The organism is Candidatus Chloroploca sp. Khr17 (assembly GCF_004138165.1).
In the GTDB taxonomy this organism is placed as follows: domain Bacteria; phylum Chloroflexota; class Chloroflexia; order Chloroflexales; family Chloroflexaceae; genus Chloroploca.
In genome coordinates, this window is sequence record NZ_RYFF01000037.1 from 1 (window position 1) to 55,428 (window position 55,428).

General features: G+C 57.0%; 42 protein-coding genes. 19 read left to right on the forward strand and 23 right to left on the reverse strand.

Annotation, left to right across the window (positions count from 1 at the left end; all coding sequences use genetic code 11):
* The coding region (locus EKD05_RS18495) for a zinc ribbon domain-containing protein (RefSeq protein WP_165360800.1) at positions 1-221 on the forward strand (221 nt) is incomplete at its 5' end.
* 662 nt (positions 222-883) lie between these two features.
* Positions 884-1,225, forward strand: a complete 342-nt coding sequence (locus EKD05_RS18500) for a cupin domain-containing protein (RefSeq protein ID WP_165360801.1) — start codon at positions 884-886, stop codon at positions 1,223-1,225.
* A gap of 222 nt (positions 1,226-1,447) precedes the next feature.
* On the opposite strand, the gene EKD05_RS18505 is transcribed toward EKD05_RS18500, so the two are convergent.
* From EKD05_RS18505 to fabZ, 3 genes are all read right to left on the reverse strand, one after another.
* Positions 1,448-1,768, reverse strand: a complete 321-nt coding sequence (locus tag EKD05_RS18505) for a cupin domain-containing protein (RefSeq protein ID WP_129675629.1) — start codon at positions 1,766-1,768, stop codon at positions 1,448-1,450.
* 119 nt (positions 1,769-1,887) lie between these two features.
* Positions 1,888-3,294, reverse strand: a complete 1,407-nt coding sequence (gene fabF, locus EKD05_RS18510) for a beta-ketoacyl-ACP synthase II (protein WP_129675632.1) — start codon at positions 3,292-3,294, stop codon at positions 1,888-1,890.
* Between the two features lie 74 nt (positions 3,295-3,368).
* Positions 3,369-3,794: a 3-hydroxyacyl-ACP dehydratase FabZ gene (gene fabZ, locus EKD05_RS18515; protein WP_129675635.1), complete on the reverse strand. Its 426-nt coding sequence runs from the start codon at positions 3,792-3,794 to the stop codon at positions 3,369-3,371.
* Between the two features lie 433 nt (positions 3,795-4,227).
* On the opposite strand from fabZ, the gene EKD05_RS18520 reads away from it, so the two are divergent.
* Both EKD05_RS18520 and EKD05_RS18525 read left to right on the forward strand, forming a co-directional pair.
* Positions 4,228-4,725, forward strand: coding sequence for a hypothetical protein (locus tag EKD05_RS18520; RefSeq protein ID WP_129675638.1), 498 nt, complete (start codon positions 4,228-4,230; stop codon positions 4,723-4,725).
* Positions 4,726-4,749: 24 nt separating this feature from the next.
* On the forward strand, positions 4,750-5,517 hold the full coding sequence (locus EKD05_RS18525; RefSeq protein WP_129675641.1) for a class I SAM-dependent methyltransferase: 768 nt from the start codon (positions 4,750-4,752) through the stop codon (positions 5,515-5,517).
* A 9-nt stretch (positions 5,518-5,526) separates the two neighbouring features.
* On the opposite strand, the gene gmd is transcribed toward EKD05_RS18525, so the two are convergent.
* Positions 5,527-6,501 carry a GDP-mannose 4,6-dehydratase gene (gene gmd / locus EKD05_RS18530; RefSeq protein ID WP_129675643.1) on the reverse strand — a complete coding sequence of 325 codons (975 nt, stop codon included), beginning with the start codon at positions 6,499-6,501 and terminating at the stop codon, positions 5,527-5,529.
* 329 nt (positions 6,502-6,830) lie between these two features.
* Here gmd and EKD05_RS18535 point away from each other — a divergent pair, with 329 nt between their 5' ends.
* On the forward strand, positions 6,831-9,125 hold the full coding sequence (locus EKD05_RS18535) for an ATP-dependent helicase (protein ID WP_129675646.1): 2,295 nt from the start codon (positions 6,831-6,833) through the stop codon (positions 9,123-9,125).
* A gap of 109 nt (positions 9,126-9,234) precedes the next feature.
* The gene (locus tag EKD05_RS18540; RefSeq protein ID WP_129675649.1) at positions 9,235-10,011 is read left to right on the forward strand and encodes a hypothetical protein; all 777 of its coding nucleotides are present in this window, start codon (positions 9,235-9,237) and stop codon (positions 10,009-10,011) included.
* A gap of 67 nt (positions 10,012-10,078) precedes the next feature.
* On the opposite strand, the gene EKD05_RS18545 is transcribed toward EKD05_RS18540, so the two are convergent.
* Together EKD05_RS18545 and EKD05_RS18550 are read right to left on the reverse strand one after the other, a co-directional pair.
* Positions 10,079-11,542: an aminotransferase class V-fold PLP-dependent enzyme gene (locus EKD05_RS18545; RefSeq protein ID WP_129675652.1), complete on the reverse strand. Its 1,464-nt coding sequence runs from the start codon at positions 11,540-11,542 to the stop codon at positions 10,079-10,081.
* Between the two features lie 32 nt (positions 11,543-11,574).
* Entirely contained in the window at positions 11,575-12,465 is an 891-nt protein-coding gene (locus EKD05_RS18550) for a LysR family transcriptional regulator (RefSeq protein WP_129675655.1), read from the reverse strand.
* Between the two features lie 172 nt (positions 12,466-12,637).
* Here EKD05_RS18550 and EKD05_RS18555 point away from each other — a divergent pair, with 172 nt between their 5' ends.
* The 7 genes from EKD05_RS18555 to EKD05_RS18585 all read left to right on the forward strand — a co-directional run bounded on the left by EKD05_RS18555 (position 12,638) and on the right by EKD05_RS18585 (position 22,835).
* Positions 12,638-14,038 (forward strand): VanW family protein, encoded by a 1,401-nt coding sequence (locus EKD05_RS18555; RefSeq protein ID WP_129675658.1) that lies wholly within the window; start codon positions 12,638-12,640, stop codon positions 14,036-14,038.
* Positions 14,039-14,272: 234 nt separating this feature from the next.
* Positions 14,273-15,337 (forward strand): type I phosphomannose isomerase catalytic subunit, encoded by a 1,065-nt coding sequence (locus EKD05_RS18560; protein ID WP_129675661.1) that lies wholly within the window; start codon positions 14,273-14,275, stop codon positions 15,335-15,337.
* Positions 15,334-16,107 carry a 16S rRNA (uracil(1498)-N(3))-methyltransferase gene (locus EKD05_RS18565; protein ID WP_129675664.1) on the forward strand — a complete coding sequence of 258 codons (774 nt, stop codon included), beginning with the start codon at positions 15,334-15,336 and terminating at the stop codon, positions 16,105-16,107. Before EKD05_RS18560 ends, EKD05_RS18565 begins: the two co-directional genes overlap by 4 nt.
* Before the next feature lie 42 nt (positions 16,108-16,149).
* Positions 16,150-17,523: a S41 family peptidase gene (locus tag EKD05_RS18570; RefSeq protein ID WP_129675667.1), complete on the forward strand. Its 1,374-nt coding sequence runs from the start codon at positions 16,150-16,152 to the stop codon at positions 17,521-17,523.
* A gap of 422 nt (positions 17,524-17,945) precedes the next feature.
* On the forward strand, positions 17,946-19,829 hold the full coding sequence (locus EKD05_RS18575; RefSeq protein WP_129675671.1) for a protein kinase: 1,884 nt from the start codon (positions 17,946-17,948) through the stop codon (positions 19,827-19,829).
* Positions 19,830-20,092: 263 nt separating this feature from the next.
* Positions 20,093-21,436 (forward strand): cellulase family glycosylhydrolase, encoded by a 1,344-nt coding sequence (locus tag EKD05_RS18580; protein ID WP_129675675.1) that lies wholly within the window; start codon positions 20,093-20,095, stop codon positions 21,434-21,436.
* Between the two features lie 109 nt (positions 21,437-21,545).
* Positions 21,546-22,835: a citrate synthase gene (locus tag EKD05_RS18585; protein ID WP_129675678.1), complete on the forward strand. Its 1,290-nt coding sequence runs from the start codon at positions 21,546-21,548 to the stop codon at positions 22,833-22,835.
* Between the two features lie 143 nt (positions 22,836-22,978).
* Here EKD05_RS18585 and EKD05_RS18590 read toward each other — a convergent pair whose 3' ends face one another.
* The 4 genes from EKD05_RS18590 to EKD05_RS18605 all read right to left on the reverse strand — a co-directional run bounded on the left by EKD05_RS18590 (position 22,979) and on the right by EKD05_RS18605 (position 26,029).
* Complete coding sequence (locus EKD05_RS18590) at positions 22,979-24,400, reverse strand: BCD family MFS transporter (RefSeq protein WP_129675681.1); 1,422 nt, start codon at positions 24,398-24,400, stop codon at positions 22,979-22,981.
* 136 nt (positions 24,401-24,536) lie between these two features.
* Positions 24,537-24,902 carry an MmcQ/YjbR family DNA-binding protein gene (locus tag EKD05_RS18595; RefSeq protein WP_129675684.1) on the reverse strand — a complete coding sequence of 122 codons (366 nt, stop codon included), beginning with the start codon at positions 24,900-24,902 and terminating at the stop codon, positions 24,537-24,539.
* A 351-nt stretch (positions 24,903-25,253) separates the two neighbouring features.
* Positions 25,254-25,685, reverse strand: a complete 432-nt coding sequence (locus EKD05_RS18600; protein WP_129675687.1) for an HNH endonuclease — start codon at positions 25,683-25,685, stop codon at positions 25,254-25,256.
* Positions 25,682-26,029, reverse strand: a complete 348-nt coding sequence (locus tag EKD05_RS18605) for a hypothetical protein (protein WP_129675690.1) — start codon at positions 26,027-26,029, stop codon at positions 25,682-25,684. Before EKD05_RS18605 ends, EKD05_RS18600 begins: the two co-directional genes overlap by 4 nt.
* Positions 26,030-26,501: 472 nt before the next feature.
* Here EKD05_RS18605 and trpA point away from each other — a divergent pair, with 472 nt between their 5' ends.
* The 3 genes from trpA to EKD05_RS18620 all read left to right on the forward strand — a co-directional run bounded on the left by trpA (position 26,502) and on the right by EKD05_RS18620 (position 28,820).
* Positions 26,502-27,290, forward strand: a complete 789-nt coding sequence (gene trpA / locus EKD05_RS18610; RefSeq protein WP_129675693.1) for a tryptophan synthase subunit alpha — start codon at positions 26,502-26,504, stop codon at positions 27,288-27,290.
* Positions 27,291-27,438: 148 nt separating this feature from the next.
* The gene (locus EKD05_RS18615; protein ID WP_097653405.1) at positions 27,439-27,672 is read left to right on the forward strand and encodes an Lrp/AsnC ligand binding domain-containing protein; all 234 of its coding nucleotides are present in this window, start codon (positions 27,439-27,441) and stop codon (positions 27,670-27,672) included.
* A 23-nt stretch (positions 27,673-27,695) separates the two neighbouring features.
* Complete coding sequence (locus EKD05_RS18620) at positions 27,696-28,820, forward strand: citrate synthase (RefSeq protein WP_129675696.1); 1,125 nt, start codon at positions 27,696-27,698, stop codon at positions 28,818-28,820.
* An 80-nt stretch (positions 28,821-28,900) separates the two neighbouring features.
* Here EKD05_RS18620 and EKD05_RS18625 read toward each other — a convergent pair whose 3' ends face one another.
* The 3 genes from EKD05_RS18625 to EKD05_RS18635 form a co-directional block, all read right to left on the reverse strand.
* Positions 28,901-31,192: an ATP cone domain-containing protein gene (locus EKD05_RS18625; RefSeq protein WP_129675699.1), complete on the reverse strand. Its 2,292-nt coding sequence runs from the start codon at positions 31,190-31,192 to the stop codon at positions 28,901-28,903.
* Positions 31,193-31,468: 276 nt separating this feature from the next.
* Positions 31,469-32,527, reverse strand: a complete 1,059-nt coding sequence (locus tag EKD05_RS18630) for a nucleoside hydrolase (RefSeq protein ID WP_129675702.1) — start codon at positions 32,525-32,527, stop codon at positions 31,469-31,471.
* Positions 32,527-33,132 carry a PH domain-containing protein gene (locus tag EKD05_RS18635; protein ID WP_240695848.1) on the reverse strand — a complete coding sequence of 202 codons (606 nt, stop codon included), beginning with the start codon at positions 33,130-33,132 and terminating at the stop codon, positions 32,527-32,529. Before EKD05_RS18635 ends, EKD05_RS18630 begins: the two co-directional genes overlap by 1 nt.
* Before the next feature lie 93 nt (positions 33,133-33,225).
* On the opposite strand from EKD05_RS18635, the gene EKD05_RS18640 reads away from it, so the two are divergent.
* Positions 33,226-34,125 (forward strand): alpha/beta fold hydrolase, encoded by a 900-nt coding sequence (locus tag EKD05_RS18640; RefSeq protein WP_129675705.1) that lies wholly within the window; start codon positions 33,226-33,228, stop codon positions 34,123-34,125.
* Positions 34,126-34,169: 44 nt separating this feature from the next.
* Here the strand turns inward: EKD05_RS18640 and EKD05_RS18645 are convergent, their stop codons facing one another.
* From EKD05_RS18645 to EKD05_RS18670, 6 genes are all read right to left on the reverse strand, one after another.
* Positions 34,170-34,382: a hypothetical protein gene (locus EKD05_RS18645; protein ID WP_129675708.1), complete on the reverse strand. Its 213-nt coding sequence runs from the start codon at positions 34,380-34,382 to the stop codon at positions 34,170-34,172.
* Between the two features lie 153 nt (positions 34,383-34,535).
* Positions 34,536-36,488, reverse strand: coding sequence for a DUF2079 domain-containing protein (locus EKD05_RS18650; protein WP_129675711.1), 1,953 nt, complete (start codon positions 36,486-36,488; stop codon positions 34,536-34,538).
* A 9-nt stretch (positions 36,489-36,497) separates the two neighbouring features.
* Positions 36,498-37,409: a bifunctional 2-polyprenyl-6-hydroxyphenol methylase/3-demethylubiquinol 3-O-methyltransferase UbiG gene (locus EKD05_RS18655; protein ID WP_129675714.1), complete on the reverse strand. Its 912-nt coding sequence runs from the start codon at positions 37,407-37,409 to the stop codon at positions 36,498-36,500.
* Between the two features lie 22 nt (positions 37,410-37,431).
* Positions 37,432-38,397: a lysylphosphatidylglycerol synthase transmembrane domain-containing protein gene (locus EKD05_RS18660; protein ID WP_129675717.1), complete on the reverse strand. Its 966-nt coding sequence runs from the start codon at positions 38,395-38,397 to the stop codon at positions 37,432-37,434.
* Positions 38,397-39,650, reverse strand: coding sequence for a glycosyltransferase family 4 protein (locus EKD05_RS18665; protein ID WP_165360802.1), 1,254 nt, complete (start codon positions 39,648-39,650; stop codon positions 38,397-38,399). Before EKD05_RS18665 ends, EKD05_RS18660 begins: the two co-directional genes overlap by 1 nt.
* Before the next feature lie 4 nt (positions 39,651-39,654).
* Entirely contained in the window at positions 39,655-40,620 is a 966-nt protein-coding gene (locus EKD05_RS18670; RefSeq protein ID WP_129675723.1) for a glycosyltransferase family 2 protein, read from the reverse strand.
* Between the two features lie 306 nt (positions 40,621-40,926).
* On the opposite strand from EKD05_RS18670, the gene EKD05_RS18675 reads away from it, so the two are divergent.
* A complete protein-coding gene (locus EKD05_RS18675; RefSeq protein ID WP_129675727.1) occupies positions 40,927-41,862 on the forward strand; it encodes an AEC family transporter in 936 nt (311 codons plus the stop codon).
* Positions 41,863-42,061: 199 nt separating this feature from the next.
* Here the strand turns inward: EKD05_RS18675 and EKD05_RS18680 are convergent, their stop codons facing one another.
* Positions 42,062-42,778, reverse strand: a complete 717-nt coding sequence (locus tag EKD05_RS18680) for a DM13 domain-containing protein (RefSeq protein WP_165360803.1) — start codon at positions 42,776-42,778, stop codon at positions 42,062-42,064.
* A 348-nt stretch (positions 42,779-43,126) separates the two neighbouring features.
* Here EKD05_RS18680 and EKD05_RS18685 point away from each other — a divergent pair, with 348 nt between their 5' ends.
* A complete protein-coding gene (locus EKD05_RS18685) occupies positions 43,127-44,740 on the forward strand; it encodes an amidohydrolase (RefSeq protein ID WP_129675732.1) in 1,614 nt (537 codons plus the stop codon).
* A gap of 114 nt (positions 44,741-44,854) precedes the next feature.
* Here the strand turns inward: EKD05_RS18685 and EKD05_RS18690 are convergent, their stop codons facing one another.
* The 3 genes from EKD05_RS18690 to EKD05_RS18700 form a co-directional block, all read right to left on the reverse strand.
* The gene (locus tag EKD05_RS18690; RefSeq protein WP_240695849.1) at positions 44,855-47,188 is read right to left on the reverse strand and encodes a sodium-translocating pyrophosphatase; all 2,334 of its coding nucleotides are present in this window, start codon (positions 47,186-47,188) and stop codon (positions 44,855-44,857) included.
* Positions 47,189-47,488: 300 nt separating this feature from the next.
* Positions 47,489-50,929 carry a peptidase gene (locus EKD05_RS18695; RefSeq protein WP_129675735.1) on the reverse strand — a complete coding sequence of 1,147 codons (3,441 nt, stop codon included), beginning with the start codon at positions 50,927-50,929 and terminating at the stop codon, positions 47,489-47,491.
* Between the two features lie 60 nt (positions 50,930-50,989).
* Entirely contained in the window at positions 50,990-55,186 is a 4,197-nt protein-coding gene (locus EKD05_RS18700) for an adenylate/guanylate cyclase domain-containing protein (protein ID WP_165360804.1), read from the reverse strand.
* Between the last annotated feature and the right edge of the window lie 242 nt (positions 55,187-55,428).

The window sequence follows — 55,428 nt, forward strand, 5'->3', positions numbered from 1 at the left end:
TTGTCAGTATGACGTGCGTCAAAGCGGAAGAAGCTGGGCGGACGGTCGTACTGGTCGACCCCGCATACACCTCGCAGATGTGTTCGTCCTGCGGTGAACTCGTGAAGAAGACGCTGCGCGACCGCACCCATTCCTGCCCGAACTGCGGGCTGGTGATGGATAGGGATCATAATGCGGCACGCAACATCCTGCATCGGGGCCTCCAGTATCTTAGATCGTAGCTTGATGAGTGTGGGGCGGCACACTCTGAAGCCCAGGTGCTTTAGCCCTGGGAGCCGTCACATAGACACGTAAAGTATTCAAATACTATCTTTTACGCATCATCTTACACGATTGCGGTAGATATATCACTCCTTAATTCATCTGTACATGAACAAGGTCTGTGATAGCCAGACTATACCATACTCCCGGCACAAGAGTGTAACCACTTGCCCCAAAAAGCGACGTGAAGTGGTGGGAATATCTATAACAGTTGCCGGTAGCTTGTTACCAGCAACTGCTATTCCCCAGGCCCTTATTGCGTGATGCCGATCCTTGCCGCTCACCCTACCATACCATACAATCAAAGCAACCAGGGCTTGTGTGCCCTGGCTGAACATGGGGCAACCACGTTCCCTCACGCCCCCGTTTTCCTTCATCGTGTGCTACGCTGAAAATGGGGGAACCACGTTCCCCCACGCCCCCCGTTTTCCTTCGTGGTGGTACGCCGACAGGCGCATCGTGTACTGATGCAACGTCCGAGTAGGGTTCGATAGCGTCCGCATCTGCGTCATCTGCGGACGCCCTAATCTGCGTCATCTGCGTAATCTGCGGACTATCGGGATGACGTTGCCTCAGCCCTACCCGTATTCGATCCGCACACTGAAAGATGCGAGAATCCCTGATGAGCTTTGATCCTGAATATATGGTTGATGTGGCCGAGGCGTTGCGCCACGCTGCCTATGATGGGGCGATCTGGAGCCTGAATTGCGAGCAGTTGAATGTGAATCTGATGCGTTTGATGACCGGGGCAGGCATTCCCGAGCATCGCAATGACGAACTCGATGTGCTCCTGGTGGTCTTTGAGGGCTCTGGTGAACTGCAACTGGATGATCAGCGGCTTGCCCTCGAGCCTGGCCTTGCACTGGTGATCCCTCGCGGGGCCCGCCGTGCGATCCGCTGCCTGCGTGGGCCGCTCGCCTATCTGATGGCCCACCGCCAACGCGGGGCGCTCTTGCCGCGTTGAGGCGCAAACCCTGGGTGCGCTTAGTAGAGGGTGAGCGTTCGTCAGACCTCACAGGTCTTCAAGACCTGTGAGGTCTAAGGCAGGCGCAGGCACAACGCACGTTGCGATAACGAATTGGGGCCACGAAGCAACGAATAATTGCGTCACAAAGCCTGTCTTCGTATATTCGTGAGTGTTCTTCGTGGTCGGCGGCGCTACCAGAAAACTCACTTCACAGACCACTCACATCGCCCCCTTGAGCAAGAGCAGCAGCATCACGACGGGCGTCTTGGCAACAATGCTGTGCGGCAACTGGGCCGGCATATGCACCCAGGTATTGGGGCCGGCCTCAAGCACCTCGGTGCCAAGCGTCAACGTTGCCGAACCCTCAACAATATGGAGCATGGCAGCCATCGAGGCCGTATGCTCCGAGAGTTCTTGCCCCGCCGCAAAACCAAAAAGCACCGCCTTGAGATGCGTATCCTGGTAGATCGTCCGGCTGATCGTGCCATCGGTGGGGATCGTCACCTGAGCGGCGAGATCCTGAAAACTGGTTGCATTCATACGCTGCCTCCGGTAGCAATATCGGAGCCTACGGCTCTCACGGATCTCGCTTGTGGTGGCGCACACAGCCAGCAAAGCTGGCTGTGTGCGCCACCACAAGCATAGGATTAGTATGAGCCCTAGCGCTTAAAGATCAACACGGCATTGACGCCACCAAAGCCAAACGAATTGGACATCGCAACCTGCAGGTGCGCCGGACGAGCGGTGCCGGGTACATAGTCAAGGTCGCACTCTTCATCGGGCTGGTCAAGGTTGAGCGTCGGTGGGATCAGGCTGTTCTGCAACGTCAAGATCGTCGCAACGGCTTCGACGGCACCAGCCGCCCCGGTGAGGTGCCCAATCATTGACTTATTCGCGCTGATCGGCACATTGCCGGCATACTCCCCAAAGACCTGCTTGATCGCCCGCGTTTCGGCCAGGTCACCGGCAGGCGTAGCGGTCGCGTGAGCATTGATATAGTCGATCTGCTGGGGATCAAGGCGGGCGTTGTGCAAGGCGCGACGCATCGCCCGCACCGCCCCATAGCCATTGGGGTCAGGGGCAGTGACGTGGTAAGCATCGGAACTGGCCCCATAGCCAAGCAACTCAGCCTGAATATGGGCACCCCGGCGGCGCGCACTCGACATGCGTTCGAGCACCAGCACAGCGGCGCCCTCGCCGAGCACGAAGCCATCACGGTGCGCATCAAAGGGGCGCGAGGCATGCGTCGGATCATCGTTGCCCTGGGTGGTCAACGCCCGGATCACCGCAAACGCACCAACCGTGAGCGCTGAAATCGGGGCTTCGGCCCCACCAGCCAGCATAATCTCGGCGTCACCCCGCCGGATCACCTCGGCTGCCTCACCGATGGCCTGGGCGCCAGCGGCACAGGCCGTACAGACCGCCGACGTATAGCCACGCAACCCGAGCTGGATCGCAACCTGACTCGAGGGCATATGCGGCAGCGCCGACGCAATGAAAAAGGGACTAATCTTCATCCCACCGCGTTGCAGCAGCGTCGCCGAAGCCTGCTCGATCTCTTGCATCGAACTGGTACCGCAACCAATCAGCGTACCAATCTCCTCACTGGCCGCCGGGTCAATGCGCAGATTTGCCGCTGTGACCGCCATATGCGCTGCGGCAACGGCTAACTGACTGGAACGCGAAATACGCCGGGCCTCTTTCGCATCCATAAAGACCTGCGGCACGAAATTGGGCACCTGGGCGGCAATCTGGCACGGGAACTGGCTCGCATCAAAGTGGGTAATGCGCGTTACCGCACTCTGCCCACTACTCAAGCCCTTCCAAAAAGGAGCCAACCCGATCCCGAAAGGCGAAACAACGCCCATCCCAGTCACAACAATCCGGCGGTCTTCATCCTCTTCATCCAGCCCGAGCGGCAAAGGGGCGGTGATTGGCGCATCCTCAAGCACCTCGGCCAGCAATTCATCAATCCGGGCCTCAAGGTCAGTGGACGCCGTCGAACGCACCAGACTGAGCAACTCGGCACGCAGGGCCGCTCGCCGATTCGCTGACATCTGCGCCATAGTCAAGTCCTGGCCTATACGCGGAAACGTTCGAGTATGATACCACGCTGCACGAGAGCCTGCAACGCGAGGGCTTACCCCGTCACGGCAAAGAGCAGGCCCGCCTCGCACGCCAATTCGCCGTCAACAGTGGCCCGCCCTCGGCCTTTGCCAATGCCACGACGCAGCTTGTCAAGGGTCACTTCGAGGCGCAGATGATCGCCGGGGCGCACCACCCGCTTGAAGCGACAATCATCAATTCCTGCAAAGAGCACCAGTTTATCAGCGTAGGCCGGCAGACTCATCACCGCCACGGCACCAGTCTGCGCCAGCGCCTCGACAATCAACACCCCGGGCATCACCGGATTCTCGGGGAAGTGGCCTTGAAACTGCGGCTCATTGACCGTGACCAACTTCTCGCCCACTGCGCGTACCCCGGCCTCAAGCTCGCTCACCCGGTCAAGCAAGAGGAACGGGTACCGATGCGGCAAAATCGCCATAATCTCTTGGATTGTTAACACAGGTCTTGATCCTTTCTATATCGTGTTTCGTCGTCGGTCAACTATATGTCCCGGTAGCACCACCGACCACGAATATTGATAACGAATAAACGAATATGGGCGGCTCTGTGCGGTATTCGTTTATTCGTGACCCCCATTCGTGGTCGGCTAACGACGCCAGAAAACTTCATTCACACACTAATAAGTAGTGTGTAACCTACGTTTTCTGCTCTAGGGCTTGGCTTCGACAAGCTCAGCCAACGGCGGACGATGGGCGTTGCGTACGGACGAAGCCTGGGCCTGCCGAAGCCTAAGCCTGCCGAAGCCCCGTTGATAGAAGCAAACTTTTGTTACCGACCATACGTCGGTTGAGTCCCTACTAGATCTCCATGCTAGAATAGAAGGGAACTAGTTGATATGATGATGTAGAACACACGCTGTGTGAGGTAATAGAATGCAACAACGTAGTGGTGGTGGTTGGATCGGTTGGTTGATTTTCCTCCTTGTCATCTTCGGCTCGCGTTTTCTTCCGCCTGTCGCCCAGTGGCTTTCACAGGTCACTGGTTTCGCTATTACAACACCGATGCTGATCGGGGTTCTGGTTGGGCTTGGCGTGCTGGTGAGCATTGTCAGTTCCATGATCCAAGAGACAAATAAGGAGCAACCCCCTGGCACCGGGATGCCACCAATGCCAACCGGTCAACCGCGGCGCGGCGCGGCCAATGGGCCGACGATTTCGGTTCCACCGACGTCGGCATCGTCACCCTTTCCCGCTGCGCCCCACAGTGGCTTGCCGCAGGCACGTTTGCCCACTGGTGCGCCCCCACGCTTAAAGCCGCCTCAGTTCGAGCCAATTATTGATCCCCGGGTGCTGGTCATTGGCATTGTTGGCCTTGTCCTTATGGGGGGCGTCTTTTTGTTGCTTTTCCTTGTTGCGCCAGCCATTCCGTAACAACAATCAGTGTATGGTGGATCTATGCAGTCCTATGACCCCTTTGCCCGCTACTACGATGCCGATTTTCGTGAATACCGCGATGATGTGGCCCTGTATCACGAGTTCGCCCGCCGCACGGGGGGGCCCCTGCTCGAGTTGATGTGTGGCACCGGTCGTGTGCTGGTGCCGCTTGCCGAAGCCGGCTATACGATCACTGGCGTCGATAGTTCAGCCGCGATGCTTGACCTTGCCCGCGAACAACTCGCCGAGGCCGAATTGACCGCCCAGACAACCCTGATCCAAGGCGATGTCCGTGATGTTCATGTGCCCACCAACCATTTTAGCCTGGCTTTCATCGCGATCAATTCGTTTATGCACCTCGAACGGGTCGGCGACCAACTTGCCTGCCTGAATACGATGCGCAAGGCGCTAACCCGGCGCGGCCTGCTGATCCTCGATCTCTTTAGCCCCGATCCTGCCGAGATCATCCGCGAAGATAACCGGCTTGTCCTTGACCGTGCCTATCACCTCGATGGCCGTTATGTGCAGAAGTTTGTCGCCATTGATAGCGACTATGCGTCGCAAGTGAGTCGCGTCACCTACCTCTACGATGAAACCGATCTACAGGGTCAGGTGACACGACGCACGATGCAGTTCACAATGCGCTGGTTGTATCGCTTTGAACTCGAACACCTGCTGGCCCGGGCCGGTTTTGTGGTTCGCCACATCTATGGCTCGTATGAGCTCGATGAGTACGCCACAGGCAGCCCGCGCCTTATTGCGGTGGCGAGTCCGGCCCGCGAAGCCTAGCATACGTCGTTAACGCATCAGATTTTTCAACATCTGAACATCTGATTCGACCATCATTTGTACAAGTTCAGGAAAACTCACTTTACGCTTCCAGCCGAGTTTCGCCTGCGCTTTCGCGGGATCGCCGATCAGCAGATCGACTTCGGCAGGGCGCATAAAGCGTTCGTCCAAGACTACATAGTTCTGGTAATCGAGATCCACCGCGCCAAATGCCAGTTCACAGAATTCGCGTACCGCATAGGTTTCACCCGTTGCCACAACATAATCGTCAGGCGTATCTTGCTGCAGCATCAACCACATTGCTTCAACATAATCCCCGGCAAAGCCCCAGTCGCGGCGAGCATCGAGGTTGCCCAGGCGCAGTTCATGGTCGAGGCCGAGTTTGATCCGGGCTGCGCCATGAGCAATTTTGCGCGTCACAAATTCGAGGCCACGCCGGGGGCTTTCGTGGTTAAAGAGAATGCCACTGCTCGCGTGCAGATTGTAGCTCTCGCGATAGTTGACCGTGATCCAATGGCCGTAGACTTTCGCAACACCGTACGGGCTCCGTGGATAAAAGGGCGTTGTCTCGGTCTGCGGCACCTCGACGACTTTACCAAACATCTCGCTGCTGCTGGCCTGATAAAATCGGATCTCGGGATCAACCAGGCGCACTGCATCAAGCACCCGCGTCACCCCAAGCGCCGTGGTCTCACCAGTAAAGACCGGCTGCGCCCACGAGGTCTGCACAAATGACTGGGCGGCGAGGTTATAGACTTCGCTCGGACGATATTCGCGCAACAGGTTGATCATCGAGATCTCATCCATCAGATCGCCTGTGGCGAGGGTAATGCGATCCTGAATATGTTGAATGCGCTCGAAGTTGACGGTGCTCGAACGCCGGATCATTCCAACAACGTCATAACCCTTTTCAAGCAGTAGCTCAGCCAGGTAACTGCCATCCTGCCCTGTAATGCCTGTAATCAACGCCCGCTTCTTGGCCATGCTTTTCATTTCCTTTCAAACGAAGCTTCGTGCGGTATCAGTATACCCAACATCATGTGCTATAGTGTAACATTACTGGCGTTTTGCATTTCTGGGGAAGCGGGGCCAAAGGCACCCAATAAGCTCGCTTATGCTGGCCGTTTTCGCCAGCATAAGGCATGTTTCAAACGAGCTTGACCGTTTGCGGTAATTGGAGTGCCGACTTCAGTCGGCTGAACTGGAAGCCGACTGAAGTCGGCACTCCAAACGGTCAAGCAAGCATACCCAATGCTGAAACATGCCTAAGCCTTGCGTTGAAGGGCTTCAGCCCTGACGTTGATGAGGTAGATATGTCCAAGCATACACAAGGGCTGAATCCCGCACAACGACGGGCCGTCGAGGCAACTGCCGGACCCGTGCTGGTGCTGGCCGGGCCGGGCAGCGGCAAGACACGGGTGTTGACGCATCGCATTGCCTATCTGATCAATGAGGCTGGGGTCGATCCGTTTCATATCCTGGCGGTGACGTTTACCAATAAGGCCGCCCGCGAGATGAAGGATCGCCTCCATGCGTTGATCGGCCCCGATGCGGCGCAGGTGCTCTCGGCGGGCACCTTTCATAGCCTCTGTGCGCGGTTCCTCCGCAAGGATATTGTCCACCTCGGGCGCGAACGCGATTTTGCGATCTACGATGCCGATGATCAACTTCGCTTGATGCGCCGGGTGCTGCGCGACCTCAAGCTTGATGAGAAACAGCATCCCCCTAGGGCGATCCTTGGCCAGATTTCGAGTGCCAAAAATGAACTCGTCTCGCCTCAGGAGTATGCCCGCCTCAATCGTACCTATTTCGGTGAGCTTGTGACGCGCTGCTACGAACGCTACCAGGCGCTGCTACGCGAGTCGAACGCGCTCGATTTTGATGATCTGCTGGTCGAAACAGTGCGCCTATTTGACGAGCATCCCGCGGTGCTGGCACGCTATCAAGATCGCTATACGCACCTGCTTGTTGACGAGTATCAGGATACCAATCGGGTGCAGTACCTCTTGGTGCGCCAACTCGCGCTGCGCCACCGCAACCTCTTTGTCGTCGGCGATGATGATCAGTCGATCTATCAGTTCCGTGGCGCTGATGTGCGCAATATTCGCTCGTTTGAAGTGGATTATCCCGAGGCCCAGGTGATTCTGCTCGAGCAGAATTATCGTTCGACCCAGGCGATTCTTGATACGGCTCAGGCGATTATCAATGCCGGTGATAAGCAGCGCCACCTCAAAAGCCTCTGGACCGACAACGATCAGGGCCTCGACGTTGCGCTCTACGAGGGCTTTGACCAGGAAGCCGAGGCGGGTTTTGTCGTGGACGAAATTGCCCGCCTGGTTGCCGCCGGCGAGGTGACACCGGGCGGGTGCGCGGTGATGTATCGCACCAATGCTCAATCCCGCCCCGTCGAAGAGGCGCTGATCCGACGTGGCTTGGCCTATCAAATTGTTGGCGGCATGCGTTTTTATGACCGCAAAGAGATCAAAGATGTCATCGGTTATCTGCGTCTGATCATCAATCCCTTTGATAGTGTTAGCTTCAGCCGGATCCTCAACTGGCCCGGACGGGGCATTGGCGAGCGCACCGAGGCCGAGTTGATGCGCTGGGCAATGGAGATGGGCGTGCCCGTCTTTCAGGCGCTGCGTGAACTCGAAACAGGCACTATCGCGTCACCTTTGAATGCCCGGTCAACCAGTGCGCTGCTTGGGTTCCTTGCCCTTATTGACGAGCTCAGCCGTGACTGGCAAGAACGTCCCCTCACCGAGTTGATGGATACGGTGCTTGAGCGCGTTGGGGTGCGCCAGGCGCTTGAGCAAGAGTATGGCGTAGAAGCAGCCGAAGAGCGCTGGCGTAATATCGAGGAGTTGCGCTCGGTGAGCACCGAATATCTCAATCTGCCAACCGAAGCTCAGTTGCCGACCTTTCTCGAAGAAGTCGCCCTCGTGGCCGACGTCGACCGCTTCGATGCGGAAGCCGATGCGATCACCTGCATTACGCTTCATCAGGCCAAAGGCCTTGAATTTCCGGTCGTTTTTCTGATCGGACTCGAGGATGGCTTGCTGCCGCATAGCCGTTCGCTCGAAACCCGCGACCAGATCGAAGAAGAGCGCCGCCTGCTCTATGTTGGCATAACCCGTGCCAGGCAACGCCTCTATCTCTGTTACGCCTTCAAGCGCATGCAGTACGGGCGCAGCACGTTCAGCACACGCTCACGTTTCCTCACCGACATTCCCCGTGAATTGCTGAAACAGCCGCACGGGCGCAGCGGAATCAATCAACCGACGGCTCAGACGAGCATGTTCACCAAGCGGAGCGGTCTCGACCGCGAACCTGAACAGCGCATTGCCAGGCCAGGCCAGAAGACCGCGCCTGTCGTCATCCCAGCCAATCGTTCCGGTGGCAAAAACACCCGGACAAAACGGCCTGCCGGCCCAACGGAAGTCTCCTTTTTTGCCGGGCAGCGTGTTCGCCACGCGACCTTTGGCGAAGGTGTCGTTGTCAGCAGTCGCCTGGTGGAGGACGACGAAGAGGTCACCGTTAGCTTCCCTGACCGCGAACGACGGCTGCTCGCCAGCTTTGCCCGTCTTGAACGGGTGAGCGAAGCGTAAGCCGATCCTCAGAGCAGCGTCGTTTCCGCAGACACGATCCTGGTCGCTCACTGAGAAGCTATGCAGAGGGCAGGCTGTATGGTCTTCTGAAAGACCCTACAGCCTAACCTTGATGCGCCCATTATGTAAAAAGGGATCCCTTATGTTCAGAGAAAGGCATCGGCAACACCGTAGAGCAGGTTCTCCACCCAAAGAAACCATCCTGAGCAATGTTCTGGGTGAGTTCCTTGACCCTATCGATGCACTCTTCACCATCTTTTTCAGCATTCTCTTTGCACTACTCTTCACGCTTTCGTATGGCATTTTGATCTATCATGGCATCATCTCGACCTCTTTTGCAAATGGATATGGACAAGAGCTGTTTCTTACCATCATGGGAGCTGTCGCAGCCTGGGGGATCATCGACGGCGTTCTCTATGTTCTGGGTGAGGGTCTCGCACGGCGCGAGCGCTATCGGTTGCTTCAGTATGTTCAAACCAGTGAGAGTGAGCAAGATGCCACGACCGCCATTGCCTATGAACTAGATTTCATCCTTGAGCCGATAACCAGCGATGCTCAGCGACAAGCCCTTTATCATGACATTCGTGCCTATCTGAGCCAGGCCGAGCCCCAGGCAATTGGCATAAAGCGTGAGGATCTGATTGGTGGCGTAGCAACAGTCTTGCTATATGTCGCCGCCGTGTTTCCCTCCCTGCTCCCACTGCTGCTGATCCCCGATAACACCATCCTGGCAATTCGCATCTCGAATGTTGTGTCGTTTATCATTATTTTCGCTATGGGCTACAATTGGGGGCTCCATACCGATATGAATCCGTGGAAGATGGGCTTGCTGCTCTCGTCTGTGTGCCTGGCTATGGTGCTGGTGGCTATGTTGTTAGGAGGCTAGGAGGGGCGAATCACCCGCCCCTACCGCATCACGAAGCTACACCATCCCACCTACGCAGGGCAAAGGCTTACACCCGCATCTCCCCAAGCCGCTTGTCCAGGAAACTGGCAGCAAAAGCCATAAAGTGGTAGATATCGGCAAAGTTGCTGGCAATGCCCAGCGAGACGCGCACGGCACCGGCGCTCTTTTTGTGCTTCTGTTGCAGGATCGCCTGGAATTGATCCAGCGTCATCCGCTGCTCATCCTGAAAGGCCTCACGCATCTCGGCCTCGGTCAGGCCATGCGCGACCTCCCCGGCCCCGGGGTTGCAGAAGCAGCCTGTGCGTAGGGAGATCTGGGCCTGATTCGCCAACTGCTCAACGATGTGGAAATCGATCAACTCAGCCTCGGGATCGTAGAAGTTGAAGGCGATCGTTCCGCCGCGATTGGTAGTGTCAGTCGGCCCATAGATGCGCACCAGGGGCGAGCCATTGCTGTGGCGCAGCGCCGCCAACTCTTCGAGCAGCCAACCCGTAAGTGCAGCGACCCGGTCGTGGATCAAATCTACGCCAATGCTGTCAATATACTCTAGCCCAATCTGGATCGCAGGCAGGTTGAGGTAATCTACTGTGCCATCCTCATAGGCCGCCTCGCTATCAGCCAAGTGATGGCTACACCCCTGCACCGAGGCCATCGTGATCGTTCCGCCGGCAAACCAGGGACGCCGCAGCTTTTTCAGCGCGTCCTTCCGGGCCAGCAGGCAGCCTACCCCGGTGGGGTAACCAAAGATCTTGTAGAACGAGAGCGAGACGAAGTCGGGTTTCCAACGGCTCAGATCCAGCCGATTGGTGGGCGTGAAGGCCGCCGCGTCCACGAAGACATCCCATCCCTTGGCCTGGGCGTGCTCGATCAGATCGAGCGGGTGCTGCACACCAGAAAAGTTGGACTGGGCTGGAAAGGCAAAGAGGTTTGCATAGGCCGGATTCGCCCGGTCAAGCAATTCGTCCAGTCGATCCTGACTGATGCGCAGATCCGGCGGAACCACGGGCAGATAATGCACCGCTGCGCCCTTGGCCTGGGCAAACTCGCGGATGCCATTGACGGAATTGTGGTTGTCAAAGGTCAGCAGGTAGCGCCCGCCAGCGCAGAAGGGATAGGCCTCACCCACCAGTTTGAGTGCGCCACTGGCATTGGGGGTGAAGATGGCAGCGTACTCCTCAGGCGAGGCCCGGAAGAAGTCGTAGACATAGGCTCTGGCCTGGTCGACCAAGCGGGTGGAGGCCATCGAAGTAGGATTGACGGAATGAGGGTTGCCAAAGACATGCTGCCGTAACAGGTCAGCATGACGGCGCACCTGCTCTTCAGCGTAAAGGCTTCCTCCGGTATAGTCCAGGTAAATATGCCCCTGCTGATCCAGCCGGGCGTATTCGGTGGCCCGCAGTTCGCGCAGGCGAGAGGTCGCTGCATAGGCTGGATTGCGCTGCAAAAAAGCGGCCCGGGCAGCGTCGAAGCCCTCGGGGCGATAGAGGTCAGCAGCAATGAGGGCAGTCATACAACTCTCCTTTGGCATGGTCAGACACTACCTCACACATAAGCCGAACGCTTCAACTGGGTCACCAGAAAGTCGCGGAGTGCGCGCGCCGCTGGCGAGGCAACCCGGTCGCCTCGCCAGACGAGGCCCAGGGTCCGTTCGAGTTTCTGGTCTGTGACCCGTAACACCATAACCTCACTCGTCTCTTGCACGGCCAATCGTGGTACAAGCGCAATACCGATGCCCGCCGCCACAAACCGCAAGAGCGTATCGGTCTCTCCGCCATCAAGGACAACCCGCGGGGTAAAGCCAGCCTGCTGGCAGGCCGTCAACGTCGCCTCACGCAATTCGTAGTTTTCAGGCGAGAGCACCCACGAAGCATCTTGAAAATCGGCTATTTGCGCCATACCTTGCGCAGCCAGAGGATGATCACGGCACACAACAATGACCATCTCTTCGGTAAAGAGCGGTACCACCGTCAGATGTTCGTCTTCAACCGGAAGCGTCACAATCCCCACATCAGTCAGGCCAGCTTCCAGCAGATCAAACAGGGTCTGCACTCCCGCCTCATGCAACCGCAACTCGATACCAGGGTAACGCCGATTAAAAGCCGCGAGCACCCGTGGCAACAGTTGTGTCCCGACCGTCGGTGGTGTCCCGACCGACGCACGCCCGCGCCGCAAGCCAACGCGCTCGGCCATTTCGGCCCGAGCCGACTCAACCTGAGCCATAACGGCACGGGCATGGGGCAACAGCGCTTCACCAGCCTCGGTCAGGCGCACATTGCGCCCAACACGATCAAAGAGGGCCACCCCCAGTTCTTGCTCGAGCTGGCTAATCTGTTTGCTCAAGGCAGGCTGGGCAATATGCAATTCAGCAGCCGCGCGCGTCACGTGTGAGTAACGAGCTACTGCTTCAAAGTAGCGCAGATGTCGTAGTTCCATAGGTTGCTCATCCTGGTCATCACGACCAGAGGTGGTTCAAGAAAACAGTGTTGCGTAGATACGTCAATGTGCCTTAGTATAGCAGATCAGTTCGAGAGCGTGTTATAATCGTAAGCAGTTTGACGCTCACTCGTGTCGCTCACGTGTCATCATAAGAAATGGAGGTACAGCTATGTACCGCTACCTCATACTCATTGTCCTGGCATTGGCGTTGCTTCTTCCGAGTACGCCCCTGGCGGCTGCACCAGCAGCCAATCCGCAGGCAACAGCTTTTACCTATTTCCCTGAAACCGGCCACAATGTTGGCATGCAGATCAAGCAATTCTTTGACACCTACGGCGGGGTGGCCGTCTTCGGTCTGCCGCTCACCGAATTGATCATTGGGGCCGACGGTCGTCAGGTTCAGTATTTCGAGTACGCTCGGTTTGAGTATAACCCAACCGCGCCGCTTGCCGCTAGGGTAACTCTTACCCGTGCCGGGGCAATGGTGAGCGAGGGACGCGCCGATCCTGCTTTTCAATGGATGACAGGCAGCGCCGATCCTGAACGCGATTTTTACCCCGAGTCGGGCCATACGCTCGGGGGTGCCTTCCGCTGGTTCTGGCAAAGCAACGGTGGGGTTCCAGTCTTTGGCTATCCGATCTCTGAAGAGTTGTACGAGCAAGACGATGTGACCGGTACCGAGGTGCTGGTGCAATACTTTGAACGTGCCCGCTTGGAGTATCATCCTGCAACCGCAACCGAGCCTGATGCCGTGCGCCTGACCCCCGTTGGACGGATGCTGCTCCAGCGCGATCCGGTGGCCCGCGCCGCCACAGCACCAGTCCGAGCGATTGAATTGCTCGGACGCGCCACGACGGGCTTTGCGGCCTCGTCCTACGAGCGCGTGACCAATGTTAGTCGGGCCACCGAGATGGTGCATGGCATGATTGTGCCGGCCGGGGCCGAGTTTTCGTTTAACTCGATTGGCGATTTTTCTGAGGCCAATGGCTTTGTGGATGGCTATGCGATCGTGGGCGGGCGCCTCGAGCGCGTCATCGGCGGCGGCCTCTGTCAGGTCTCAACGACGCTCTTCCGGGCCGTCTCGTACGCGGGCTTGCAGATTACCCGCCGCGTCGGCCATAGCCATATTGTCAATTTCTACGAAAATATCCTTGGCTTCGATGCCACCGTCTTTGTGCCCAGTGTCGATTTTCGCTGGCGCAACGATAGCCCCGGCCCGGTCTATTTGGTCGGCATTACCGATCTGAATGCCTCGCAGGTCTCCTTCGAGATCTATGGCATTAATGATGGCCGCAAGGTCGTCCATCAGGCCCCCATTACACGCAATTGGAAGCAACCCGGCGTTGCCGTCTGGCAGTATGATGCATCGTTGCCCCAGGGTGCCGTGCGCCAGATGGTGCAGGGACGCGCCGGGGTGGATGTGACGCTGAACCGGGTGATTACGTTGGCCAATGGCCGTACCCGCACCGATGCCTATGTCACCCGCTATGCGCCCTGGGAAGATTTCTTCCTCTATGGGCCAGGCGTTACCCCGCCATCCGGGGTCAAGGTGATAGCCCCCAGGCGCTAAGGAGCGAGCGCCCGTCAGACCACCCGAGTCTTGAAGACCTGTGCGGTCTGACTAACTGGTCTGTAACGTAAGTTTTCTGGCGTCCTCAGCCGTCCACGAATGGGGGCCACGAAGAAACGAAGAGCGCATGGAGCAGCCCATATTCGTTTATTCGTTATCAGCATTCGTGGTCGGCGGCGCTACCGGGAAACTTTTGTTACAGACTACTGACTACAAAGGAGAAATGAGGTTCTGGTGAAACAGCCGCCGCTCGGACCCGTATTGACGACTCCCAGGCTGGTCGAGCCGATCTGGGGTGGCACACGCCTTGCACCATGGCTTGATCTGCCCCAACCCTACCCAGAACGCCTCGGTGAGAGTTGGCAGGTCTTTGAGGGAAATCTCGTCAACTCTGAACCGTGTGCCGGAAGATCACTCGCCGACCTTGTTACCCTGTATGAGGGCGATCTGGTCGGAAGTCGGACGCTCCAGCGCTATGGGGCCGATTTTCCGCTGCTCGCCAAGTTCATTGATGCCAATGACCGGCTCTCGATCCAGGTGCATCCTGACGATGCGTATGCCCATACCTATGAGGCCCATACCGGCTTTCACGGTAAGACCGAGGCATGGTATATCATTGATGCCGCCCCGGGTGCAACGGTAACGTATGGCCTCACAAAGCCATGCACGCGAGAGGAATTTGCCGCCGCGGTCGCCGATGGTTCCGTCGAGCACCTGATGGCCCATGTGGCCGTGGCCCCCGGTGATGTGATTTTTGTGCCCGCCGGGACGATCCACGCGATCAATGCAGGCATTCTGCTCTTTGAGATTCAGCAGAAGTCCGATCTCACCTATCGGGTCTATGACTATGGCCGCCGTGATGCCCACACCGGTCAACCTCGGACGCTCCATCTTGAACAGGCGCTGCAGGTGAGCCAGTTTGCCCCGGCCTCCCATGCCTTGGTGCCGCCGCTGCGCCTGGCCCCTAACCGGGATCTCTTGATTGCCTGCCCTTCGTTTGCGCTTGAACGCTGGAACCTCGCGCAACCAGTCACCGCTGCGACTGATCAAGGGAGCTTTGCGATCCTGACCGTGCTCGATGGGTACGTGCAACTGGTTACCAATGCGCCCACCTTGGAACTTGAACGTGGGCGCTCGGTCGTGTTACCGGCAGCCCTTGGTACCTATCACCTTGTGCCGCACGGCAACGCGATGGTGCTCAACGCGTATGTACCCGATCTGCCGCAACTCATCCAGCAAGCCACAACCGCAGGGTATGCCTCCGAGCAACTTGCCGCTACCATTCGTCAGTTACTGTGAAAAACACGTTTCGTTTTTTTGTTGAGCCCGCCACCGTGCATAGCGATCTGGTGCGCCTGGAAGATCCGGCCCTGGCGCATCAACTCAGCCGGGTCTTGCGCCTCAATCCCGGCGATCAGATCCTGCTCCTTGATGGCCTCGGCACCGCCTATACCCTGGAATTGACCGCCCTGAGCCGCAAAGAGGTTGTGGGTCACATCCTTGCCCATGAACAGGCCACCGGCGAACCAGACCTGCACCTGACGATCTATCTGCCGCTGATCCGGGCCGAACGCTTCGAGTGGGCGCTGCAAAAATGTGTTGAACTAGGGGCCTCACGCTTTGTGCCCGTGCTCTGCACACGCTCGCTCGCAAGTGAGCGGGCTGACCAGCGCAAACACGAACGCTGGCAACGCATCGTGCGCGAGGCCGCTGAACAGGCGTGCCGTGGCGTGCTGCCAATCATCGAACCACCACAGACCTTTGCCAGCGCCTGCACCCAGGTACACCAGGTGAGCCTCGCCCTCCTGCTCGCCGAATTCGATGGCATGCCGTTGCTCCGTACGATACTTCGCACGTACCTCACCACAACGAATAGCCCCAGCCCCACCTCGCTCGCCCTCTTCAGTGGACCCGAAGGCGGTCTCACCCCAGATGAACTGACAACCGCAGTTGACCATGGTATCATGCCTGTATCACTTGGCCCGCGTATTTTGCGCGCCGAGACTGCACCGGTTGCCGCAACCGCAGCCCTGCTCTATGAGCTAGACAACCGTTCGGCAGTCACCTGATCTATCGTTTCCCCTTACGTCACACGGCAAGAGGTTTAGCTTATGATTCGTATCTCGCGCGCGCTGATCGCCGGCTCCATTGTGAGCGTTCTGGTCGCCATCATTGCCTTTGCCAGTGGCTGGACGGCAGCACGACTGGCAGGGACAACCTTTGTCGATAGTTTTCTTGCCAGTTTCGCGACAACCTCGGTTCGGCAGGATACGCCGACGAATATGCGTGACCAATTTGCGGTCTTCTGGCAGGTCTGGCATCTGGTTGAAGGCGAATTTTACCAGACCGAACCTATCGACCAGCAAGAGATGGTCTATGGCGCGATTCGCGGCATGCTGAGCTCGCTCGATGATGAGTATACAACCTTTCAAGAACCCGTTCTAGCCGCCCAGAGTCGCGAGTCAATGCAGGGGAAATTCGAGGGTATCGGGGCCTATCTCGGCATCAAAGAGGGCGAGATCATTATCGATCGGCCCTTCAAGGGCTCGCCAGCCGAACGTGCCGGATTGCAAGCAGGAGATGTCGTTGTCGCCGTCGATGGGCTCTTGCTCGGCCCAGAAATTGCCACCCTGAGCGATAGCGAGGCCACCAGCTTCGCCGCAAACAAAATTCGTGGCCCCAAAGGATCGCTTGTAACCCTGACGCTGCGGCGTGAACCAGACCCTGAGCCGTTTGACGTGGCGATCACCCGCGACGAGGTACCCATCATCACCGTCAACGGCGAGATGCTTGACAATGGCGTTGCCTACATCCAGATCACCGAATTCAAAGCCACCACTACCGCCCTGCTCGACGATACACTAAGCGAATTGATTCCGCAGCAACCAACCAGTATTATCCTCGATTTGCGGAATAATCCCGGTGGTTATCTACGCACTGCGCAAGAAGTCCTGGGCCGTTTTTACAACGGCGTGGCCCTCTATGAAGAAGAAAATGGCGGGGTCATCAAAGAACTCCGCACCATTCCCGGCGCGAGTGATACACGGCTGTATGACCCACCAATGGTCGTGCTGATCAATGGGTCATCAGCCAGCGCCGCCGAAATTGTCGCCGGAGCCTTGCGCGACGAGCGTCCCAACACAACGCTGCTTGGTGAGCGGAGCTTTGGCAAAGGATCGGTTCAGAACATTCACCAGTTACGTGACGGCAGCAGTGCGCGCATCACCATTGCCCACTGGCTCACCCCTGATCGCTCGCGGATCAATCGCATTGGCATCACCCCCGAGTACGAAGTGCTTGCCTCAGATGATCCGGCGTACATGGTACCCTGCGTCGCTGGACGTCGCCCGAACGAAGGCGCACCAGCCTGTCACGACGCCCAACTCGCCTGGGGCCTCCAACTCCTCGCAGGCATCACACCACCACCGCCCTCCGAGCAAACAACCCTATTCCCTCAACGAGGCCCACCGGCCATCTTCTCATGAGCCGTGCCCTGCACGATTCACAGCAAAACGCAGCAAGCGCTGCTCGCTTGAGCGAGCAGCGCTTGCTGCGTTTCTGAAGCCTCGATCACCAAGGAAGACGGGGTTGCCTGGGGAGGGCAGTGACGAGAGAGATCCGTCTGGGTTTGGTCGTCATCAGGACAAGCAACGGAATGGCGACGATAACTGCCCCAATTGTATGAGGAACATGCAAACCAGGAAGCTCTCCCTGGTCAATGTGGACATGATCTGGTTCAAAACCCGATCCATCTAAGTCAGTTTGAAGGAGTGATAACCTCGGCTCCAGATGCAGTATAATCTCACTTTCTCCTTTTGAGGGGAAATTTATGACAACCTTTTGTGAGAGATTATTTACGGAAACGCGCCTTTCGGTGCGAAAATCTTGGGTATGGTATACTTCGACCATGAACACTCCCCGCTTGCCAGTTCGTACCGACAAGCGTCCCAACGAAGGGCTTGTTGAACTGCGCAATTACACGTTGATCGAGTTGCAAGGCCAGGAAGAGCTTGCAACGATTTATCGTGCCACGCATCAGACGCTGGATCGCCCGGTCGAAGTGCATGTCTTGCGGCGCCATGATTGGATCTCGGTGAGTCGCTTTCAGCTTGCCGCCCGCCTGGCGGCTCGCCTGACCCATCCGGGCCTCGTTCCGGTGATCGATGCTGGTCACGATGAGCAACTGGGCGATTATCTCGTCACTCCTCAGCTTGATGCGCAACCGCTGCACAAGCTGCTCGAAGCAGGGCCAATGCCCCCGATCCGGGTGTTGCGCATTGTGCAGCAGCTTGCCGCTGCCCTTGATTACCTCCACGGTGAAACGATCTTTCATCGCGATGTGCAGCCAGTCAATATTTTTGTCGGAAGCGAAGGCGTTGCCTATCTTGCCAATCTCAGCCTCGCGTCCGGGCCAGATACCCCCGATCTCAGCAGTATTGACGAGGCCGATTACCTGACCCCCTATTCCGCCCCGGAACAACGCCTCAGCAAGGGCGAGGCCGGTACAGCCCTTGATGTCTATAGCCTGGGGGCCGTGATCTACCATATGCTCACCGGCGAGATTCCCACAGGGGCTGAATTACCTAGCCTCGCACGGCACGATCCCGGCCTGGTCGCCGCCGATCGCGTTGTACAGCGCATGATGGCGGCCCAACCCGCAACTCGCTTCCCATCCGCAGGCGCGGCTGCCCTCGCGCTCCGCCAAGCCCTGCGGAGTTATGTCGATGAAGCCAGCGCTGATATGGAAGAGTCGCGCTGGGAACCGGTAGCCGAGTGGCTCGATAATCCCGTCGAGACTGTCCTCCAAACGACTGGTAATGAACAATTTGGCGCTTTTCTGAGCCGCGCACGCAAACGCGCCGACGAGTTGCACCGCCGTGATGCGATTCGCCGCCACCTTACCAGTTGGAGCCGCGATAGCTACTTTCGCCGCCGCAGCCTCGGTCAACTGATCGAGCTCGAACAGATTGTGAGCTACAACGTCTATTTTTATGAACTCAAGATCTGTTACGAGACCCGGCAAGCGAGTCGGCCACGCGTGCGGCCCTTTGCCCCCGATGATCAACCCTCCAACCAGGCTATCCCTGATCTCTGGACAATCCCTCTGCCTGAGGTCAAGCCTGACCGAAAATCCCGCCCCACCGAAGCCACCGTGCCCCACTCAATCCGCATTCTCCCCTGCACAACCTGTCTCCACGAAGGCAAAATCCCATGTAATGTCTGCAACGGCACGGGCCTGGTGACCAAAACCAATAAAATTTCGCATCCCGACCGCAGCCGCACCGAAGAGACGATTGAGGTCTCGTGTCCTCAATGCAAGGGCTATGGCAAAATCGCCTGCCCAACCTGCGACGGTCACGGCAAAATGACCGAAACCCAGGTCTTTCTCTGGTCACGTGAATTTCGCGTCTGGGAAGAGACCGATGATGTCGAAGATTTGCCGCCGGTCGCCCTGAAAACCGAGCGCCAACCCGTCTTTGCCGGCACCATCGATCTCTTTCAAGGCAACTGGCAGAGTGTTGCCCCACTCGCGGCTTTGATTGACGCTGCCTCGCAGTATGGCGACCAAGATACCCGTATCGTCTCAAGCGAGTTGAATGTCCACGGTGTAATGATCACCGAAATTGATGGCCTCCTTGAAGAAAAACCGCAACGCCTCTACTTGATTGGCGAACAAAACCAGACGATCGGCGACTGGACCCTGCTCAACCCCGAACGCCTCATCCTCACAGCAGTCTTTGGCTTGCTCGCCTTGCTTGCGCTGTTGACCCTGATCTTTACCTTGTTTTGAGCCTCTGGCTGGGTTTGAGGGCTAGCAGTTTCGTATCATCCCTTTTTCAGCGTAGCTGAACATAATTCTCACCCCTGCTTACGTTTGCTACGGTAGAACTGTCTAGCCCCTTTGCTCCAGTTCCGCATCCCCCCGTTTGGGATGCATCAGGAGCAAAGCTCAAGTGGCTTCGCTCTCAGCAATCGTTCTCTTCGCAGTAGCCAGGTGCTTGATATGGCCTGTGTTCCGCGAGAGGTCAGGGTTTATCAAAGCCGAGGTAGATCATGCAACGCCGTCGCCTTACCCGCTACTGGGTCTTGCTCCCTTGTGCAGCGCTCATTCTCTTCTTGACGGCCTGTGGTGCTGCCGCAGGGGGAAGTTCATCAGAAACGACGCTGCTGCCAACAGCCCGCATTGCAGGCACCACTGAGCCAATTGAACCGCTTCAACTTGAGCTCCCCATCACAACGACCAGGGCTGAACCAGAAGCCACGGTCGCGACGCCCGTTGTGCCTGTCGTTATGCCGCAGCTACCCACCCCACGGAACGGCCCCGGTGATCTGCCCTATCCGCTCACCCTCACCAGGCTCAACTTTGGCGTCGTCGGGCATCTCTACTACACCGACCGCCGCACCACGCTAAGCAAGGCCCGCGAGGCGGGGTTTCGCTGGTTTCGCCAGCAGATCCACTGGCGCGATATCGAAGACCGGAGTGGGGCGTTGCTCTGGGGCGACCTCGATAGCATTGTGGCCGATGTCAATAATGCCGGCATGCTCTTGATGATCAATATTACCCGTTCGCCAACCTGGTATACAAGCAATGGGGCCGACGGTTTACCCGACGACCCCACAACCCTGGCGCGCTTTGCCGGTGCCCTGGCCGAACGGTACCGTGGCCGTGTCCACGCGATTTTGATCTGGAACGAACAAAACCTCGCTTACGAAAATGGGGGCACCATCGGGCCAGACGATCCGGGACATTTTGTCGAGATCATGGCCGCCACGTATACGGCGATCAAAGCCGCTGACCCGAGCATCATCGTTGTTGCGGGAGCGCCTGCGTCCACCGCCACCAACGATCCTGCGATTGCGATGGACGCACTCTCGTATCTGCAAGCAATGTATACCTACAAGGATGGCATGATCCGCGACTACTTCGACGTGCAAGCCCTACATCCCGGTGGGTCGGCCAATCCACCCGAAACGCTCTACCCCGAAAACCCCAGCCAGGCCCAAGGTTGGACTGACGACCCTTCCTTCTACTTTCGCCATGTCGAAAATCAGCGCCGTGTGATGGAAGAAGCCGGCATGGGCCATCACCAGGTCTGGATTACCGAGTATGGTTGGGCAACCGCCAATACGAGCCCAGGGTACGAGTTTGGCAACCAGATTAGCTTCGAGACCCAGCGTGACTATATCGTGGGGGCCATTCGTTACACTGCCGAACACTACCCCTGGGTCAGCAACATGTTCCTCTGGAACCTCAACTTTACTGTGCTCCAACGTGAAGCCGGGCGCGACCCGATGCACGAACAGGGCTCCTTCAGCATCGTCAATGCCGACTGGTCACCACGGCCCGCCTTCTGGGGCATTCAGCAGGCCATTGCCGAAATCTCGGCGATGCCATAACAGGCGGGATATGGTATCATAAGGCTGGGTAGCACCCGGCCTTATGCACGTCTATCCGCTCGTCAATGCATAAGCAGGTGTGCAACGTGGCAACAGAGGAGTTTCTGCAATGAGCAAAGACACGCTGACGGTAACAGACAATCGCACAGGCAAGACGTACGAAATCCCCATTCAAAACGACACCATTAATGCTATTGACTTGCGGAAAATCAAGGTCGCATCCGAAGATTTTGGGATGATGACCTACGATCCGGCCTATATGAATACGGCCGCCTGCAAGAGCACAATCACCTATATTGATGGTGACAAGGGCATTCTCGAATATCGCGGCTATCCGATCGAGCAACTCGCCGAGCAGAGCTCGTACCTTGAAGTCGCTTACCTCTTGATCTATGGCGAACTGCCCAATGCCGAACGGCTGAAATGGTGGGAATATCGGATCAGCCGACATAACTTTATTCACCAGAACCTAATCGATCTGATCCAGGCTTTTCGCTATGATGCGCACCCGATGGGCATCCTGATCAGCTCGGTTTCGGCTATGTCAACGCTTTTCCCCGAAGCCAAAGAGGTGGATGATCCCGCTGTCCGCGAAAAGCAGATCTGGCGTATGCTTGGGATGATCCCAACCGTCGCCGCTTTTGCGTATCGCCATCGCATCGGGCGCCCCTTCAACTTCCCCGACAATTCACTCAGCTACACCGCGAATCTGCTCTATATGATGGACTTTATGAATCAGCGTGACTATGAGGTCAATCCGGTGCTCGCCAAAGCACTAGATGTGCTCTTTATTCTGCACGCCGATCACGAGCAGAACTGTTCGACCGCAACGATGCGTGGTGTCGGTTCAAGCCGGGTCGACCCGTACTGTTCGCTCTCAGCCGCCGCTGCCGCCCTCTATGGCCCGTTGCACGGCGGGGCCAACGAGGCTGTCCTGCGGATGTTGCAGCACATTGGCAATGTAAAGCATGTGCCTGACTTTATTGATCGGGTCAAGAAGGGCGAAGGCCGCCTGATGGGCTTCGGCCACCGCGTCTACAAGAACTACGACCCACGCGCCAAGATTATCCGCAAGGTCGCCTACGAGGTCTTCGAGGCCACCGAGAGCAACCCGTTGCTCGAAATTGCCGTCGAGCTCGAGCGGATCGCCTTGCAGGATGAGTACTTCATCGCACGCAAATTGTACCCGAACGTTGACTTCTACAGCGGCCTTATCTACCAGGCTTTGCGCTTCCCGATCGAGTACTTCCCCTTCCTCTTCGCGATCCCCCGCGCCTCGGGCTGGCTCGCGCAGTGGCAAGAGATGCTCGAAGACGACGAGCAGAAGATCATGCGCCCGCGCCAGATCTACCTCGGCGAAGCCCGCCGTGACTATGTCCCCCTCGACCAGCGCTCATAAGATCAACCGAATAGCCACGCAACAACGCCAGCATACGCTGGCGTTGTTGCGTGCCTGCCGCGCCGAGACATCTTTGCTTGCACTGAAAAAGCCAGCATAGCTGGCTTTTTCAGTGCAAGCAAGCTTCGCGAGGGAGGCACCCCCTAAAAAAGAATCTGATCCACGTTCGCTTGATCCAACCCCGCCCACGGCGACCGTACCGTCCCGTTGCGCACCTGGCTGCCAATGCGCAACCCCAGCAGCAATGCGATCGAGAGCACGAGCAGGCTCAGTGAGGTGGCATAGACCGCCGTGTACCCGAGCGCGACATTGCCGGTCAGGTACTGCACAATATCGCGCCCAAGCCCCCCGCCAATCGTGCCAAAGCCCTGCGCCAGCGCCTGAGTGATGCCCCACAACCCGATAAAGAGCCCGGCATGATTGCGATCCACCAGGCCCATCACCAGCGCCAGCGCACCAACAATGAAACTCCCCCGCCCCGCGCCAATCAGGGTTGCGCCCGTACGAAAGAGATTCACCTGGCCTGTTTCGCTTGCTAGCGTCACCGCAAGAAAGCCCCCGGCCCCCAACAGACACCCGAGACTGATCAGCAAAACTGGTGAACGCCCCTTCCAGAGCATCACCGCCGCCCCGATAATGCCCAGCAACATCCCAACCCCCCAGAGCGCCGTTAGGCGAGTTGTCTGAGTTATGGTCATGCCAAGCACCTGACCGCCATACGGTTCAAGCAAGACATCGTGGGTTGCAAAGCCGAGCGTCGCAATAAAGAGCACAATGAAGAGATTGCGCAGCGGGGCTTGACGGGCCAGCAGGCGCAACGACTGCCCGAGCGTCTCGCGGACACGAATCGGGTCAGGGACATCCTCAAGGTCGCCGTTTGGCTTCAGACGCTCTTGGTGAAACATCGCCACAAAGGCCAGGGCAATAAAGATGACCGCCGAACCCTGCATCACCTGGATCAGCACAATATGATTGTAATTAATAAGTAACTGACCCATCACAATCGAACTGAAGATCGTGCCGAGCACCAGCATAATCCAGAGCACCCCAAGCACTTTACCGCGCTCATTGGCCGGGGTAATATCGCTGACCGTCGCGAGATAGATCGTCTCGACCACATTGACCCCGATGCCATACGCAAGGAAAATCAACGTACAAACAAGCATCGCCACGGGGAACGTCAACGCACCATCGCCACTCAGCAAGATCAACGAAAAGGGCGCAGTTGCGAGACCGCCATAGGTCAGCAGCGCACCAAAGACCATGTACGGTGTACGCCAATTGCCCGCCGCCCGATCGACATCCGAACGAAAGCCGACCAGCGCTCGTGCTGGTGAAACAAAATAGTGGAGCGAGATCAAAAAACCAACGGCGACCGCAGGAATACGTAGCTCATCAATCAACACCCGATTGAGGGTGCCGGTAATCGGCGCAAGTGAAACACCCATCCCAAACTGAAACAGCCCCAGGCGCAAAACGCGCAACCAGCGTTGCAAACCAGGACGCGCAGCAAGCCAGGCCCCGATCACCTGCAGCGGGTGCCTCAAGAGCTTACCTGGTGTCATACACTCAACTCCTTAACCTCTCCCAAGCAACACCATCCGACGTGACCGACACGTCAGTCAGTCTTAACTATAACACGCCCCTTGCGTCATAAATGTAATAAAGCACAAAATATCGTTGCGATCTGGCATCACTGCATCAGCCTTGGTCCCCCTCAAGGTTGGCCCGCATACGACGCGGGAGGCCACGTACCACCAGACGGTAAGATTCATCGATCAGTTCATAGACGAGGGCATCTTCAAGCGTGCCATCAAGGGTGAGCGTGATCCAGTGACGCTTGTTCAGGTGATAACCGGGCTGGATCGCAGGAAAGGTTGCCCGCAGGAGATCGCCATGATCGGGATCAACCTTCAGCGAGAGGCGAAGCGGATCATCGGTCAGGGCCAGCAAGGCAAACATCTTGCCGCCCACCTTGACCACAAGGGTCACCGTATCAAACGGAAAAGTCTCTTCGGCCCCAGGCTTTGCGCCAAGGGCGGCCCGAATGGTGTGCAACGTCAGCATGGTTTCCTCCTATCTTGCGCTAGAAAAAGGCGCATTGTTGGCGAAAAAGCCTGCAATGTGTCGCATCAAAACTCAAGCAAACCAGGCCAGCACCGCCAGCACGAGCGCGATAGGCAAACGCGCCAGACCAACCCACACCCAGTTCGCATCGCCCGAGATTGAGGCAAGCGCCTGGCGACGCCGAGACCCAAGACGGGAGCGCCATACGCGTCTACAGCAAGCTCCTCAACCATGCCGTCGCCATGATCACCGGGAACTTCCGGCGGCGCATGGGCGCGCAACTCACGCTGAGCCGGGGCGGGGTGCTGCCGGAACAGCAGAACGAGAGCGAATTCACCGAACTGACGCGGTCTAGTCCTGACTTGGCATAGGGAAGCGCCCGAACATAATCAGACGCTGGCGCTCAACGAGGCGGTCGGGTGCATTCAGACGCAAGAGCTGGATGGTCGTACGTCCTTCCGCAGTTTTGCCCTCAATACGTGCCTCAACCAAACCAAAATGGGTTATCCATGAGGCAAGGCGTGGGTTGAACAGAGGTGTGAGCGCACCCGTAAGTGGATCAAACGAAGTGAGATCCGACCCTTTGTAGCGATTGCAGCGCCAGCAGGTCAAGGCGAGATTGTTTTCATGCGTAGCACCACCGTGCTTTACTGCAATGACATGGTCAACTTCATGCGGGAGCATAAAAGCCAGTTCGCTTGGCAGCAGGCAATACTCGCACTGGCCGTGGGCGCGACTCTCAACCAGACGACGTAACGCCTGCGTGATATAGGTCTTGCTCATGGACGCGAGGGGAGCGCAGTGAGCTTGCCAGCTTTCAGCATGACCATCACGTGTTCGATGCGGGCAAACTCGTCGAGTTCACGCGCTTCGGGTGTTGTTAAGGTGCCAGCCTGGGAACGCTCCAACAACAGTTGCAAGCGTTGCTGGATGACGGGTGGTGGGGTAAATGCCGCCACCTCCGCCGCAGTGGGGTTGCTGGCAAGAAAGTCCACAATGGCGCGATAGGTCGCTGCTGGTAACGCAGGCTGGTGGAGGCTCAAGGCAAGGAGTTCCGGAAGTTGCTCGCGCACCTCAGCCATCCGGTCGAACAATTCATCAGGGATTTCGATGCTGATCACTGGCATGCTTCCCTCCACCCCCTCGCCATAAGGTTTTTCTGATCCATACGCTATTCCTGACGAGCAGTATAGCACACGTGACGGCTCCCAAGCCCTCGGGCTTGGGAGCCGTCACGTGTGCCGCCCTACCCTCGTGCGGTTCCAACCAAAGTGTTTGGAGACCCCGATGCAGCATATTGCGCGCCGCATTGTGATCGCGCCCCAGCACCAGCCTGCAGTACGGGCATGGATGGGTACGGTCGCTCAACTACTTCGGCAGGAGTTCACCGAAGAACGAGCACAGCTAGGTGTCGACCAATCAAGCCTGATGATCCCAGGCATCATCCTTATGCTGGCACAAACGCACAGCCCAAGCCGAAATTTTTAGGACGGTACGTCCTAAATCCCGCCCGGCAAGTGTGGTATCATTGACCTCATCTACATGCGTAGCCACTTCTGTGCTAGATCCAATGCCTTGCCAAGAAGATAGATCGATCCTATGAGTCGTATTCGTGAAACCTTTGCTCGCCTACAAGCCGAGGGCCGGGTAGCCTTGATGCCCTACCTCACGGTGGGCTTCCCCGAGCGTGAAAGTACCCTTGAACTGGTGCCAGCGCTTGAAACTGCCGGGGCAAGCCTCTTTGAACTGGGGGTGCCCTTTTCTGACCCGCTCGCCGATGGGGCGACGATCCAGCGCTCAACCCAGCGTGCTTTGCAAAATGGCATTACCCTGGCCGATTGCATTGACACCACGGCCCGCCTCCGCGAGCGCGGCGTTCGTGCGCCGTTGCTCTTGATGGGCTATTTCAATCCGTTGCTCCGCTTTGGTATTGAACGGGCGTGCCGTGAACTAGCCGCCGCAGGTGGGGATGGCTGGATCATTCCCGATATGCCGCCCGAAGAGTCGGCCGAATTGCAGGCCGCCGCCACAAAACACGGTCTCGATATGATCATGTTTGTGGCTCCCACCACCCCCGAACAACGCATTGCCGAGATTGCCGCCCGCGCCAGCGGCTTCATCTATGTCGTCTCCCTCACTGGCGTCACCGGCGAACGCCAGAGTATGGCCGCCAACCTCGGCGAGGTGCTGCAACGGGTTCGCCGCCATACCGATCTGCCTCTCGTCGTTGGCTTTGGAATCAGCCGCCCTGAACACGTTGCCGAAGTCGCCCGCCTTGCCGATGGGGCCATTGTCGGCAGTGCCCTGCTCGCCCATCTTGAACAGTTACCACCTGATCGCCTTGTCCCCGGTGCCGTCGCCTTTGTCCAACAGCTGCTCGGCTCCTAGGTAGGCAGCAGGTCAGAAAACGTACGCTACTGACTGCGAGCCTTGCATGCTTTTCGAACAAGCTGTCAGCAAAGTTGACATCTTTCACCAGAAGAGATCAGACTTTGAGGATAACAACCCTACCGCCAGGTTAAAAAGGAGAACCACCATGGAGGCCAAAGCCTATGTGTTGATCGAAGCTGAGTCGGGACGGGTCGCCGAAGTCCTTGCCGCCCTTCGCGCTATCCCCGATATGACTGCCGCCGATGGCGTGACCGGACCGTATGATATCATCGCAACCGTCGAAACGGCGGATCCGCGCAATATTGGGCATCTGGTGATGAGCGAAATCCAGGGGGTCGAAGGCATCAAGCGCACAGTTACTTGCATTGTCATTGGTTAATGTCATGCGACAAAGGAGTGACGATGACACAGTCTTCCAAAGGCCTTGAGGGGATTGTCGCGGCGCAAACAGGGATTAGCCATATCGACGGTGAACATGGACGTCTGTTGTATCGCGGTCTTGACATCAATGTGCTGGCCGAACATTCAACGTTTGAAGAGACAACTTCACTACTCTGGTATGGCAAGTTACCCAATCGTAAACAGTACGAGAGTTTTCGTCGCAAGATGATCGAGAATCGCCTCATTCCCAATGAGGTCATTGCGCTCTTGCTCCTCTTGCCCAAGAAGACGACCGTTATGGGCGTCTTGCGGACTGCCGTCTCAGCCCTCGCGCCGTTTGACCCCGAAACCGGCGATAATTCGCTTGATGCCAATGTCAACAAGTCGATCCGCCTGACCGCCGCTATGCCAACGATTGTGGCGGCCTGGGAACGCATCCGTAACGGGCTCTGGCCGGTCACACCCAGCACCGAACTCGATCATGCGGCCAATTTCCTCTATATGCTTACCGGCAAAGAGCCCGATCCCGCCGCCGCCCGTGTGCTCGATCAGTGCCTCATCCTTCACGCCGACCACGGCTTGAATGCCAGTACCTTCGCCGCCCGTATTACGGCCTCGACTCTCTCGAATCTCCACAGTGCGATTACGTCGGCGATCGGCACCCTCCGTGGCCCGCTTCACGGTGGGGCCAACGAGCAAGTGATGCGGATGCTGCTGGAGATCGGTGATGTCGATCGCGTCGATCACTATATGCGCGGCGCTCTTGCCGCCCGCAAAAAGATCATGGGCTTTGGTCATCGGGTCTACAAGGCCGATGATCCACGCGCCGCCTGGTTACGCAGTCTCGCCAGAGAGCTTGCCGAAACGACCGGCAATCAGCGCTGGTACCTCATGAGTGAACGCATCCGCGAGATTGTCCAGTCCGAACGATCCCTCCCAGTCAATGTGGATTTTTACTCGGCTTCGGTCTACTATACGCTCGGTATTCCGATTGATCTTTTCACACCAATCTTTGCTATTAGCCGTGTTGCTGGCTGGACAGCTCACGTCTATGAGCAGTACGCCGATAACCGCCTCATCCGTCCTGAGTCCGAATACGTCGGCCCTGTGGATGTCCCATACATCACCCTCGACCAGCGCCCGTAAAAGCGGGCGTCTCAAGCTTTGCTTCACGAAAAAACGCCAGCATTGCTGGCGTTTTTTCGTGAAGCAAAAGATGAACCGACCTAAAAATCAATCTCGCAACTCCCCGACATACAGGCAAGTTCCTGCGCCGCGTTTGTCAGATCTTCCTCTTCGTAGCGGTAGACCTTCGAGAAATCAATCTCGGGGAAGGAAGCCGCCAGCCGCTCGTACTCTTCGCGGGTGATTTCAACATAGGGCATGTTGTCGTACTTGGCATCGAACGCCGGCAAGAACGAGAGCCCCCCAATCAGGTCGCGATGCTCCCAAACCCATTTCATCAGATCAAGCACTTCGTCGGGACGATAGGTAATGGTACATGACGGATTGTGCTCGGTCCAGTAGGTCTTGTTCTGCAACCAGAATTCACACTGCGCAATCGCCGAGCGATCTTTCCGGGTAATCGCCCCATCCGGCGATTTGACCGGGAAGTGGATCACCCAGGTATTGGCGTTGGCTGGGGTCTGCCCATTTTCGGGATCCATCGGCACACCGGCATCGCGCAAGACTTTGAAGATCGGTGAATGTGCAGCTACCCGTACGTTGCGAATATAGTAGGGAGCCCAACGGGAATGCAAGCCCGATGAACAGTTGACCAGTTGCGACGAGTTCCCCGACGGCTTGACACAACTGATCGACACCGACTGGTTGATCCCAAGGCTGAGCGCCACCTGACGATTTGTCTCGATGGCAACATGGCGCAGACGCTCTTTCACCCCCGCATCTTGCGCAATCGGGCTATCCATCTGACCAGTGATATCGACACCAAGCAGGCGCTCGTCTTCACAATTGCGCTGCCACTGCGTCCGCAAGCCGGGGAAGTGGGTCGCCAGCGACTGGATGGTTCCAATGATCGTCGCCACCTCGACCTTCTCACGCAGAGTTTCAAAAGTATCCTCGTGGCGCGCCACCGCAGCACTGAGATTGCAGAACTGCCACGGGCGTAGGACAATCTCGCCGCAGGGGTTCGTGCCAAACTCGGCGGCCTGGCGGCGGGCCGGCTTGAGCAGATTCGCCGCCTGACGATTGAAAATCCCTGGCTCGCCGCGCCCCGACTCAACCATCCCAAGGAACTGTGCAATAAACTCGGTCTGCGTCAGACTACCCTGCGGCCAAACCGCCGAATTATTCGCGTTCCAGCGCTGACTATTCTCGCGCTCGAAATCACCATTCTTGCAGAGGCGCATCTCATCATCGTCGTAGTCAAAGAGGCTGATCATTGCGGTGCGCCGTACCCCACCGCTGACGGCCGCATTGCCAACCGAACACATCATATCATGGGCATCAATGGGGCGCAGGAAGCTGCCCTGCCGCGCCAGGATGCGCGAGCGCACAAAATCGAGCATGATCCGCAGCGGCTCGGGGCCCGAGGCCCGGCCACCCTTGGTGCGCAACGGGGCACCAGCTGGACGCAAATGCGATAGGTCGAAATGAATATCGCCACCCTCAAACCAGTTCTCAAGGCCCGCTCGCAAGGCATCGGCCCAACCCTCAGCCGAGTCTTCGACGACCATCCGACGCGGGGCCGAGCCAGTCTGACGACGAATCCGTGGGAAATTCTCCACATAACGCCCCTCGACCGAAAAGCCCACCCCACAACCACTCATCGAGATAATCAACGCCTCAACAAACGAGTCAATGCTCTCAACCGGCTGATACGAGCAGTTATAAATGGCAATATTATTGCGCCGGGCCGCCGGACCAGCCATCGCCAACAGGCGCATCGAAGGCATCGAGCGCATCTCGAGGATGGCCTGGCGGATGCGCGCATAGGTTTCGGCCGGCAGACGCGCGCCAGCGAGCTCGTAGAGATAGTCAACCGAACGATCGACGGTTTCAATCCAAGTCTCACGACGCCCAAGATCGTAGTTAAAACGTGAATATTTATCAAAAAACTGGAACCGCTGCAACGGCGTTGGAAAATACTGATCCGACTCCGCAAATGCCTGCCGCACCTCATCGGGAATGGGCCGCTCAACCCGCTTCTTGGCATGCTCAGCACGATAGAGAATATAATGCTTAGCCGCTTCAAACTCACCAGCGGCCTGCAACACCATCTCGACAATATCCTGCACCCCTTCGACCGTCGGGGACTCACCATGCGCCTGGGCCGCCAGAATATTGACGACCCGCTCGGAAAGCTCAGCGATCGCCACCCGCGGCGTGCGATTCAGGCTCGCAAAACAGCGCGTGAGCGCATTCTCGATCCGCTCAATGTCAAACGGTACCACCCGCCCATCACGCTTCACAATCGTTGTCGGAATAAACATCCCGGCCTGATCAAGTGCCTGAAACCCACCTGCGATATGACCCACACCATTCGTCCCGCTTGCCATACAACCTGCTCCTCTATCTTCACCTGCTGTAACTAAACAATGGCAATACGCTCAACCTGTAGCTAAGGCACACGACGGTACCAAAACAACCTAAGAGTGTAAAGAATTAAATCGTCGTTAAAGAAATTCACGTTAAGCGACTGAGCGACTTCTTCAGGCAACCACTACATATAGTACAGATTTATTATGTAGACCTCTATATCTAGGAGTCACAACAATGCCGCGCCAGTGTAGCACACAGGTGCGTGGTATGTCAAGGCAAGAAAAAGTTTAACACTAAGAGGCGTTAAAATGCAGCCGCAGAAAGCCGCGTTCTAGCAGATCGCTCATCCTGAACGCATCAAGATCGAGAATCACCCGTGCATTCAAGGGTGCCCGCGCAGCCGCTTCACGCAACGACCCTTCATAGTCAAACCCCGGCATGCCAACATAACTCGCCAGTTGCTCAAACCCACTTGCCCCGAGTGCCACCATGGCCCGCTGACGCTCGGTCAGTGCAATAATCGTCTGCCCGCGGATCAACTCGCCCTCGGTGACCACACGTACCACGGCGAGGTGCCCCTTGCCCAGTTGGGGATGCAAGGCGTACACCGCTGCAGCCACCGCAGGCAAGGGCATCGCCAGCGCCTGATGACTGCCCGCCTGAAGATACCCCTCTAGCAGACGCGCCAGCAATGCCCCAGGCGTCCCACACCGTTCTTCCAGCAACCGCACCGCCGCCGCACCAAGCCGCAACTTCTCAAACGCATCGCGGGTCACCAGTTCAATATGCATGCCACTCTCAAGCACCAACGCAAGCGCATGCGGATCAGCAAAGACATTAAATTCAGCTGCCGGGGTCAGTGAACCCGCCCCATGCGCCCCGGCTACCGCGACGAGCCGCACCCCGGCCAGATCCGTCGGATACGCCTGAACCGCCCGCGCAACATTGGTCAACGGCCCTAGCGCAAGAATGGTCAGATCTGGGTACAGACGCGCCGCCGCCGCAAGTGCCCCTGGCGCACCCACCGGCAGTTTTACCAGGTCGTGTCGCTGCTGATGCCCCCAGAAGGCATCACGACCATGCGTGATGACGCCAGTATTGGTACGCAGGTGGATCAGCGGCGCCGAAGCGCCCATCGTCACAGGAACGTCACGTTGCAACGTAGCGAGCAACGTCAAGGCATTCGCCGTCGTATGCTGTAATGTCCCACTCCCAAAGACCGTACTTACCCCCACTACCTCTACCGACGGCGCAGCGAGCAACCATGCCAGCGCAAGCGCATCATCACAACCTGGATCGGTATCAACAAAAATCGGTTGAGGCTTGACACTGATTGGCAAACCATCAATCATCACGGTCTCGTTTCATTGAGTGAGGAAGGCAACAACTCTTCGAGCGCATAGTCAGCCCGCGCCGCCTGAAGCGCTTCGACAAAAGCCCGAGGACGCTCAGGGCTCAGGATCATCGTTGTCCGTTGATCACGGGCCACCGCTACCAGTCGCTCGCGATTCGTCGCAAGAAAGAAGACTTCACCATACGGCGCAAGACGAAACGGTCCCTGGTAACCAAAAATACCCGCATTGAAAGCAAAACGCAACCCCCGACGCGGCACGTCAGCAAGATTCGAGGCCAGTGATACGCCGGTCACCAGCTTCAAAGGAATGCGTAAGGCCGGCATCAGCCGCCGCCGCACAACCAACTCCGTCGCCGTGATCTCATACCGACGAGGCTGCACTGCATAGGTCAACAACAAAAAGACGGCGATCGCCAGTGCCAACGCCACTGGAATCAGCAACCCATCCCAGCGCATGTTCGCCAGATACGCAAAAAGCAACGGCAAGACAAGCAAGCCCCCGAGATACGCAAGGCCAGTTGTTACCCGCAACGCATACGCATCTAGTGGGGCCACGAGAAAAATCTGTGTCGGTGTTGGAACCTGTTTCGTTTGACGTTTCACAGAGTCATTATATACTGATCTTAGTGCCTTGTTTACCAGGATGCAATCGCTGCAACGCTCGCGCTGGCCCTGCCAGCCTAACCAAAGAAATCCATGAACCAAACCACCCTGAATCTCCTACCGGTCGCCCCAACCTATTTCGACTGGCGCGGTCATCGCATCGCCCACTATCACGCCGGTGAAGGGGAACCGGTGCTCCTTATCCACAGTATCAACGCCGCCGCCTCAGCCTTCGAAATGCGTGGCCCGTTCACCGGGCTCGGCGAGGGCTTCGCCGTCCATGCGCTCGATCTGCTTGGCTATGGCAATAGTGACCGCCCAACCCGCACCTATCAGGCCGAAGACTACATTGACCAGATCGGGGCCGCGCTCGAGCGGATCGGTCAACCCGTCACGCTCATTGCCAGTTCGCTCAGTTCAGCCTATGCCATCACCGCCGCCGCCCGTTGGCCCGACCGCGTCAAGGCCCTCGTGCTCGCCTGTCCCACCGGCATGGGGCAACTCTCTGACCCGGCTGGCCCCATCGCCAGACGCATCCATCAGTCCCTCCGTGGCGCAGCCGGGCGTGCCATCTTTGACCGCCTGACCAGTCGCAAGGGTACCGCCTACTTCCTGCGTTCACAGGCTTACCACGACCCCGCAACCGTTACCAGCGCGACCCACGATGGCTTCTACCTCACCAGTCGTCGCCCAGGAGCGCACTATGCACCTATCTGTTTTCTTACCGGTCTGCTCAACTGCGACGTGCGCTCGATCCTACCGACGTTGCGCCAGCCAACCCTGCTGATCTGGGGGCGTCAGGCCACCACCACCCCCGTCAAGCGGGCCGATGCCTTCCTCGCCGCAAATCCTCGCGTTCGCCTCGAGGTTATCGATCAAGCATCGATGTTAGTGCAGGATGAAAAACCCGCCGAGTTCAACGCCCTCGTCCGCACCTTCCTGGCGTCAACCGTCAATGCCATGCCATCTCACGGCGAGCCGGTGCTATCGTAGATGATGTGCGCTGACGCGACCCTGTAGGATCGCGTCAGCGCACATCACCCCAACTCCGCCATCGCAACCGGCTCATCACGCGGCTCGCACACCCCACAAAAAAGCGCCCGCGCCGTGACAATCGCCTGGTGCGTACCTCGTTGATCTTTATACAGCGCCACAATATGCGGCAGCTCCTGCACATGATCCCGACAGAGCGCTCGTCCACAAAAGATACACGTCCCGTGGGCCGGCCGTTCGCAATGCCAACAATTCATGTCATCTCCTTCTGGCAATTCAAACGTACGTTTTCTGCCAGCGCCGCCGACCACGACTACTGAGAAGAAGAAACGAAGATGGGCGGTGCGGTATTCGTTTATTCGTGGCCCCCATTCGTGGTCGGCGAACGACCCCAGAACACTTCATTGGCCCTACGGCACAAGGATCGTACCAACCACAACCGGCTCGATCCCTGGTGGCAATGCTTGCTCATCAGAAAAGGCTGCTTCAGGATGCGTTGCATCATACCACGCAATCTGCCATTCGTAGCGCCCAGCGGGGATCTCATCCGGCACCTCAAACGCAAAGCGCTCATAGATCAGTTGGTCATCAGGCCAGGTTGTGATTGGCTGCAGCACATAGGTCGGTAGATGCACAAACCGTGCATCGCTCGCTACGCCAAGCTGACTGATCGCAACCCACGGTGTTGCCGGTGGCGGCCCGTTCAACTCCCAGACAAACGTCGCCTCGAAACGCCGCCCTGCGCGCTGTTCCACCGCAAAGCCACGCAGCGTTGCCGGGCCAAGATCGAGACTCTTGGCCGCAACCTCCACCGTCGACGTCAGCGTAACCGTATTGCTCAAGACCTGCGCTGCCGGTGCGTCGCGCTGAAAGAGCAACAGCCCATCGCGGGCAGCGACCAATCCAAACGAGGAATCGTTCAGCAAGGTGCGAATCTCCGCCGCTTCATACGCCACCGTCGGCAAAACACCCTCGTCGGTCAACGTACGCCAGTCAAAGAGCGCATCCGCCAGCACATACTCCACGTCGGGCAAGAGTGACGGCAAGCGCTCGCCCCCAGGATCATCAGGGTAACGCACCAGATAGAGCGTATCACGATTCACCAGGCGCGGCGCAAGAAACATTGAGGCCGCCAGTGGCACCGTATCAGGCACCGCCTCGGCCAGAAAACGATCCTTCACCTCATCACGCGCTACCTGCCCATACCGCGCATGATCCAACCCCTGCCCCGGCAACGCCAGCCAGAAACGCGGATTCAACGGCTGATCAACCATCAAAAGGCTAACCACAGCCACAATCACCGTCGTAAAGATCAGATCCGGCTTCCACTGCCGCACACGCTCACCCGGTGCAGCCTCAGCACCCTGCTGGCGCAACCGCACCGCCCCATCAATCACCGCCATCACCACAAAAGGCACCACCAGCGCATAATGGTGATAGGCATAGTGATAGACCGTACCAGGGCCACTGCTGAGCAGCACCGCCAGCGTCAACGGGGCCGCAGGCAACAACCAGCGCCAGCCACGCCACCCTAAAAAGAGCACCGGACCAAAGACCAGCAACGCACTCACCAGGCGCGGCAGCAACGTCCCCCAGACCTGCGACAGATTGCCGTAATAGTGATTCACATACCCTGACGTGACCGCGAGACCTGTGGCCGAAGACACAAAGAGCCCCCGCACCCCAAAGAAGACCACACTCCCGTAGAGTGCAGCGGCAAGCATCGTCCCCATCCCAGCGCGGCGACGCTCGGCCCAGAACCAGAGAAACGCCCCGATCCCAAAGACCGGAGCCGCCACATACACCTTGCTCAACAAGCTCAACGCAATCCAGAGGGCATACCAACGCCAGGCCTGGCGATCGGCAGCATCGAGGGCAAAGAGCAGCAGCGGCATCGCCAGCGTATCGCCGTGAAAATCAAAGAGCACCGCCGTCAACGCCACCGGATAGAGCAAATAAAGCAGCGCGACACTCCGAGCAGCGGTTACATCCTCAAGATGGCGCAGCGCCATCCGATAAGCCGGCAGCGCCCCGGCGACCATCAGCAGCGCCTGCCCAATCAACAACGGCTGAGCATTGGGCCACAGCGCCAGCAGCGGCACAAAAGCGAGATAGATCACCTCAACATGCCCAGCCAGGCGGCTCACATTGCCCCCCGGCCCCGTCGTCACCAGAGGTTGCCCACGCAACACCGACAAGATCGCCTGCGTCATATTGCCCAGATCGAACATCCCGGCATTATAGCCCCAATAACGCGCCAGGCTCAGACCCACCAGAACGGTAGCAACCACCAGCATCGCCACCCAGAGGAACCGATCGCGAGGGAGGGAGGGCGTACGATCCTCTGTAAACGTAGTTTCCATAAATTTAACTTATACTGGGCGTTGCGCAATGATGCGGATAACCCCACTTGACTTCATGAAAGCAGAAATCAACCCAAAGGGGAGAAAGAACAGAATCGCGAACGGATTTTGATAACGAACAAAACGCGCTAGCTTCCCGAAACCCAGTGCTTGCAACCAGAAACGTGTACTCCCGATCCAAATATTAGGCATTGAAATATGCTTAATTGAACGCATACGCAATGATGCTAAACGAAACAAAAGTACAAGGGTTTTTTGAGGAAAGAGAGAAAGATGGCGAGGAACATCATATCCATACCAATGAGTCTTAAAAATACGAACCGTATGCGAGTCAATATTTGGAATCGTAACAATGCAATATCCCCCGGGGCGAAGGATATACTCAACATACTTCAGTAGGGCTAATGGATCAGCAACATGTTCCAGCACATGTCTCATCACAACAAGATCAACGCTGCCCGGTGGAAGATCAACATCAGCTAATTGGCCGGTACGCACATCCAGATCATAGCGATCGCGTGCAAGCTGTGCTGCCACACCACTTATCTCAATGCCTATCAGCTGAGGCCGCCCACGACGACGTAATTCGTTGAGAAACTCACCTGTAGCTGAACCAAGTTCAAGAATGCGGCTTGCTGGCGTTGTCAGGGCAAGAATTTCGCAAATCTCGGAACGCCAGGCCATACGACGCATCAACATCAAGAGTGACTGGGGGCGCTGCATATAACTTTCATATGAAGCCGGATAGATCGCCGCTAGTTCTTCATCTGTGGTGGGGCGTGGCGTCAGCGTAACCAGACCACACTCTGGACACTGAAGTAATTTGTAGATTGCGCTATTCGTCAAAATCGTACGATCGTAGCCTATGCCAAGCGTATGAAAGGTTTCATTCCCACAGAGATTGCAACGCTGCACATGCACAACGCGCTCCTTTAACCTGGTGTCACAGACCTTGCTTAAACACGGTGTCGGGAATCGATTGACGACGACGCCCAACCGCAAAGACTAATCCACCAATTAAACCCGTGCCATTACTTAAAATATGCATAAAGAGCGATAGCGCAAGAGCCTCGGACGGACTCACTCCAGCAAAACCTAGCAGCAAAACAAAGGCATTATCCTGTAGACCCAACCCATTAATTGCGATTGGGAGGACAGTAATTGCTTGACTGAAGGGGATCATGGCAAAATAGACGACAGGACTTGCTATGATCCCAAAAGCTCTACCCGCAAAATAGACTGCCAAGCAGATCGATAATTGCCGTAATGCCGAAACAAGAGCACTGCCAAACAGGATCGCGGGACGCCTCCGCAAGGCCATGAGACTCATATGTGCTTTCACAAGTGAAGCACCTAGCCGCTGCCACATCCGCCTGGGGAGCATATGTTCAATGACTTTTAACAATGCAGTGTTAAAAAGAAGACCAACTGCACCTACAAAGAGACCCATGATCACGACCAGTGCCATGATCAGCGTCGTGTTGATCCAGACTTCAGGCAGAAAAAGCAATGCCACGAGTCCAACCGCAATTGTAACACCCATTCCAATAATGCGATCCATCAGCACTGACGACACGGCAGCCTCACGTTGCTCAGTGTCTGGAGCAATCAGCGCCATCTTTACGAGATCGCCCCCAATTGATGAAGGCAAAAACATGCTAAAAAAGGTGCCGATCAATAAAATACGTAGTAAATTCAAGAATGGTTGCCGAACTCCCATTCCATACAACAATAACTGCCAGCGTAATGTACCCAAAAAGAGCGCAAAAAGATTTGCCAGGATGCCTGCGATGAGCCACCAGGGATTAGCCCCGCTCACGATCGCTCCCACGCTGGTGAGTTCTACCTGCGTCAGTAACCATCCAACTAGAAACAGGGTTAGCACGATGCGCAAGACAGTCTTGCCCATCAGTTGTCCCTCCCAGAGGAGCTATCACGAGTAGCCGAATGATCAGACGGTGAAGAAATGGCGATACCTCGTCGGGCGAGCACGGTATCATACACTGCATTGATCTGCACCCCTATCGCATGCCAGCTATATAGATCTTCGCAGCGCCTGCGCAGTTCCTGCCCTCGACGCTCACGCTCGACCGGATCACGCAATAAGGCGATGATCCGCTCAGCCAGTGCAACCCTATCGCCAACCGGAGCATAACATCCGGTCTCGGCAAGCGTAGCTACATTGCCTGGTAAATCAAACGCAACGGTCGGTAACCTGCAAGCCATATAGTTGAGGAGTTTGCCATTTCCTTCCAGGCTGGTCAATTTGGCCGATACAGCGACATCACCTAGCGCGAGATACCGGGCAGCTTGCTGATACGCAATACGCCCTGGCAATGTTACGTGATCAGCAATGCCCAGCGCATGAGCTTGTGCATTGTATTGCTCTTCGTCGGGATAGCCCATAAGCAGAAAGTGTGTATTAGGGCAGGACGCCAGAATGCGGGGTATTGCGTCTAACAAAAGATCAATCCCTTGATAGGCGCTTAGGACGCCCAGATACACAACAACCTGACGCTCACGCGGTAAGCCGAGTTCATCATAGAGATCTTGCAGTTCCTCTTTTGCGTAGGGGCGAAAGCGCTCTAGATCAACACCATAATCTACCTCAAAAACACGATCAGGTGGGAAATCAAAACGCCCCTGCAACGACTCACGAATGTAAGACCACATAAGCATTGCATCAACATGGCGTATGATCGTCCGCTCAGTGAGTTCAGCCAGACGATAGAGCCTTCCCCCCTCCCGAATGAAGTTGTGGTTGACCATCTCTCCAGCCATGCTTCCCTGCAAATCAAGCACAAGTGGCACGTTCAGCAAACGCGCCACAGGAAGAGCAATCGCAGCTCCTTCATGCAAATGCGCATGCAAAAGATGCGGTTGATAGTGCCGGGCAACTTGCAAGGTGCGCCCGAGGAGCAGCAGATCCAGATACAGTTTATGCCAGGAAGGGCCGGCTGAGCGCTTGTGATACCAGGGGATCTGAGGGATGCGATAGATTGGAATATGACCGGGATCATTGCCAAGGTGATAGGTCACAATCGCAACATGGTTCCCTTGAAGTTGTTGTGACCGTGCTACTTCATAGATTTGCACATGACAACCACGATCCGAAAAATATGGTGTCGGTGCAATCATTAACACACGCTTGGCGCTCGTCATCCCCTCACTCCCCATTCAGTTCCTCGCGTACCGCATAAATGGGCCGGTTGCTCCCTTCGTAATAGACCCGCGTGATCAACTCCCCTAGCAAGCCCATGCCAACCAGTTGCACTCCCAGCACCACCAGCAGCACCGCGAGCAATAAGAGCGGGCGATCACTCAATGGGCTGCCCAAAAAGAGCCGGATGTACCCCAGATAGGCCAGCAAGATGCTACCCACTGTCCCCAGGACAAGCCCGACGCTCCCAAAGACTTGCATTGGTCGCGTTGAGTACGAGAGCAAAAACCGTACGGTGATCAGGTCGAGCAATACTCTCGTCGTTCGGCTAATCCCGTATTTTGAAGTACCGTAACGCCGTGGGGCGTGATTGACCGGCATTTCGGCGACCGCAACACCCTGCCACGAGGCAATCGCCGGAATAAAACGATGCAGTTCTCCGTATAACGAGATGTGCTTGACAATGTCGGTACGGTAGACTTTCAACGAGCAGCCATAGTCATGCAACGTCACCCCTGTCGCCCACGAAATCATGCGGTTGGCAACGATCGAAGGCAGCCGTCGGTTCAGAAAGGGATCCTGCCGGTGTGCTCGCCATCCGCTGACCACATCAAATCCCTCGGCGGCTTTGTTTAGCAACATCGCAATATCATCCGGGTCGTTCTGGAGATCAGCATCAATGGTAACGAGCCATTCGCCCCGCGCCCGGTCAAAGCCCGCCGCAAACGCTGCCGTCTGCCCAAAGTTGCGCCGAAAACGTACCACTCGCACTCGTGCATCCCGCTCAGCCAGTTCATGCAGTAACGCAAAACTACCATCCCGTGAACCGTCATCAACACAGATGATCTCATACGGCTTGTCGATCTGCGCTAGCGCCGCCGTGAGATGCGTGTAGAGATGCGGGATGCTCTCTTCTTCGTTGTAGATCGGTACTACCACCGAAAGCCAGGGCGCAACCTGTGTGCTCGCCATCGCCTCCTCAATCACCGGATCTTATGTCTCTTCTACCACCCCTATTGTAGCGTATCAACCATACCATACAGGCAAGGCCTTAAACCCTGGGGCGTCGCGGGCCAACCATGCCAGCTTTGCTGGCATGGTTGGCCCGCGACGCCCCAGAAGAAAAATCCCTGATGCACTGCGGCATGAAGTGGTGTATACTAGACCTACATAGATCAGAGGTCGGTCGCCCAACATTACTGCCCTAGCTGCATCCGACCTTTCCCCCCTCTTCACGGTTGTCCCGCTGGACAACCGTTTTTGGTATGGAGAAGACCCGTGGTTCGTGTGCTGTTTGAGGTGCTGCTGCCGGTCGCGCTGGTGGCCATCGTCGGGATGTTGTTGCGACGGCAAATGCCCCTTGACCAGGTAACGCTCAATCGGGTGGTGATCTATGGGATGAGCCCAGCCCTGATCTTTACGTCGCTGGTACGTGCTGATCTCAGTGGCAGTGGCGCAGTGGGGATGGTTACGCTGGCCGTTGGGACGGTTGTGGTGATGGGGGCGTTGACCCTCGCCGTGGCCTTGCCCTTTGGCGTCCGTGGCCGTGATTTGAGTGGCCTGTTGCTCGTGACCCTCTTTATGAACTCGGGCAACTACGGCTTGCCGGCGTCACGTTTTGCCTTTGGCGAGGCTGGGTTTACCCTGGCGATCTTCTATTTCATTGTGCAGTCTGTGCTCTCACAAACGCTCGGGGTCGCCGTGGCCGCCGCCGGCTCTGCGCAGGCCGGGCCCGGTCTGCTCCGTGAGGTGACCACGCGGGTGTTGCGTATGCCTCAGATTTATGCAACCGTGGCCGCCTTTGCCGTACGCGCAACCGGCTTTGACCCGGTGCTTGCCCAGGGGCTCTTCGCCGGTCTGTTTCGCGGTCTCGCCCTGCTCGGCGATGCCACGCTGCCCATGATGCTCGTGGTGCTCGGTACCCAACTCGCCGGTGGCCTGCATATCCAGGAACCTGGCCTGGTCACTATCGCCACGATCCTGCGCTTGCTTGTCTCGCCCCTTGCCGCCTATGGCCTCGGCCTCGCCCTCGGTCTCGCCCCGCTGAACCTCGCGGTGGGCGTGATGCTCGCCGGTATGCCAGCCGCAGTCAATACAACCATTCTCGCCCTCGAGTTCGACAGCCGCCCCAGCCTCGTGGTCAGCACGGTGATCGTCTCTTCAGTGCTGAGTGTGTTGACATTGTCAGTCTTGTTGACCTTGATCGGCGTATAGCGGCGCAAGCCTCATGCCCACACATAGCGCTCCAGCCCCAATACTTTGCAAAGAAGCTCACGCAAAGCCCCGAAGGGTTCGCTCACCTACGCGAAAACCTTTGCGCCTTTGCGTCAAACCAACCGCCTTCTTTGCAAGGTGGTGGCGCTAGGCCTGCCAACAAAAGCTCGTTTCGCGAGCCTTTGTTGGCAGAACAACCTTATGTCAATTCAGCCGTGCTGAAAACCGTGCTGAAGGCACGACAGTAGATGACGACCGACATAAAGCCGTCAAGCTCCAGATCGGCAGGGATCGCGTAGTTCTGATTGCCTTCGTTGGCCGTCAGGCGCTCAAACTCAATATAACCAGGCCCGGTATCATGCAGTTCCGCACTGCTACGTGGCATAGGGTGACCGGCAATGCCAATGCGCAGATCCGGGCCGTTCTGCGCTTTGAAGTTTTCGAGCCGTAAAATACGACTACCATCGGGCAGTTGGTAGATGGTTGCCACACCCTCTGCCCAGTGCAGCCGGTCAATAAAGGTAAACGTGCCACTCGCTAGGGCAATTGGCTCAGTTGGCTCAACAGGACCCGTTGGTTCCACTTCTGGCGTAGGTTCAAGAGCAACCGTTGGTTCCACTTCTGGCGTAGGCTCCTCAGCCGCCCCCGGCGTAGGCTCCTCAGGAATCGCCGTCAGTGCGAGAGGGCTGGCACCATCAGGCGTAGCCGTTGCGAATGGCACTGCCACAACCTCAGGCGCTGCTGTTGGATCCGGGATGGCTGAGGCATCAACTACAGGAAAGGCTTCATCCACCCGCGTGCTGAAAAAAAGCGGACTGATCGCCCACCAGGCAAAGACTCCTCCGAGCAACAAAGCTGATAGGCCAAGCCATACGACGAGTGTTGGTACACGACGCTTTGTATGTGGATGTGACATAGACATGTTCCTTTCGCTGAATTCCTGAGGGATATAATACCCCTAGACGGGTTGTGCCTGAGGAGTGCTGGCTTTAGCCGGCTAATGGTCTTCTCGTACATAATCCGCTCTCGCCCACGAAGGTGGGCTTCGCTTCCCATAGCCGAGAGCTTCAGCCCGAAGGACTCAGATGCATACCGGATTCATTTCTGAAAGACCATAAGTCGGCACTCCTGGTTACAACCCAGATAGGAGTACTATAGCGTACAATAGCTTCAAAGTGAGAACTGTGAGCTATCATACATAACACCAGATCCATCGTCAGGATCGAGGCACGCGTTACTCTACCCGTACATTGATAGGAGCTTTATGTCGCTTACAGCAACATTACTCGTGCGCAATGCGCGCATTGCCACCCTTGATCCAGCCCGGCCTTACGCCGAAGCCATGGCCGTCGTTGGCGAGCGCATTGCCTGGCTCGGCAGTGACGCCGATGCCGCCACCTGGCATGGCCCTGCCACCAAGGTGCTCGATGCCGAGGGGCGCCGCATCCTGCCTGGCCTGATTGATAGCCATTTCCATCTGCTCTCCGGTGCCCTCAGCCTCGGTCAGCTTGCCCTCGAAGATGCCGCCGATCTTGAAGAGGTGCAGGCCCGCCTCCGCACGGCTGCGACGCCGCTTCCTCCAGATGCCTGGCTGATCGGAAGAGGCTGGAAATATCGCCTCTTTGCTGGCGGCGAGACCATCCATCGCCACCTCCTCGATGCCGTGGTGCCTGATCGTCCGGTCTTCCTGACGGCCTTTGATGGTCATACCGCCTGGGCCAATACGAGAGCACTCCAGATGGCAGGTATGCTGCATGGTGCCGAGACAGGCAGTGACTTCAGTACGGTGGTGCTCGACGACGCTGGCTTCGCCACCGGCGAGTTGCGCGAGAACGAGGCGATGACGCTGGTGAGCCGCCTTCTGCCGCCTGTCACCGATGCAACCCGGCTCGCCTTGCTTCGTCAAGCGTTACGTCAACTCGCTGCCCTCGGCTTGACCGCCATCCACAATATGGACGGCGACGAGCATCAGGTCAGGTTATTGCAACACTTGATTGCCAATGATGAGTTATCTCTGCGCGTTCTCTTGCCCCTCTCGCTCTCACCAGGCGACGATCCTGGCCGCATCAAACAATGGGCAGCAACAACCGGGCAGCTTCACGGGCCATATCTGCGCACCAGTGCGGTAAAACTCTTTATGGATGGAGTAGTCGAGTCAAAAACAGCCCTTTTACTTGCGCCATACGCCGATGGCAGCGGCGATCTGGGCGTCGCCAACTATAGCTTCGAAGAATTTGTCCATCTGGCAAGCACAGCCGATGCGTTGGGGTTACAGGTCTTTGTCCATGCCATCGGTGACGCCGCCGTACGGCAGACGCTCGATGGCTTTGCCGCTATCCAGCATACGAACGGGCGACGTGATGCACGCCATCGCATCGAGCACGTCGAATTGCTTGATCCTGCCGACGCCCCACGTTTTGCCGAACTGGGCGTCATTGCGGCGATCCAGCCCATTCATGCCAACTTTGGGCTCGATCCGCAAAACACCTGGCGACGGATGAGCGGGCCGACACGCTGGCCCTGGGGTTTCGCATGGCGACGGCTGCGCGACGCCGGTGCCCATCTCGCCCTGGGCAGTGACTGGCCCGTCGCCGACGCCAGCCCGCTCAAAGGCATCCACGTCGCGCTCAACCGAGAACCTCTCGATCATGGCCTACCCAACCAACGGCTCACGCTTGACGAAGCACTTGCCGGTTACACCACCTGGGCCGCCTACGCCGGCCACCGCGACGATGATCTAGGGCAACTGACCCCAGGCTACCTCGCCGACTTCATCATCCTTGACCGCGACCCCTACAGCCTCCCCGTCGAAGAACTTGCCACCATCAAGGTCATCCTCACCATCGTCGGCGGCAAAATCATCTTCACCGCCTCCTGAGCACCCTCTGCGCCTCTGCGGCTCCCCGCCTCTGCGTTACATCCTCCCCCCAAACAAAAACCAGGGGCGGCACCCACGCCACCCCTGGTTCAGATGAAGCTCTCACTTCAAACCTCAATCAGCGCTTGCCGGGGCCTTCACCACCTCACTGATCTGTTCCGTCTCACGCTTGCTTTGCCAGATCGCCCAGACCAGCAGGGCAAAACAAAAGATCATACCAATGATCACCGCAGGGCTACCAGGCGTAATGGTGACCACAATCGGAGCAATAATCAGTGCCACCAAGTTGATCACTTTGATCATCGGATTGAGTGCCGGGCCTGCCGTATCCTTGAGGGGATCACCAACGGTATCACCAACCACAGCGGCTTTATGAGGCTCGCTATGCTTGCCGCCAAAGTTGCCCTCTTCGATATACTTCTTGGCATTATCCCATGCCCCACCAGCATTCGACTGGAAGACCGCCATCAACTGACCCGAGAGAATAATGCCGGCCAAGAAACCACCAAGTGCTTCAACCCCAAGCAAGAAGCCCACCAGAACCGGCACCATCACCGCGATAATCCCGAGGCTGACCAATTCCTTTTGCGCAGCCGTCGTAGAAATCATCACTGCACGGGTATAATCCGGCTGAACCTTGCCCTCCATCAGGCCGGGGATACGGAACTGACGACGCACTTCAGTGACAATCTGCGCAGCAGCGCGCGAAACGGCACGAATAGTCAGCGCCGAGAAGAGGAAGGGCACTGCGCCACCTATCAACAGCCCAATAAAGACCGGTGGCTGCGCCACATTGATCCCCGTCAGCAACTGAACGCCCTGTTCACCCGCATCAATCAATTGCTGCTGCACTTTATTGACATCGGTAAGGTACGAACCAAAGAGGGCCACAGCCGCAATGACTGCCGAACCGATGGCGATCCCCTTGGTAACAGCCTTCGTCGTATTGCCAACGGCATCAAGGTCATCCATCACATTACGGGCATTCTTATCGAGTCCCGCCATCTCGCCGATACCATTGGCATTATCCGAGATCGGCCCGAAGCTATCCATCGAAATCGTATTGCCCGTCAGCAAAAGCATCCCAATACCAGTCAATGAAACGCCATAGAGCACTGCGGTAAAGGCAACAATAGGATCAGCCGAAAAACTATTGAAGATGAGCACCGAACTGAAAATCGAACCAGCGATAACCATCACCGCCCAGACGCTCGACTCCATGCCCAGCGCCAAACCCGAGAGAATATTGGTCGCCGCGCCTGTCTGCGAAGCCTTGGAGGTCTCTTTGACAGGGCTATAGTGGGTACTGGTGAAATACTCGGTAAGCTTATCAAGCACAATCGCCAGCACCAGACCAGAGAGGGTTGCCAGCAACGGGCGCCAGTCAACACTGCCATCGGGATTCGTCATGAAGAAGAAGCTCGCCACGATGCCACCGAGGGCAGCGACGACGGCAGCCACATAGAAACCACGGTTCATCGCTGCCATGGCATTGCGGCGACGCTCATCGGTGCGCACCAGACTATTGCCAATCACCGAGGCAACCACGCCAATCGCCCGCAAGATCAACGGGAAGAGAATAAAGCGCAGATCATACTGACCATCGCCAAGCGTCCCCATAACCGCATCACCAAGCACCAGGCCCAGGATGAGCGCCGAAACCAGCGTCACTTCAAAGCTCTCAAAGACATCCGAGGCCATCCCGGCGCAGTCACCGACATTGTCGCCGACCAGGTCAGCGATGACCGCCGCATTGCGCGGATCGTCCTCGGGAATCCCCGCCTCAACCTTGCCCACTAGGTCTGCCCCAACGTCAGCCGCTTTGGTATAGATCCCACCACCGACCCGCATAAAGAGCGCAATCAGTGAACCACCAAACCCAAAACCAAGCAAGGCATCAGGGGCGGCAATGCCAAAAACGATGAAGATGAGCGTCCCACCAAACAGGCCGAGCCCCACCGTGAGCATACCCGTCACCGAACCCGATTTGTAGGCGATCTGGAGCGCCGGATTGTAGCCTTTGCGTGCCGCCGCTGCAACCCGCACATTGCCTTCAACCGCAACACTCATGCCGACAAAACCAACCGCATACGAGAAGAGCGAGCCCATCAAAAAGGCGATAGCCCGCCCAATTGACACCCAGAGCACCGCAGCCTCTTCTGAGCCAAAACGCTCAACTGCCTCAAACGTAGGCGGGACAACCAATACGCTTGCAGCAAGGACAAACGTCAGAATAACAATTAGAATCGCAATCGTCCGAAATTGCTGACTCAGATATGCATTCGCACCTTGCTTGATAAAACCCCAGACCTCTTGCATCTTTGCCGTGCCCTTATCCTCGGCGAGAACCTGCGCCCTCAGGACAAAAGCATAGACAATACCCAAGACCGAAATGGCGAGCACAGCCCATACAGCCGCCTGCTGTAATGCATCCAGTCCTTCCAGCATCGCACAACTCCTTCGTTGCAGTGGGGGACTACATCAGCTTCAAGAACATGACGGGTAGCAAATAAGATATGCCTGAGGCATCAGCATATGTAACAATGCGACAACGTAACCCCATGATGGGGCATCTCGATGTACGCTGTTAGGGGAAATCCGAGCCCGGTGCCTGTCGATCAAGCCACCTACGGCGGACTTATTCTAGCACATGAAGGCTTGAATTGTAAAGATTGCCAAAGTAGACAAATGAGAACCGAAGGCCTCGTGCCGGGGCAGCCAAGTTGCCTCGGCACGAGGCCTTCAGCTTCAGTTCCCAGACCGTTGCAAACTAGGCAGGAAGACCTGATAGCGCTCAAATGAGAGCGGCGTAAAGGTACCCTTGAACGTGAAATGACTCGTATTGCCCGCACGATCCGTTGCCCGTGCGATGATCCGCAAGTCACCCGGAGCTATCGGCACAATGCTTTGATAGATGCCTGAGCCAGGATCGGTTTGTTCAAGCGCACGGTTTTCCCAGGTGCGCCCATCAGGGCCAATGTAGATCATGCTGACATTGGCAATGCCGCTTCGCCCAAACTCTGTGTTGAGCGAGATGTCACGCACCTGTATTTCTACAAGCGCCTCCGTCGCCTGTGCGAGTTCGATGTTGACATCAGGTGAACGGACAGCGACCGACTCGATGATGGGAGGCATCGTATCGCTCCGTAGCGCGAGGATCTCTCCGGTGAGCAACCTCGGATCGGGATCTTCATAGAAGACCTGGAAGACAAGTTGACGGTATGGGCGTAAGGTGCCAATTTTGCCACCAGGACTAGTCCGGAACTGTGCGATCGCGGTCACCAACTGATCACGCTGCAATTCCCCTTCGCCAACCGTGCTGTACGCAAACATTTTGTCGGGGAACCAGATCCCAATCCCCGCCGGAAACGCTGGTTCAATGTCGGTCTCAATGATCGGACTCGACGTCTCTGTCACCACCTGGGTGATCTGCGGATCAAAGCCCTCCCGTTCATCATAGATACCACCAATCATCACCACATCTCGCACCCGCAAGCGTTCCGTACTGCCGTTGCTGAGCGCACTGATATCGTAGGCAAGGTTGGGCAAGACTGGTACGGCAATCTGGTTGTTCTCAAAAAGCCGCGGCGGTCGGACAAAAGCCTCGCCAAAGCTATCCTCCACCTTGATACTCTCGGGGCCAGGCCGCAGGATCGTACTCCCCGTCCGAAGAACCGGGACAAAATTCTCGCGGCTGAGATCAATAGTGAAGGTGATGGTACGGGTGAGACGTCCCAGACGATCGGGTTGAATCGGTGTATTGATCTCGAGCGGTGCTGTCTGGGTTGGTGATGGATCCTCCAGTGGCGGCGGCAAGGGGTTTTCCATCTGCACCCGAATAAAGGGCAAGCCATAGAGCGTCATAATGCTGATCGCTTTGTAGTCATACGCGCTCAGCGTCGTCGAGTTGCGTACATAGCGCTGCTTGGACTTGACCAGCGCTTCGCCAATCGTTGGCCCAATTGGGAAGAGACTCTGGGCAGGTGAACGACCGAACGCTAGCACCTCAACTTTACGCGCCAGTTCCTCGGTAAGCAACACCGATAGCCGCTCAGAGTAGTCAATCCCGTCTGTGGTTCCATACCCATAGCCGGTATTGCCAATCCAGTTGCCGCCGTGACGGTTCAGTGCTTCAGCAAAGTCAGCCCGGTAGAGCAACGGCATCCCTTCGGCAAGCGCCCCAGTATGCACGTTGTAGCCACTGTGGCACCCGACCGAATAGCCAAGCGTCCCCATGAAGTAGACTCCAGGCGACGAAAATTCATACTCCGGCACCAGCAAGCGCTCGGCCGGGAAGTTGCCTGTGCGATCTTCAACCGCAGGCAATAATTGCCAGTGGTCAAAGTGGGCATTCACCGAGTTGAGCGCGAGCGGATTCGATTGCAGGTTGACAAAGCCATCTTGTGGTAACGGAAAGTCGGTGTCAAGCCGCCCATCAAACCAGGTGCGCTCAAGATCCGGGCGCGTCCATCGATCATTGATCAAGGAGTTGACTTCCTGAGGAAATGACCTAGTCGTCGTTAAAATACTGGTAACTGCCTGAGCTTGATCGGTCAAAAAGTCATATCCCGTCACTGAAGCACGGGCAGGCCCCGGTTGACCGTCACCTTGCGAGGTTACATCAATGTGCGACGGTCTGTTGGTGTATTCGCTACCATCAAGCTGTGCATTCAGATAGTTGGCGATGTCTTTGGGGGTCTCAACAATCCGTCCAACTGCCAGTTGCGGCAGATGGAAGGGATACCCATAAAAACGATACGGCCGCCCTGCGCCATACGGGCTATCCGTCAAGAGCATCCGATAACGCAAGGCAGCCCCAAGCGCACTATCGGGGATGAGCATATCCCGTCCACCCACGAGGTCACGGGTGTACGCCAGATAATCAGCCTCGTTGGCAATCGTGGTGAGATCCGGAACACGAAAGAACGGCACAATATTGTCACCACCAATTAAGACAATGTTACGGACATTCGGGAATGTGATCCGCGCATCTTCAGCCGCATTCCCATAATAAAATTCCGCATTTGTATTGGTGATGGAAGTTGTCTGTGTCGCTGCTTCGATCAGGTTGTCGATCAGGCCCGCAACATAGCTGGCATAGAGGGGGTTCCCTTGATTGGCATCCCAGAGATCATACACATCCGTGATCGTAGCCGTCGACGCTCTGCCAGACATCATTGGCTCTAAGCGGCCCAGATCGAGTACGATGCCATATTCAGGTGGAGCACCGTTGCTCTGCGGCGGACTCGACGCAAAGCGATCAAGCGCAAAGCCTATCGAGCTAATAGTGCCCGTCTGAGGATTTTCATCAGGCCCATAGATCTGCGCTAGACGCTGCGGGTGGTGAATATACAATGTTGTGATTTGCTCAGGTCTGACATCGCCTCCACCAGGCAAACTGGAAAAATCAAGCCGCAGTTCTACCTCTGGTGCCGATGGGGGTATCGTCAACTCACTCCCATCGAGACGTACCCCGAGACGGTACGGCAACGCATTCGTATCTCCGATAGGGTCTGCGCCGTTGTGCGGCACGACAACCACATAGTAGACCCCCGGCACCCAGATCAAGGTGTCAATCGTTTCGGGCGTACGACCACTGTTGATGCTGATGGCCCCGATGCTGCCTCCGATCGCCCCGATGCTCCCTCCGATCGCCCCGATGCTCCCTCCGATCGCCCCGATGCTCCCTCCGATCGCCCCGATGCTCCCTCCGATCGCCCCGATGCTCCCTCCGATCGCCCCGATGCTCCCACCAACCTGCGTAATGCCCTCGAGACCCGGAACCCCAGGATCAAAGTTAAGATCAATCCCAGCTTCAGGATCAGGCCCTCCACCAAACACCAGATCATAATCGGCAGGTAAACCATCCAGCACAATCTGGATGCGCGAGGCAGGCCGGGCAACCACCATGCGAAAGAAATCAACATCGGTCGAACGATCAATGACGCCTGTTATCGTCTGCTCCCAACTCTGGAGGGTGCGATCACCGATCGACTCGGCAGCTTGCGGTCGATCATTTGAATTGGTACCAGGCGCTTCTTGTTCGATATACGGAGGAAGTTTGGTGACTTCACTCAACATAGCCGCAGGAACCTCAACCGGCTCGGCCAGAGCAGTGGCAGTAGGCTGCCTCCCTAATGGCGCCACAAGAAGGGCCATCAAGAGCAGCATAATAAGTTGACGTGGCATGCATACGCTCCGATCTTAGGTAACAGAAGCAGTCGACACAGCGGGGTTGCTCACGCGAGCTTATAACGCCTGAACCAGCGCGAGATCGCGTTGGGCATCAAGTTCAGCAAAGATGGCCTGAGCTTCGGCGCGTGCCTGCGCAGCGGTCTCGCGATCACCCATCGCAAGCGCAAGGCGCGCTTGCTGATAGCGTGTTTTCCCCAACTCATAGCGATTATCAAGTTTGCTCAACCCAGTATAACTTGTCTCCAGACATGCCTGCGCTTTGGCAAAATCGCCAGATACCAGAGCCACCTGCGCACTGACCCGATGCGCGGTAGCCTCTTCGACTTTCATCGCCAGTTCGGCAGCTAAGATAAAAGCCCGTTCAGCATGGAGCCGAGCAACGGCGAGATCGCCCAGCGCCAGCGCCGCTTCAGCTGTTAAACGCAACACCTCGGGCAAAAAATTACGTGCGTTGATCTGCTGCAAGGTCTCAAGCGCCTCCAGAAAGAGCGGCATCGCATCAGCCGGGCGCCCCTGCAACAACAAGACCTCACCACGATTGTAGGTTGTGACCGCGACCCCTAGCGTCGAGCCGATCCGCGCAAACATGGCATTGCTCAGTTTATAGAGCTCACCGGCACGTTCAAGTTGATTGCGCCCCACCAGCACAACCGCAAGGTTATTCGAGGTACGCGCAATGGCCTGTACATCACCAATATTCTCACTTATCGCCAGGCTCTGTTCATAACAGGCGATCGTATCGGCCCACTGGCCCATATTCAGATAGACCATGCCAAGATTATTGAGCGTATCGCTCAAACCATCCAGCACGTTCTGTTGCGCAAAGAGAGCACGCGCCTGATCGAGGGCCGCGATCGCTTGATCGAGGATGCTTTGATCGCGATAGATCAGGCCCAAGAGTTTGAAGGTATGGGCTTGCTCTGACAGATTGCCCGCCTGTTCGGCCAACGCTTTGCCCTTCGAAGCCCATTCAATCGACTCGGCATACTTGCTCTGCCGAAAAAAGAGCCCGGCCCCAAGCAGATAACAACGCGCAAGCTCTTCCCCTCTTTCGAGCGACATTCCTTCCATGCCGGTACGTAACCAGGTAAATGCCTGTTCATAGTGCGAACGACGTTCCTCGACACTTGCCAGCAGACGATACATCCGCAGCCAGTTCTCTTCGCCGGGGGCTGTCAGTTTGAGCGCTTCCCCAAAATGAACTTCGGCATCGTCATACTCACCGAGCAATAACCGCAAATCGCCACTCTGCTCATGGATCAAGATAAGTTGTTGCTTCAACGACGGCGTAGCCTGCACCTCTTGCAGCCGCTGGGCGACCGTCAGGGCAATCCCATAGAGGGCCAGCGCATCACGATTCGCAAAACGTTGCGTTGCCTGTTCTGCGGCACGGATGTGATACGCAAGCGCCTGATCCCACGCTTCAGCCTGCAAATAGTGCCAGGCCAACACAGGCAGATGAGGTTCGAGTTGGCTACCTGCCAATGCCTCGATCCGGTGGGCCACCTGCTCATGCAAGACCCGCCGCCGAGCATAGAGAATCGCCTCATAGGCTACATCACGTAACAGGGCATGCCGGAAAAGGTAGCTCAGAATCTGATCAAGTTGCTCGGCCTGGATCAATTCAAAACTCACCAGACACATTAGCCCTTCATCAAGTGGCGACTGGCTCGCATACACACCTTCAATGATCGGGCGTTGAAAACGGCGCCCAATCACCGAGGCAACTTGGAGCAACGCCTGGCGCGGTTCATCCAGACGATCGAGGCGAGCTAGCAAGAGGCCTTCGATACTCCCCGGCAATTGAACCTCGTCGAGCGTACGCTCAAGCCGCCATTCACCCTTTTCCGTACGGCAAAGCACCTGTTCAGCGACCAGGGCATGGAACAACTCTTCAATAAAGAAGGGATTGCCCTGCGTGCGCTCAAGCAGCGGCAAGATTTCGGCGGGCGGTTCAGTGCCCCCCAGCAATTCACGCAAGAGCGCTACGCAATCTTCACTCGTAAGTTCACCTAACGGGATCTTGGCCGTCGTCGGCGTCTCAATCCAAAGGGCTGTGATCGGCGTATCAGGCCGATAGGTCACCAGCAATAAGAGCGGCAAGTCAACTGCGGCAAGGGCTAGTTGACTCAAAAGCTCATGTGAAGGCAGATCCGCCCAGTGAACATCTTCAATCAGGATCAGCATCCGATCTTGCCTGGTGGCCCCAGCAAAGAGCGCCACGATCAGTTCCTGGAGACGGTCGTGCCGTTGTTCAGGTGAAAGCGACGTGGTCAGCGGGCTCTCTTCCAGCGCAACTCCAAGCGCATCACCAAGCAGAGGCGTAAACCGCTCGAGGTCAGGGGCAAGCTGACGTACACGGATAGCAAGCCGTGTTGTCAACTCAGGTTCGTGCAAATAGCGCACCGACAAGGTCAACAGCGTGCGCAAAGGGCCACGTACAGCAGCGTACGGTGTCCGCTGATCATAGCTTTGACACTCACCCAGATAGATCGAAAACGACGGCATCGCCCGTCCATCAGGTGCCATGCTCGCAATCACGAGACGTTGCAACAACTCTTCGGCAAGCCGGGTCTTACCGGCACCAGCATCACCCACTAACGCCAGCATCCGACCATGCCCCAGCAACGCATCACTCGCCAGATCGAGCAAGGTTGCCAACTCGCGATCACGCCCAATCAAGGGGGTTGTCACTGTCCGTTGCTCAGACGCACCACCGCGTAACGGTATCGCAACGTCGGCAATCCGAACAACGCGTGACGGAATGACCGGCGCACGAATACCCTTGAGTTGCAACGGTGAACTATCAACCAGGTCAAACTGACCCGCCACAATGAGTCGGGTCGCCGGAGAGATGAGCACTTCGTGATCAGCGGCCGCTGACATCAACCGTGCCGCCAGGTTCACATTCGAGCCCATCACGGTATATTCATAGCGTGTCGAGCCCCCCACCCGCCCTGCAAAGACCGTTCCGGTATTGATCCCCATCTTATGCACAAACTGAAATGGCGTGGGCAAGACCGAGGCCAGCAAGGCTCCGACTTCAGCATTTGCTTCCTCGAGCGTTGTCGCGAGATCGAGCGCACAACGAATAGCACGCACCGAAGCATCCTCGTGGGCAACAGGAGCCCCAAAGAGCACCATCAACTTGTCGCCGTGCGTATACATATCAACTTTATTCACAATACCATCATACCGATGGACAACCGTCTGCACCCGGCGATAATAGGCATTAAAGACCGCTGCGGCCAGATCCGGCGCATCCTGCAGATGGGCAAGGATCGCGCTGAAATCGTGAATGTTGATAAAAAGCACCGTAACCGGTCGAAACTCGCCAAGCCCGACTTCAGAGACCTCGAGAAACCGTCGTGGCAACCCTCGCACCAGATATGGCTCAAGTGCCGCGAGTTGGTGCGTCAGCCGTTCGAGGGTTTGCAAATCATCAAACCCACTGTGATCAAAAAGATCAGTATGTGGCGGAGGTAGCACAGGTTCAGGCAGATCGGTCAGGCGATGAAAGCCACGGCCAACCCCTTGCACCGTAACGCCAGGAATATGTTCAATCGCCTCGCTTGAGATCACCACCTGCCCTGGCTCAGCCAGTTCCTGAGCCAGCGCCACCCGGTTCACCACCGGGCCAGTCACCACAAGCTCGACATGGCTCTGATCACCAACACTTGCCGCAAAGACACGCCCACTATGCACCCCAACGCGCAACCGCAAGGCAAAAGTACCAACGCGCGTTGCCAGATCAGCAAAGGCATCCATACGCCGTTGCATCGCAAGCGCAGCGGCAGCCGCAGCCGCCACATGCTGCTCACCCAGGCTGGCAGCATCAAAAAAGGCGGTGAGCGCATCACCACCAAATTTCAACAATGAACCCTGGCGGGCATGGATCTCGGCAATCAAGACATCAAAGAGGTGACTCACGATTGCCGTCACCTCTTCAGAACCCTGCCGCCCAAGACTGCTGAGTTGCTCAGAGAGCGCAGTAAAGCCAGAGAGATCGGCAAAGAGCAGACTGCCATTCCAGAAGGCCCCGGAAATATGCCCCGGTCGTGGCTGACGCAACTGATCCTGAACAAGGCGGGCAGGCATAAATGCCGCGCACGCCGCAAGACGCGTACGTAAGACAACCGCCAGTTGCACCCGCTCATTAGCGGGCAGATCACCTGTTTGCGCCAGTTGTGATGCCAACTCAGGATAATTCTGAGCGAGGAACCTGGCAAGATAAGAGACCTGAGTGTCCATAGAAACAACCATTTTATTGCGCTTCAATTGACAGCACTACATGAACGTCACTCAGGGTAGGGTTTCGATGATATGATTATGCACGATACTGACCGGTTCTGTCTAGCACCTACTCCAAGCAGCGTTGGCTGGTATGTTGGGCGGCTAAGCCGCCCAACATACCAGGAGACCGATACACATTAGGGACTACGCAGTGGCATCAGGACGCGCCCCGTCGCGCGGGCGCTTCGTCATGTCGGTCT

Coding starts and splice junctions, on each gene's coding strand:
- EKD05_RS18630 (WP_129675702.1), bottom strand. CDS start 32,527: ATGATTGATGGTTTGCCAATCAGTGTCAAGCCTCAACCGATTTTTGTT.
- EKD05_RS18700 (WP_165360804.1), bottom strand. CDS start 55,186: ATGGACACTCAGGTCTCTTATCTTGCCAGGTTCCTCGCTCAGAATTAT.
- EKD05_RS18555 (WP_129675658.1), top strand. CDS start 12,638: ATGTACCGCTACCTCATACTCATTGTCCTGGCATTGGCGTTGCTTCTT.
- EKD05_RS18645 (WP_129675708.1), bottom strand. CDS start 34,382: ATGAATTGTTGGCATTGCGAACGGCCGGCCCACGGGACGTGTATCTTT.
- EKD05_RS18660 (WP_129675717.1), bottom strand. CDS start 38,397: ATGGGCAAGACTGTCTTGCGCATCGTGCTAACCCTGTTTCTAGTTGGA.
- EKD05_RS18520 (WP_129675638.1), top strand. CDS start 4,228: ATGCAACAACGTAGTGGTGGTGGTTGGATCGGTTGGTTGATTTTCCTC.
- EKD05_RS18575 (WP_129675671.1), top strand. CDS start 17,946: ATGAACACTCCCCGCTTGCCAGTTCGTACCGACAAGCGTCCCAACGAA.
- fabF (WP_129675632.1), bottom strand. CDS start 3,294: ATGGCGCAGATGTCAGCGAATCGGCGAGCGGCCCTGCGTGCCGAGTTG.
- EKD05_RS18615 (WP_097653405.1), top strand. CDS start 27,439: ATGGAGGCCAAAGCCTATGTGTTGATCGAAGCTGAGTCGGGACGGGTC.
- trpA (WP_129675693.1), top strand. CDS start 26,502: ATGAGTCGTATTCGTGAAACCTTTGCTCGCCTACAAGCCGAGGGCCGG.
- EKD05_RS18695 (WP_129675735.1), bottom strand. CDS start 50,929: ATGCCACGTCAACTTATTATGCTGCTCTTGATGGCCCTTCTTGTGGCG.
- EKD05_RS18625 (WP_129675699.1), bottom strand. CDS start 31,192: ATGGCAAGCGGGACGAATGGTGTGGGTCATATCGCAGGTGGGTTTCAG.
- EKD05_RS18620 (WP_129675696.1), top strand. CDS start 27,696: ATGACACAGTCTTCCAAAGGCCTTGAGGGGATTGTCGCGGCGCAAACA.
- EKD05_RS18525 (WP_129675641.1), top strand. CDS start 4,750: ATGCAGTCCTATGACCCCTTTGCCCGCTACTACGATGCCGATTTTCGT.
- EKD05_RS18650 (WP_129675711.1), bottom strand. CDS start 36,488: ATGGAAACTACGTTTACAGAGGATCGTACGCCCTCCCTCCCTCGCGAT.
- EKD05_RS18550 (WP_129675655.1), bottom strand. CDS start 12,465: ATGGAACTACGACATCTGCGCTACTTTGAAGCAGTAGCTCGTTACTCA.
- gmd (WP_129675643.1), bottom strand. CDS start 6,501: ATGGCCAAGAAGCGGGCGTTGATTACAGGCATTACAGGGCAGGATGGC.
- EKD05_RS18580 (WP_129675675.1), top strand. CDS start 20,093: ATGCAACGCCGTCGCCTTACCCGCTACTGGGTCTTGCTCCCTTGTGCA.
- EKD05_RS18500 (WP_165360801.1), top strand. CDS start 884: ATGAGCTTTGATCCTGAATATATGGTTGATGTGGCCGAGGCGTTGCGC.
- EKD05_RS18590 (WP_129675681.1), bottom strand. CDS start 24,400: ATGACACCAGGTAAGCTCTTGAGGCACCCGCTGCAGGTGATCGGGGCC.
- EKD05_RS18570 (WP_129675667.1), top strand. CDS start 16,150: ATGATTCGTATCTCGCGCGCGCTGATCGCCGGCTCCATTGTGAGCGTT.
- EKD05_RS18690 (WP_240695849.1), bottom strand. CDS start 47,188: ATGCTGGAAGGACTGGATGCATTACAGCAGGCGGCTGTATGGGCTGTG.
- EKD05_RS18685 (WP_129675732.1), top strand. CDS start 43,127: ATGTCGCTTACAGCAACATTACTCGTGCGCAATGCGCGCATTGCCACC.
- EKD05_RS18640 (WP_129675705.1), top strand. CDS start 33,226: ATGAACCAAACCACCCTGAATCTCCTACCGGTCGCCCCAACCTATTTC.
- EKD05_RS18545 (WP_129675652.1), bottom strand. CDS start 11,542: ATGACTGCCCTCATTGCTGCTGACCTCTATCGCCCCGAGGGCTTCGAC.
- EKD05_RS18605 (WP_129675690.1), bottom strand. CDS start 26,029: ATGCCAGTGATCAGCATCGAAATCCCTGATGAATTGTTCGACCGGATG.
- EKD05_RS18680 (WP_165360803.1), bottom strand. CDS start 42,778: ATGTCACATCCACATACAAAGCGTCGTGTACCAACACTCGTCGTATGG.
- EKD05_RS18670 (WP_129675723.1), bottom strand. CDS start 40,620: ATGGCGAGCACACAGGTTGCGCCCTGGCTTTCGGTGGTAGTACCGATC.
- EKD05_RS18505 (WP_129675629.1), bottom strand. CDS start 1,768: ATGAATGCAACCAGTTTTCAGGATCTCGCCGCTCAGGTGACGATCCCC.
- EKD05_RS18595 (WP_129675684.1), bottom strand. CDS start 24,902: ATGCTGACGTTGCACACCATTCGGGCCGCCCTTGGCGCAAAGCCTGGG.
- EKD05_RS18535 (WP_129675646.1), top strand. CDS start 6,831: ATGTCCAAGCATACACAAGGGCTGAATCCCGCACAACGACGGGCCGTC.
- EKD05_RS18585 (WP_129675678.1), top strand. CDS start 21,546: ATGAGCAAAGACACGCTGACGGTAACAGACAATCGCACAGGCAAGACG.
- EKD05_RS18600 (WP_129675687.1), bottom strand. CDS start 25,685: ATGAGCAAGACCTATATCACGCAGGCGTTACGTCGTCTGGTTGAGAGT.
- EKD05_RS18665 (WP_165360802.1), bottom strand. CDS start 39,650: ATGACGAGCGCCAAGCGTGTGTTAATGATTGCACCGACACCATATTTT.